We start from the raw sequence: 57,671 nt of genomic DNA, 5'->3' as shown, positions 1-57,671 counted from the left end.
ATCTTCGAGTTGCGGTCTTCTCCGCGAACCGGTTCCTGCGGTTCACGGTAGGTGCTCGACCCGCCGCCAAAACCGGAACCGTAGGGCGAGCCTGAGCCCGCACCCGCGTAGCCGCCAGCGCCCTGGCCAGCCGCGTTGCCGAACATCGAGAAGATGTCGTTCAAGTTGGTCGGACCGCCGCCGGAGGTCGAGAAGCGAACCCCACCGGGGCCGCCTGCGCCGCCGCCGAACATCGAACCGAAGATGTCGGAGAAGTCGGAGGCTCCCCCGCCAAATCCGCCTTGTCCGGAGCCGCCGGCGAACCTTGCGCCGCCGCCCGCGAACTGGCGGATCGCGTCGTACTTGCGCCGCTGGTCCTCGTTGTTGAGCACATCGTAGGCTTCGGAGATGTCCTTGAACTTCTCCTCAGCCTCTTTGGTCTTGTTGAGATCCGGATGATACTTACGCGCAAGTTTGCGGTAAGCCTTGGTGATCTCCGCGCTCGTCGCGTCCTTGGAGACGCCGAGCACCTTGTAAAAATCTTTATCTAGCCATTCATTCTCAGCCATATCACTGCCCTCCTTTTCGGGCCCTAAGCCGATACATTTCCTGCAACGACTCTACAAACGATAAGTGCGACCCTCCGGCCACGCGGGGAATCGCACTCTACGTATTACGTCATTGCGGAAACCCGCTAGGCCTTCGGGGAAGCCACCACCACACGGGCGGCCCGGATCACCCGGTCGCCGATGCGATAGCCCGCCTCTACGACGGTGTCCACAGTCTCTTCGGTCGCGTTGGCATCCGGTTTGTGAAGTATCGCCTCGTGTTTGGTCGGGTCGAAGGCTTCACCCTTCTTGCCGAACTTCTCCACGCCGAACTTCTCGAACGCCTTGTCGATCTTGTTGGCCACAGCGGCGAACGAATCGTCCAGGTCGCTGTGCTCACGGATACGGTCGATGTCGTCGAGAGCGGGGAGCAACGCGGTCAGCACATCGATGATGCCGTGCTGACGGAAGATGTCTTGCTCTTTTTTCGCGCGGTTGCGGAAGTTGACGAACTCGGCACGCTCACGCTGGAGCGCATCAAGATAGTCCGCGGCTTCCTTCTTCGCCTGCCCAAGCGGTGTCAGCGTGTTCTCGCCGTCCTTGCTATCGGCAGCATCGGCTGTATCAGCCTTGCCTGCGTCGCCGGTTGCCTTGTTGTCGGCTGCGTTAGCAGCAGCTGCGGCACCAGCAGCATTGGCTTGGCTATTGTCGGCATCAGCCTGACCAGCACCCGCTTGCCCGGAACCGTTGCCTGCGTTCACATTCGTATTGTCGTTGTTGTTGGCAGCTGAAGCGGCAGCACCCTGTGGGTTCTGCTTCGCCTCGTCGTCAGCCTTGTTATTCGACTGTTCGGAGCTCATTGTTTCACCCGCCTTTTCGCCGGTTGCGCCGGCGTTAGCCTGCTCGGGTTCGGCAGAATCAGCCCCATCGGGGGACCCGCCGAATCCCGCACCCGGCGCATTGAACCCAGCCATGGAGTTGAGCCATGCGTCGTCGGGATCCGGCAGATTCTTCAGATAGTCGTTCTTATCGAACCCGGACATGATTACTTGTTGTCCTTCTTGTCGTCATCGTCGTCAACGACCTCGGCGTCAACCACGTCGTCGTCATCGGACGAGGACGAGCTGGAGCCTGCGCCCGCCGCGCCAGCAGCACCGGCACCCGCAGCGCCAGCGGCACCTTCGGCACCTTGCTGCGCATAGAGCGCCTGACCGATCTTCTGCGAGGAAGTGGTCAGCTTCTCCTGGGCGGACTTGATCTTGTCGATGTCGTCGCCCTTCAAGGCTTCCTTCAGGTCGTTGACATCAGCCGTGACTTCCTTGACGACATCATCGGAGAGCTTGTCCTTGTTGTCGTTGACCATCTTCTCCATCTGATAGGCGAAGGATTCGGCGGTGTTGCGGGTCTCGGCGTCTTCCTTGCGCTTCTTGTCGTCGGCCTCGTGGGCTTCGGCTTCCTTAACCATGCGGTCAATCTCGTCCTTGGGCAGAGCGGATCCGCCGGTGATGGTCATGGACTGCTCCTTGCCGGTGCCCTTGTCCTTGGCGGAGACGTGCACGATGCCATTCGCGTCGATGTCGAAGGTGACTTCGATCTGCGGGACGCCACGCGGAGCCGGAGCGATGCCGGTCAGCTCGAAGGTGCCCAGCGGCTTGTTGTCGCGGGCGAACTCGCGCTCACCCTGATAGACCTGAATCAGCACAGAAGGCTGGTTGTCCTCAGCGGTCGAGAAAACCTCGCTGCGCTTGGTCGGGATGGCGGTGTTGCGGTCGATGAGCTTGGTCATGATGCCGCCCTTGGTCTCGATGCCGAGGGAAAGCGGAGTGACGTCGATCAGCAGGACATCCTTGCGGTCGCCCTTGATGACGCCGGACTGCACCGCGGCGCCAATCGCCACGACCTCATCCGGGTTGACGGACTGGTTCGCGGCCTTGCCACCGGTGAGTTCCTTGACGAGCTCCTTGACGGCGGGCATACGAGTCGAGCCGCCGACGAGGACCACGTGGTCGATCTGCGAAACCGAGATGTTCGCGTCGTGCAGCACGTTGTTGAACGGCGTGCGGCAACGGCCAAGCAGGTCGGAAGTCATTTCCTCGAAGTGTGCGCGGGTCAGCGTCTCGTCGAGGTGGACAGGCGTTCCGTCGGGGGTCATGGCCAGATACTGCATCGAGATGTTGGTCTCGGTGGAGCTGGAGAGCTCCTTCTTGGCCTGTTCCGCGGCTTCCTTCAAGCGCTGCAGCGCAATCTTGTCCTTGGACAGATCGACGCCGTACTTGTTCTTGACCTCGCTGACGAGCCAATCGATGATCTTCTGATCCCAATCGTCGCCGCCGAGCTTGTTGTCACCGTTCGTGGCCTGCACCTGAATGGTGGAGAAGCCGTCCTCATCCTTGCCGATCTCCAGCAGGGACACATCGAAGGTGCCGCCGCCGAGGTCGAAGACCAGAATGCGTTCGTCTTCCTTGCCCTTTTCAAGGCCATAAGCCAGTGCCGCAGCCGTCGGCTCGTTGATGATACGCAGCACGTTGAGGCCTGCGATCTTGCCGGCGTCCTTGGTCGCCTGACGCTGTGCGTCGTTGAAGTATGCAGGGCAGGTGATGACCGCGTCGGTCACCGGTTCGCCCAGGTACGCCTCGGCGTCCCTCTTAAGCTTCATCAAAATCTGTGCGGAAATCTCCTGCGGAGTCCACTTCTTGCCGTCGATGTCCACCGACCAGTCGGTGCCCATGTGGCGCTTGACCGAGCTGATGGTGCGGTCGACGTTGGTCACGGCCTGACGCTTGGCGACCTCGCCGACGAGAATCTCGCCGGACTTGCTGAACGCGACCACCGATGGGGTGGTGCGAGCGCCCTCGGCGTTCACGATGACCGTGGGTTCGCCGCCTTCGAGCGTTGCGATGCAAGAGTTTGTGGTACCCAAATCAATACCTACTGCACGTCCCATATTCGTTTCTCCTTATTCGTTACGTTTCACATCTGTTCGCTCGGGTCCGGAAGCCACGCCGAGACTTTCATTTCTCGTTCGCGGCCCGCATCCAGGTTCGCACCTGATTGATGTTCCAAAACCTGAGCCTACTTCACTCAACTTTGTATTGTCAAATTATATTCCCGAATTTCCGAAAAAACTTGAGTCTTTTTGGCTCAAGTTTTTGAAATGAGAGATTAACTAACTCAGAAACGTTGGAATTTCAAGGATTTAATGATTTATAAGACATAATTAAGTTCCAAATTAAATTTCTCGGTCAACGCTGACCGTACTTAATTTTGAACCATCTTTCTTGATTTCGCGTCAGTTTACGACGATTCGACGAAACCGATTTGTGCTAACCCATGGTTACCAAAAGATACTGTACGTATTCTCATCTTTCTTTTGGTAACCACGGGTTAGCGCGAGCGCACAATCACAGAAACATGTACGTCAACAGGCCCATCGCGGCACCGGCGAAAGCGCAGATAATCGCAATGACGACAATTTGCTTGGTACTCAGCGGCTTGCCCTTGCGCGACGAACGGTCGACTTCATCGCCCGCCAGATATTGGCGCAGCTCCTTATAAGTCAGCACATCGATGTCACGTTGCAATTTGTAGCACCAGCCGGCCGCGATAACGCCACACAAAAAGAGCACCATGGCGATGGGCGCGAACCACCTCCACGCTTGGGCAGGCCCTTGTCCCTTAACGACCATAAGCACCGTCATCACGAGTCCCGCCGCGATAAACACGCACGCCGCAATGGTCAACGTCAGCATGCGCGTGCCGTTGTGCTTGATTTCCTCGTTCATGGTTTCCACATCTCCTTTGACCAGTTCGTCCAGTGTGATGCCGAAAAGATTGCCCAGCAACAGGAGGTTCTGCACGTCCGGATAAGTGCGGCCGGTCTCCCAATTCGAAACCGTCTGGCGGGAGACAAAGATCTTGCCCGCAAGGTCGTCCTGCGAAAGACCCATCGCCTCGCGATGGTCACGAATCTGACCACCCAACTGCATCTCGACCGCCATCGTCGCACCTTCCTCATTTAAAACAGAACCACCAGCATTGCCAAACCGCTCTGAGTCGCTCGCACACATAATCAATCACGCAAATCACGCGAGTCCCTCAAGATTCTGCAATCATCTTCAGCATACAGAACCCGAACGGAACGGGCACGACCAACTAAGGAATCCGTTACGAGTATTCAGTCGGTCAGCCAATCCACCGGCAATCATTCCGGCAATTCCAACGTAACCCGACGCGCCCAAACACTCCAAGCCAGAACATGAAAATCGCCTGCCAAAAGTCTTTGACAGGGCGAAATTCCAACGATTCTGAGACATTACATCCCCTATGTTTTAAGGTACGAGTCATCCCATCAAACCCCAACAACCACGCTAATTGCTTATTTTCCCAATACATTTTCCCAATACAGAAACCCTTACGTCCACAAAACACCATATTGTTTTACATATAAGTCAAAAAGGAATATGAGATATACGCTAATATCTCGGTTCCTACTTGTGGGGCAGCGCCATTCATGGCGGATGCCCCACAAGTTTATTGCAAAGACTACGAATTAAGCCCCTATATAGCCACACCTTTATGCAACATTCGAATGGCACTAATTGCAGCAACGGGCATCGCTAGACGGCAAAATTGATATAAACGGCTCATATAAAACCGGGTTGGGCATGGAACTTTTGCGCACCCAATCTCAAAAGCGAACAACAGCAATGTTGTATTTTATAAATCAGAAACCACGATTTATTCGAATGCAACGCTAGTGCTCAAAATGTTGCAATATATACTATCTACGCCTTGAACTATACAATTTTCATAAAAGCTATTTATCAATTTGCATAAGTCCTATTAGTCAATCTGCATAAATTTTCTTGTTAACTGCAACAAACCAGCTGAGCTACATCCAAGAGAAATCGTTAAAAATCAGGATGCCCGCATAAAGAACAAGGACGATGACCGAAGCAATTTTAGGAAGGATGTCATTGCGGTGAGTGCGATCGATTTTTTGACCGGTCGAATACTGCACAAGTTCGCGGAACGTCTTCACATCGACGTTCTTCTCCAATTTTCCGAGATGCTCCGAAGCGGCGAACCCCAACAACCCAGTCCAACATCCTAAAGAACCAAGCCATCCTATCGGGCTCTGGCCATTGCCATGAGTCACAATCGCAAAAGCAGAATACGTAACCACCGAAATAGCAATCAAGACCCAAGACACCGCAAACCAAAGGAGCATTTGCTCCCGATTGTGTTTGATTTCCTTGTTCATCTCTTCGACGTCTCCTTTGACCAGTTCGTCCAGTGTGATGCCGAAAAGTTTGGCCAGCAACAGAAGGTTCTGCACATCGGGATAGGTGCGGCCGGTCTCCCAATTCGAAACCGTCTGACGGGACACGAAAATCTTGCCGGCGAGATCATCCTGAGACAGGCCCATCGCCTCGCGATGGTCACGGATCTGACCACCCAACTGCATCTCGACCGCCATCGTCGCACCTTTCCTTCTTACCACTCTGCAACCGTTCCGCTGCCATGCGCTCAATCAAGAGTACTTCAAATCATTCTTGCTTCCGCAATTGCGAATGAATACTCTTGCTCAAACCGCGGGAACCATTTCGGCAATCTCAACGTAACCCAGCACGCTCGAACACTCCAAGCCAGAGTATAAAAAAGCCCTGTCAAAAGTCTTTGACAGGGCGGAATTCCAACGATTTCGAGACATGATTCTTACAGGCGACCGTCATCAACCGACAGATTACATAATCTCAAACCGTCAATTTACATAAAACGAAACTGACAACTTGCATAAGCCCTAGTTGACAATTTACATAATTTGAATTTTACAATCTACATAATCTGAATTGACAGATCATCATAACTTGAATTGACAGATTTGCATAATCTGAATTTTACAATCTGCATAACTTGAACTGACAGATTAACATAATCCCTACTGACAGATCTGCATAATCTGAATTGACAGATCATCATAACTTGAATTGACAGATTTGCATAATTCGAACTGACAGATTATCATAATTTGAACTGACAGATTTGCATAATTCGAACTGACAGATCATCATAAGAAAGCGCGGCCATGATCCCTCGATTGCTCACTGAAGAAGCCAAGAAAATGGCAACCTGGTTTCCCATCGTCTCCGTTATGGGACCGCGCCAATCAGGAAAATCAACCTTGCTCCGCAACGCATTTCCCGACTATACCTACCTCAATCTCGAACTCGGTCGTTTACGGGATTCGGCCAATACGGACCCTGAGGGGTTCATGGCTACCCAGCCAGTTCACTCGTTCATCGACGAGATGCAGTACGCACCCGATTTGTTCCCGGAAATGCAAGCAGCCTCGGACGAGCGCCACGAAACCGGACAATACCTGATTTCCGGATCGCAGAACTTTCTGATGAATAAAAACATCACGGAATCACTAGCCGGTAGAGTAGGGATTCTGGAATTATTGCCGCTCAGCTACAAAGAAGCCCAAGGGATTCCGAACGTTCCGAGCGTCGATGAATTCACCTTCCGAGGCGGGTACCCGCACCTTTACGAAACAGACGTGCCGGAAGGAACATTCTATTCAAGTTATCTGTCAACATACGTCCGCCGCGACGTGAGCACGCTTTCCAATATCCGCGATTTTTCATCATTCGAGACGTTCCTGAGGCTTTGCGCACAAAGTTCCGGCGAATTACTGAACACGACGCATCTCTCCAGGGAATCACAAATATCGTTGAACACCGCAAAAGACTGGCTGAATATCCTCGCAGCCAGTTATATCGTGTTTCTGCTACCACCGTATTTCTCGAACGCGCGCAAACGACTGACGAAAACGCCGAAGCTCTATTTCTACGACACTGGCCTGCTGTGCTATTTGCTCGACATCCATAGCGTCGACGAATTAGTCAGGAGTCCCAAGCGTGGAGCCGTGTTCGAGAACCTCATCATCGAGGAAACGCTTAAACGAGGGTACAACTCGAACAGCGAATCCCGGCTCTATTTCTACCGTGATTCCAACGGCGTGGAAGTCGACCTGATGGACATGACCGACTCCCTTTCGCCACAACTCATTGAAATCAAGTCCGGCATCACGCCACGCGACGATTTCTTCCGTCACCTGAAAACCGTCGGCCGCGACCTTGATATCCCCATCGAGCAACGTCAGGTCATCTATCGCGGCAAGTCAAGTTTCCGTACCCCCAACGGCCGGTTCGTCTCGGCTAAGGATTATCTGCTGAAATAGCAACTGCGTGGTACGAAAAAGCCCTGTCAAAAGTCTTTGACAGGGCGGAATTTCAACGGTTTCGAGGTACGGTCAATAGCACAACAAACAACAGACCGGCCACGAATCGCTGAGCATACTCACTACTCGATGGTGGTGGAGAGCTCCTTCTGACGAACGAAGAAGAAGACGAGCACGGCGAGGATCATGAACGGGACCATCCACATAAAGATGGGCAGCAGAGCGCTGTTGTAGGCGTCGATGATCGGGGTGCGCAGCATGCCAGGCAGCGCGTTGACGCCGCTCGGGGTCAGGCTGCTGGCGCTCAGATGCATGGCGCCGTTCATCGCGGCCGTGCCCCTATGGCCCATCACCGCACCGCTGGAAGCCATCTGCGATATGACGGCGGCCAGGTTGTCGTGCACGAAACCGGTCAGGCGCGAGGTGAAGATGCTGCCGACCACGGCCGAGCCGATGGTGGCGCCGACCTGCTTGAAGTAGTTGAACGAGGCAGTGGCGGTGCCGACGATCGAGGCGGGGAACGCGTCCTGGACGATAAGCGTCAGGATCTGCTGGCCCAGGCCGAGGCCGATGCCGAAGACCATCGTGTAGAGGCAAAGCAGCCAGACCGGCGAATCGGCCTTCAGAGTGGAGGTCAGAGCGAGGCCGACGGCCATGATGGTGGTGCCGACAATCGGATAGATCTTGTATTTGCCGGTTTTGGAGACGAGGTTGCCAGAGATGATCGAGGTGACGAGCACGGAGGCCATCATCGGCACCATCAGCAGGCCCGCCTGAGTGGCGTTGACGCCGGTGGTCATCTGGATGTAGGTCGGCAGGTAGCTCAGCACACCGAACATCGCGACACCGATCAGCAGGGCGCCGATGGTGGCGACGTCGAAGTTGGAGTTGCGGAAGAGGGTCATCGGCATGACCGGTTCCTTGACCTTGAGTTCAACGAAGACGAACAGGGCGATCAGCACGGCGAGAGTCACGATGACCTCGGCCCAGTTCCAGGTGTGAGGCTTGCTTGCGTTGGTGCAGACCAGCACGATGACAACGGTGATGGCGGCGATCAGAGCCATGCCGAAGTAATCGATGTGGGAACGGTTCTCCTTGCTCGGCTTGGGCAAGTGCAGGAAGACGGTCACGGCCGCAAGCGCCAAAATGCTCAGCGGGATGTTCATCCAGAAGGCCCAACGCCAGCCCGGGCCGCTCGTCAGCCAGCCGCCGATCAGCGGGCCGGCCACGGATGAGACGGCGAAGACGGCGCCCATGACGCCCATGTACTTGCCGCGTTCGCGGGCGGGCACGACGTCGGCGATGGCCGACTGTGAGAGAATCATCAGGCCGCCGCCACCGAGGCCCTGGATGACGCGGGCAGTGACCAGCAGGTTCATATTGCCGGCCAGCGCGCCGACGATGGAACCGGACATGAACAGCACAATAGCGATCAGTAGCAAAGGCTTACGGCCAAAGATATCGCTGATACGGCCGTAGACCGGCATCATGACGGTCATCGCCAGCGCGTAGCCGGTGACGACCCAGGTCATGCGGTCGACGCCGCCGAGGTCGCCGACGATGGTCGGCATGGCGGTGGAAAGCACGGTTTGGCTCAGCGAAGACATGAGCATGGTAACCATCAGGCCGATGAAGACGAACATGACGTCACGCTTCGACGGACCTTGGTGCCGCGCGTGCATGCTTTCAGACGCAACGTCTGTTGCTTGTATAGCAGTCGTTGACATAGCACTCCTTCACGAATTGGTTGGGTTGGCCGTCTCCGGGATTTCATTCATTACACGAGACATAAAAAGGCCGGTGCCGCGCAACGCGAACGAATCGCCATTGACACGACACCGGCCAGAGATTTCACGACGGCCTGAATTTCTTTTCCGTAGCAGACTATCGGCTGCGAATTCGGGGAGCAAGCTCGTTTAATGTGATGATTGCCATACGACATTTATTAGTGATTTCAATTACAATTGTTGCATTTTATTAGTTCATGCCTTATAAACGCCCAATATCAACGAAACTGAACGGTGTTAGGTAATGCAATTATCGCTATCGGTTGTTCTGGCAGCGAATTGTTCACGCTCACCGTCACCTCAAAGCGAAACGTCTGAAATCAGCTTGCAGCATAGAACCGAACATTCCGTTTGATGCCCGTACGATGTTTTATTTGATTTTTTGAGACTAATATTAAGTAAAACGTCCCAAAAATTTGTGGCATCGCATTGTTCCATTCAAACCGAAAACTGCCGTTTACGCAACAATGCCCTTGCCGAATAAAGGAGTCATTCAATAAAAAGGCAATAAAAAGAACTTGCGGCACCTTCCCGCAATCGAATCATTCGATTCGACTTGCAAGAAGATGCCGCAAGCTACTTTGTCTGGATTATTCGCGCAATGAATTCACGAGCATCACCGAGCGAATCTGCGCCGCAACGTGACCGCAGCAGCGAGCGCGAGAGACAGCACGCCGGCAATCGCGGCAACGGCAATCACAGCGCAGATATCCGCTCCCGTTGCGCTCAGGCCCGCACCGTCAGCACCTGCGACGTTCCTGCCGGGCCGAGAACCCATAGTCGACGGGCCGCCAGGCAGAGGCGAGATCGAGCCGGGCAGTTGCGAACCGGAGCCGGAACCGCCGGAGTGCGACTGTTCATAGTCACGCAGCGATTGCACGCCGATGCGAAGCAAACCGGACAACCCCGGAACCTGCTGGCTCGTGGCCGTTACCTCATATTCGGCGGTTCCGGCGTTGGCGGGAATGGTCAGCATCCCGGATTGATCGATGGTCGGCTCGCCCGGCGACGGCGTCTCGTCCTGCGCCGAAACCGATTCCGAAGCCGGGGCCGCGTCAACACGCGTCAGCGACCAGTGCACGGCCTTGGTCCAATCATCGGCCTGGGTATACGGCGCTTTTCCGGTCACATTCAGCGCGAGCCGCACCGAAGCCTGCTTACCGGCGACAATCGGCCCGGAAGAACCAGCCGGCAGCGCCAGCTTGATACTTGCCGGAATCGGATGCGTGCGCACCTCCTGCCGAGGCTTAAGGCTCTCGGGGTTCGAGACGCCAAGCGGCAACGCCAGCGAACCCGGGAAATGATAGGTTCCGGGTGCACTCTGATCGGTGTAATTGCTCGGGTCGTCGTCCCAACCGGGGATGGTGAGCGTGACCTGCCCGCCGCTGGCAAGATGCGCGACGATGGCGCTCGGCATACCCAGCTGTTCGCGGCTCAGCCCGACAGGCTTGTCGAGTGTGGGCAGCGGGTCGAGCGAGGTGATGGCATCGGACTTAACATGAATCGTCGCGGCTACCGGCCTGCCAATCTGCGGCACATCCGCGCTGACCGTGAAATCGCCGTCGGCGGTGAAACTACTGGCATCAAACGTCGGCCATGTCACCGGTACGTCCATATTCCTGCCGTCGGAGTAGGTGACGTGCACCTTGTTCGGCAACGTCGGCACCTGGCCGGGCTTGATGGTGGCCTCAACCGGCGTGACCGACGAAATATAGGAGTCGGAGACGAGCAGTTTCGGCGCCAGCGCGTCAGAAGTCATCGTGAAACCGCTCATCGAAGCTGGCAGCTTGAACGTTCCGACCGCATGGTCGATGAACGCCTGCCGCGCTCCTTCGGTGGAGAAAGCCTCGAATCCGGCGTTGTCGCGGTTGAAGTTCGTGGTGTTACTCATGGGTATATCCACCAGGAAACTCACCGGCTTCATCGTGTTAAGGCTTCGCAGGTACTGCGTCACGTCGATATCCAGCGCGTATTGGTTGTCGATGATCTCGCCGTTGGTCACCACCCGGCTACCCGCCGGTTTAAGCGTGCCGTAAGTGGGGATGTTTTCGCCGGAACCCAACGGCTGATGGTTGACCGCAGTGACGTCGGCATTACCGGGGCCATTGTTCCATGTGACGGTGTTCGCGTCCCAGCTCGTGTCGGTGGCATAGGCATCCACACGAAATGCGGTGTTGCGCAGCTGCTCGTCTGGCGTGGAGCCGGCGCTGTTGTTGATATTGAACTGATCGACATACACCCGGAGCTTCGCGTTCTTGATCTCGTCCGGCCTGCCCGCGTAGGCGGACGGATCGAACTTGACATAGAACCGCCGATTGTAGTTGGGCGAAGCGGAATTCTTCAATCGCAGAATCAGGTTGTTCGAATAATTCATACCGAACGGCGACTTGGGATCGCTCGATACCGTCCCGCTGCCGGCTTGCGCTCCCATAGCAGTGTCTGCGCTGCCTCGCTGCACGGTGGCATCGGCCGTGTCGGTGAACGAACGTTGTACATTCGCGCCCGTGCCAAGCTCACCAGTTACCGTCACCGTGGCCTTCGCCTTGACGGCGGCGATGCCATCAATCACGCCGGAAACCGTAATAGTTCCAGCGTTCTTATAGTCATCCTGCTTGATGTAATCCCACTTGACCGCGTGGCTTTCCGTGCGCTGCGTGGTGCTATCACCGAGCGTTTCCTTGACGGTGACATCAATGGACTGCGGCAACGTCGGATAAACGCCGGCCGCCGTGGTCACATTGACGGCCTGCGGCGTGTAATCCGTGCTGATCTCATGGTCCGAGACCTGATGGGCCCCGATATCGATGGCACGGTTGAGCGTGCTATCGCCGAAGAGATCCTCGCTCGGCATCCCGTCCTGTTTCTGGCCTTTGGCCACGGCGGGGCTGTCGGCTGCGATCTTGAAGAGGGACGCGCGCTGACGCAGGCGTTCCTTCGGGTTGCCCCACGGCAGGCTGGTTGCCGGGTTGTCGAGCACGGTGTTGATCTGGCCGTCGAGCTCGCCCGCGCCATTGGCCGCACTTTCGATGGCGAGCTTCGGGTCGGCGAAGACATTGCCCGTGGCCTGCAGCCCAGCCTTGGTGGTGCCGCTGGCGGCGCTGGCGATGTCGGCGGTCGAGAAGAGGTTATGGTTCAGATAGGACGCGGCGTTGGCCGGCAATCTGTTTTCCGGAGGGTTGCTGCCGTTGGGAGGATAGTTCGAAAGGAATTTCACCTTGCCCGCACCGGCCTTGGCGACAACGTTGTTGCTGAAGTGGGCGACGACACCACTGTTGTCGGTGGCGTTGCCTTCGCCAAACAGCGACGTGGTCACGCCGTCACCGACGTAGAACGTGTTGTTGTAGATATTGGGCATGGCCGGGCCGTCGTTCGTGATCCAATAGTGGAACAGGCTCTGCTCCTTGTAGGTGTAGGGATAACCACCCGCACCGGGCCCGTCGGCGTTGGTGCCGGCGTTGCCGCCGCCGTCGTTGGCCGAGATGTTGTAGCGCACCGTCGAATTGGCCTGGTCGCTCATCAGGAGCATGAACCCGCCGCCGTTGCCGTGGCTGTAGTTGTATTGGTAGGTCACGTTGCTTGACTGCATGTCGATGTCGAACGCCTCGCCGTCGTTGTAGCCGTATTTGTTACCGTAGACCTCGTTATATTGAGCGAGCACATTATGGCTGGCCATTACCCACAGCGCCGCGTAATTCTGCGTGCCGTAATCGGCGGCGCAGGCGTGAACGACGATATTGCCTTCGATCAGACCGTTGTCGCCGACCTCGGACATCACAATCGCGTCGCCGGCGATATCTTCAAGATAGTTGTTCTTGATCGTCACGTCAGTGAAGAGCTTGGGGTACGAGCCAGTATCGCTTTCGGCCTTGGTACGCAGGCCTTCGAGACCGACGCGTTGGACGATGTTGTTCTGCATGGTCAGACGGCTGAAACCAGTGTCGGCCACGGGACTGGCGCTGTTGACGGCATTGCCGTCGGGGTTGACCCAGTAGCCGAGTGCGATGATGCCGCCGGCGTGCTTGAGCTTCATCGGCAACTTTTCCTGCTGCGCCTTGAGGTAGTACTCGGATTGCACGTCGTGCACATAATCGTTCTCGACGGTCACACCGTTAAGGTTGCGGTTGAGGCCGTAACCCAGCAGCAAAATGCCCGCGCGCTGCTTGTCTCCGGGCTTCTTGTAGCCATCCGGATTGGTCAGCTCGGGCGTATTGGTCACCTCGAGATTGCGGATGGACCAGTATTCCTGATTGGTCAGCTGCACGGCACCAGAAATGTAGCGCTTAAAGCTGCCCAGCACGTTCTCGGTTCCATTGCCGTTGATTACCGGTCGCTTCGAAGCGGTGTAGGTAGCGGCGCCATCCTGGCCGCGGGTATAGAGATCAATGACGATGGGCTTACCGTCCGCACCGTTGCCTTTGGGCATGAGCGTCTGGCCGTTCCACGTGCTGCCGGACTCCAGAAGGATGTGGTCGCCCGGCGCATAGGTTTGCGCCGATACCTTGCTGAGGTTCTTCCAAGCAGCCTGCGGACTCTTGCCATCGTTGGCATCATTGCCGTTGGCGCTGTCGACATAGTAGGTCGCGCCGTCGGTGGAAGGCCCAGCCGAGACAAACGTGGCGCCACTTCCGCGCGTGCTGACACCTTTCGATGACACGGTTTTCGCGGAATCACTTTTGCCCTTGCTCTCGCTCGCAGGTGCCGCCATCGCCATCGACGGACTCACCAGCACCATCGAAAGCAACGTGGCCGCCGCGGCAACAACCGCCACCAGCTTCCCTTTTTTAAAACGAGACCTTCCGGATTCACGATTATCATCTTTTCGTATTACTCTCATAAACCACCTCATTCGTCGGTTCACGACCTCGGCCACTTCGCCGAAATCATAACGAGCGTAATTTACGCTTTCAATAACTTTAATCGAATTACGATAATCCCCGGTAGACTTTGCCGTTATTTGCCGTCACCTGTCAATCCTCCAACAAGGAGGCCGCAATGGCTTAAAACCAACGGAATTCCCGTAACGGCTTGAGCAAAAGTCGGATTAACGCGAATACCTAATCATCAATACGAAAAGCCCTGCCGAAAATTTCCGGCAGGGCATAATTACGAAAAAGAAACTTAACGGACCCGCAAGCTACTCAACCTGGTCACGCTTGGCAGCGCGAGCTACCCAAATCGAGGCGATCAGGCCGATGGCGAGCAACACAATAGCGGCAACCAAAGTCCACTGGCTGGCGCGGGTGAAGGCCGAAGTCATCGCATCGACAACCTGCGGGCCGAGAGCGCCGAGCTTGCCGTGCGCGCCTTGGGCACGGATACCGACGATGGCAGAACCAGCGGAAGCGTCAAGCGACGTGGTGAGGCTCGAGACCAGTTGCGACGGCAGGCCGCGCACGCCTTGGAGCGAAGTCGGTGCGATATGCGTGACCATCACGGAAAGCACCAAGCCGGCGAGCGCCGCGCCCACGCCGGTACCGAGCTGGCGAACGGTGGACTGCGTTGCGGAACCTTCTCCGGACTGGACGATGGGCACTTCGGAAAGCACGAGGCTGGTGAGCTGGGCGGCGGCGAAACCGAGGCCGAAACCGTAAAGCACGAACGGCACAAGAAGCCAGACGACGGAAACGCCGGGGCGCATCATCGCCATCAGAATGACCACACTCAGCATCTCAACGACCAGGCCGAATTGCACGGTATGCGGAGCGCCGATTTTTTGGGTGACCGGATGCGCCAGACCGCCGGAGACGATGGAGCCCAAGCCCATGGTGGCCAGCAGCGCACCGGTCGGAATCATTGCGAGGCCGCGCACATTAATAAGGTAGAGCGGCAGGACGAACATGATGACAAACTGGCCGGCCTGAATGGTGCCGGCGGCGATATTGCCCATCGCGAAGGTCGGGATGCGGAAAAGCGTCAGATCGAGCATCACCGGCAGCGAGCGCTTGGCGCGGCTGTTTTCGGTGTGGACGAAAAGCGCGAAAAAGACGATACCGAGCACGATGCAGATCGGGATGACGGAAATCGGCCAGCTCGCGCCCCATTTGAACCCGAAGATGCTGAAATCACCTTTGGGTTTGGCCCAACCGTAGGTCTGACCTTCGATCAGACCGAAGAGCAGGAACGCGGAACCCAGCGCGGAAAGCACGATACCCAAGGGGTCGAAGCCATCGGGTTTGGCGGCGGACCTGGAAGCATCGGCGGCGGCGAGTTTCTGCGCGGCTGCCCCCATGGCGGAAGCCCCGGCCCTGCCGCCGGTTTTCGGCACGAAGAATATGGCCGAGATGAACACGACGAGCCCGAGTGGGACATTGACAAGGAAAATCCAACGCCAGCCGACGGTCCCGGTCAACAGGCCACCAAGGAACGGCCCGACGGCGGCCGCCGCGCTCATTACCGATCCCCACACGCCGAACGCGATGGCACGGTTCTTGCCGCGGAACGAAGCCGAAACGATGGAAAGCGTTGAAGGCATCACCAGCGCCCCACCGATGGCCTGCACCGCGCGGGCGCACAGCAACAGCGTCGCCCCGTTGGAGGAGGCGGCGAGCACGGAACCCGCAACGAAAACAACCACGCCGACCTGCAGGGTCATCTTGCGGCCTTTGAGGTCGCCAAGCTTGCCGAACGGCAGCAGCAGGGCGGCCAAAATGATGTTGTAAAGCGACGTGACCCACTGCGCGTCGGTCAGGTTGAGGCCGATCTCACGGATCATCGTCGGCATGGAAACGTTCACAATGGAACTGTCAAGAACAATCATGGCAAGCGCAAGCGCCAAGACCCACAGCGCATTCCACGGCGGCTTGACCGCGGAACCCGTTTCTTTGTGCCCTTGAGCGACTTGGTCATTTTGTTGTTGAGTCATCGATAATCTTTCGTAGTGGCGGCAACACGCATCAAGCCTTTATAAGGCAAACCGTCAATAAATGCATATTTTCGCGACGGTTGGTCGCAAACTTCAGAGACTATACGCCATAACCGTAAGACGCGCAAATCCGCACGAACGTCAAATCAAAAATTCCGCAAACGGCGAAGGACCGGAAAGTCAGAAACAATAAAACTTATCGTAATTGCTGACAAACCACGAAATGAACTATATTATGATCGAGAACGCTCGTGGCGCGATTTCGGACGTCTGCACGATGGGCAGGAACGGAATATGGACAGGCAGTGCAGATAATATGATATGTACGAGTAACCGATAGCCGTGCCGCGAAACACGAGAGGGACGATATGCCACGCATCAATGAGGCCAATCTTGAGGAACACCGCCGTCACACGATGAACGCGCTGCTCGATTCGGCGGAAAAGATCATGCGCGAACAAGGAGGCGAGGCCCTCACCCCCGCCAACGTCAGCAAGGGAGCCGGCATCGCGCGCAACTCAATCTATCGTTACGTCAAAGATATGAAGGACCTGCGCCGCCAACTGATGGCACGGCACATGCCGCAGTGGGTCGAGGCGCTCGAAAAGGGCCTGAGCGGAGTCATCGATCCGGCGGAAATCATCGTGCAATGGGTCAAGATCAATCTCGAACAGTCCATTCTGCAGGGTCACGATTGGATGACGCAGATACCGCTGAGCGACGCGCAGAGCTATCGCGACGACAAAGGCCTTTGGCCAAAGCCGGGCAATGGTGTCGACGGCAACAATAAGGACGGCAATAGCAGTAATAACAAGGGCGGCAATGATACCGCCACATCGCAAGAGCGTAACGGAAAAGCGGAATCGCAAGCCAAACCAGACCGCACACAATCAGCGGAAAAATACAAGGCCGATTCAGGCAACGCTTCGCGATGCCCGATAGACGAACCCGAAAACGTTTCGAGGTGTCCGATAGACGCGCCAAGCAACGTTTCAAAGTGCCCAATCGACGTACCTACGAGCCTTCAGGGCGAGGGCAATGCACAGACACCCAGCGACCAGCCGCTTGAACCGACACAACCGAGTCTGCACGAACGCATCAATGCCCCCATCGTCAGGGCTTGGGGCCAACTGAGCCCGCAAAATCCGCAAGTCGGCATCGCGGTGACCGAAGGACTCGTCTCCAGCGGGATGAAGCTGCTCAGCGGCAAAGAGCAGACCGAGGAACTACGAGCCTCCGAGATCAGCGACATCGAACGCGCCATCCGCGCCATCGTCAAGGAGCTGCGCGAGGACCAATAACACCTCGCAAGCTTCAGCGATTACCTAGATATTGCGAAGATTTTTACGCGTTAATAATTACATAACTATTGCGGAGGCCTCTATTACGTAGGCCTTCAGGCTCCGGCATACCCGTTTACGGAAACTGGAACAGCGCATCAGACCGTTCTCGCTATCGCGCCGATTTCTTATGAGCATAATTAGGCATCCACATTTTGGCCATGTTGAATTCAATATTAATCATAAAAGATAATTACCATTATTCTATAGTAGTATTGAGCTGCTTCAACATGGAGATGAACCAATGCCGTATTCCGATACGATTCGCAGCAGAATCGCTGGCCTCGACCGCCGGGATTTCACGGATCACACCAAACAGCAGTTTCTCCAATGGGCCAAGGAAGCAGAACCGACAAACGACTGGGAACGGTTCTGGGACCCGATCAAAAACGGATACATCGCCAGCGAACTCTCTCAACAAGAATCAACCAACTCCCAGGTCGGCACTGAACTCGCATCAGGCTACGAACGTGACGTCATCGACATGAACAATATGTCCATCCAGCAGGTCAACCAAATCTGGGATAAGGTCAACGATGACGCCAGCAAGGCACTGTCGCAATTCGTCGCCACTCGAAGCGACCTTGAGGGATTCCTGCAGCAACTCAACGTGCTGGCGGACACCATGTCCAACGGTGCAGGAAGCGGAGAGCTCGACATCGACTACATCAATGGCGGGCTCAGCGCGAGCATCGCTTCCTACAACAAACTCGATAAAATTTACAAAGATATTGAGGGCAAGGGGCTGACCGAGGCTGAAGCAGCGAAAAGCCCTGACGTGATGGCCGAAGTAATGAAGACCATGGGCAACAACATCCTCCAACTGGAGCCTGAGCTCGCGGCAAACGGAAAATTCGAAGTCGCGCTCGGACCGGGACTCGTGATGACCCTGTCGCTATCGACCGAAAGCCAGCACCGAGATGGGCTTAAAATCACCGTTCCGGATTCCGTCATCAAGGGCGAAAGAAGCGAACTGAAGGACCTCATCTCCTTCGACCCAGAGGGGCTTGTTGTGAGCGCCGAAGGGCAGCCAGTCGACAACCCGCACCTGAAAGACCAAGGGTATGGGGATTGGGAACCAAGCCCAACTGCTCTAGGCAATAATGGGGACATTACACAATCATGGAGCCGTAAACACGGTGACAAAACAGAAACATACTCAGAAACTTTCAACCCCAGACATAGTTCCTTGGAACTATCCACAGGTGTCACCCAACACGTGGAAGGAGGCTTCGTTTCCACCGATTTAGGACTTAAGGTCACAAAAGATTCTCATTGGCCCCATTTTCGTCAGCCCGAACCGGTCAAAGACCCGATCAGAGTACCCGAGCTGCATTGGCCTGATTGGGAACGGGAACCTACACGTGAGCCGGTACCCGGTCGTGCGCCGGCACCGTCTCCAGTCCCAATTCCAATCCCTCCTCTAATCCCCGCATTCTGAAAGAACCCACGAATGGAAAAATCTCAGTTACGACAGAAAACCGGCCTGCGGACAGCAACCGCACTGTTGCTCGCCGCCCTCACCATGTTCTTTGTCACCGCATGCGGTTCAGCCCCCACGGCCAATACACAGCAAACCAACAAACCAGAGCAACCCAAGACCGAGAAAATCGTATTCGACAAAACATATGTCGTAAACTTCTTTTACGATTCCTCCGACGAAAAACACCCCGTACGTACGCCCCAAGCGGTGGCCAAAGACCTCATGGACAGCAACGGTACTAAATACTTCACAAAAGTCTACGCCGCCAAAAACGGCGACGTCGTCGCCCTCGTCACCGAGCAACAACGCCAGAATGGTATCAGGCGGAACAACAACTGGATAAAACAAGGCGAGAAGAACTTCCAAAAAGGCGGCCCTGATTACCATTACGAAGTCAATCAGGACGGCACCGCCATGACCGTATGGGCCGACAAACATCTCACTCCCGATCCCAGCTTCGGTATCTTCACCCTCGCACCAATAAATTATGGCTACAACTACTATCTGGAACGCCACACCGGCCCGTGGGACATGACCATCACCGTACGCAACTGCCACACCAACCAGCAAGTCGGCCAATTCAACGCCTCACAGGGCTTCACCCTCAACCCCGCCACCTTCGGCGACTGACAAAGGGAAAACTATTGCTAAACGAATGAACATTTTGAGTAAGGAGCAAAGATGAAGGACGAGAGCATTTTCAACGGGGCCGTCACGCTGACGATTCCGGATAGCTACGAACGCTGGAACGGGGACACGCAGCAATCTGACAACACCACAGAAAACGCGGCGCAGCAGACCAGTGCCGCCAATGATCCGTACAAGGCCCAGCTCATCCAAAATCTCGCACAGAATGGCTTGTTCAAAGCGCGCACCGACACATACGTCACCGGCTCGAAAAGCGAAAATCCTTGGCAACCAGACAAACTCAGCGAGCGCCTTAACGACTATTACCAAACCGCAGTACGCAGCCTGCCGATGGTGCGCAATGCCGAAATCGGGACCCACCCCGCTCCATACGGCGAGGAAACGCAGGAAATCGGCATGCTTCACTACACGTTCGCAACCCCGACATGTGATTGGTTCGCCTGCACAGTCCTGCTGCCGGTCGACTCCAAGGAAGCCACGCTCACTATGTTGTGCACGCTCGACCACGCAATCCTGGGAACCATGGAATTTATGTCCATCGCCGATTCCATTACACTCAATCAGCTTTCGTCGGTGCAAGAATAACGGTTATTTCGATACTTATTAATCAACTAATCCGGAATCCGGGAAACGGCAATTTATCCACCGAAATATCCAGATTTTTCCGCATCAATCCACTTGTCTATTTTCTCTTGCCAGCTTGTATTGTGAAATAAAACACACTAAATGTAATACGCAATTTGCGCTCTTGTTCCGACACCCCTTGTGCCATCTGCCTTTAGAGGCCATAAGCACTATATTTAGTGGTCGATAAACCGACACGCTACTAGAAGTTGGGGTTCAGTTTGGAACTACAACCATGTAACCTGAGTTCTTGAAAGCTTACAAGACATCGATTCGGAGGTTACGATGACCGTTACCGTTTTCACCAAACCACGCTGCCCGCAGTGCGAAGCAACCAAGCGCCAGCTCACTCGTGCGAACATCTCGTTCGAGACCGTGGATCTTACTGAAAACCCCTCCACTCTCGAGCAGCTCACGCAGGCCGGCTTCCGCCAGGCGCCCGTCGTCATCACGCCGGATGCCTCCTGGAGCGGCTATCGTCCGGATCTCATCAAGCAGCTCGCGGCCAGCGCCGTCACGACTTCTGCTGACGCCAAGACGCAGCAGACCGTTCTTGCCTGAAGCTATTGCAAACATGGATTCAACCAAGCCATACGACGACGAGTGCGTGACGCCAAGCGAGCCGGAAGCCAAAGCCAAAGGCGAGCACATCGGTGCCGTAGTCTATTTCTCATCGGTTTCGAACAACACCGCACGCTTCATCGAAAGCTGCGGTTTCCCCGACGAGGGCATCAACGTCTACCGCATCCCACTGCGTCCGAAAGAGGCGCCGCTGCAGGTGCGTGAACCTTACGTCCTGATCGTACCGACCTACGGCGGCGGCAATATCGCCAAAGCGCTGCTCCCGCAAATCCGTAAATTCCTGAACGGTCACAAGAACCGCAGCTTTATCCGCGGTGTCATTTCCTCGGGCAACAGGAACTTCGCCACCGCGTTTTGTGCGGCAGGCGACATTATTTCCAAGAAGTGCCACGTCCCGTTCATGTATAATTTCGAGCTGCTCGGCACCCCGGACGACCAACGTCAGGTGCGCGAAGGCATCCGCGACTTCTTCCTCAACGCGAAGAACACGCAAGCCACGCAGAACGAACAGAACACACAGAACCAACAGCAGTAAACTCTGCCGCTAAAAAGTTATATAGGTTTTGCGCCGTCACCCTGCCTTGCGCAGAAAGGCGGCCATAAAAAATTAAATTTTATATCGCTATATTGCCGCCGGACTCACGACGGCGACCCAAGAAGATAGGAACACAATGGCTCTCAACGACACAGCGCTGAGCATGGATAACACCGTCGAAGACACCGGTTTCGACCCGGAGCACGACTACCATTCGCTCAACGCGATGCTCAACCTCTACGACGAGGACGGCAAGATCCAGTTCGACAAGGACAAGGAGGCCGAGCGCGCCTACGTCAACACGCACGTCGCCGAGAACACGATGAAGTTCGGCTCCACCGCCGAGCGCATCAAGTACTTGGAAGACAACCTCTACTACGAGAAGGCCGTTTTCGACCAGTACACCCCTGAGTTCCTGGATTCCTTCTACAAGCACGTCGAGGACTTTGGCTTTGAGTTCGAGACCTTCCTTGGCGCCTTCAAGTTCTACCGTTCCTACGCGCTGAAGACTTTTGACGGCAAGCAGTACCTCGAGGACTTCCCACAGCGCAGCGCCGCCGTGGCGCTCGAGCTGGCCGCCGGCGACGAAAAGCTCGCCGTCAAGTACGTCGACGAGATCCTTTCCGGCCGCTTCCAGCCCGCCACCCCGACCTTCCTCAACCTGGGCAAGGCCCAGCGCGGTGAGCCCGTCTCCTGCTTCCTCGTGCGCATCGAGGACAACATGGAGTCCATCTCCCGCGGCATCAACTCCGCTCTGCAGCTTTCCAAGCGCGGCGGCGGCGTGGCCCTGCTGCTCACCAACCTGCGTGAGCAGGGCGCCCCGATCAAGCACATCGAGCACCAGTCCAGCGGCGTCGTGCCGGTAATGAAGCTCCTAGAGGACTCCTTCTCCTACGCCAACCAGCTCGGCGCACGCCAGGGTGCAGGTGCGGTGTACCTGAACGCCCACCACCCCGATATCCTGCGCTTCCTCGACACCAAGCGCGAGAACGCCGACGAAAAGACGCGAATCAAGTCGCTGTCGCTCGGCGTCGTCATCCCCGATATCACCTTCGAGCTCGCCAAGCGCAAGGAGAAGATGGCCCTCTTCTCCCCCTACGACGTCGAGCGCGTCTATGGCAAGCCGTTCGCGGATATTTCCGTTACCGAAAAGTACGACGAAATGCTTCACGACGACCGCATCCACAAGACCTACATCGACGCCCGCGAGTTCTTCATGACCCTCGGCGAGGTGCAGTTCGAGTCCGGTTACCCCTACATCCTCTTCGAGGACACCGTCAACCGCGCCAACCCGATTGACGGCCGCGTGACCATGTCGAACCTCTGCTCCGAGATTCTGCAGGTGCAGGAAGCCTCCACCTACAACGACGACCTGAGCTACAAGCACGTCGGCAAGGACATCTCCTGCAACTTGGGCTCCCTCAACATCGCCAAGGCGATGGACGGCGGCCTGGCCGACCCGGTGGAGACCGCGATTCGCGCGCTCACTTCCGTTTCCGAGCAGACCCACATCGACTCCGTGCCGTCCATCAAGCGCGGCAACGAAGAAGGCCACTCCATCGGCCTCGGCCAGATGAACCTGCACGGCTTCCTCGCACGCGAGCGCATGCACTATGGCTCCGAAGAGGCGCTGGACTTCACCGACATGTACTTCATGACCGTGGCCTACCACGCCTACAAGGCCTCGCACAAGCTGGCCGTCGAGCGCGGCCAGGCCTTCGCGACCTTCGATAAGTCGGACTACGCCAAGGCCGCCGGCCAGGGCAACTACTTCGACAAGTACACCGACGGCCGCCGCTCGCTTGAACCCAAGACCCAGACGGTCAAGGACCTCTTCGAGCGGTTCGGCATCCACATCCCCACCGTCTCCGATTGGGAGACGCTGCGCGACGAGATCCTGAAGGACGGCATCTACAACGAGTACCTGCAGGCCGTGCCGCCGACCGGTTCGATCTCCTACATCAACCACTCCACCTCCTCCATCCACCCGATCGCCTCGAAGATCGAGATCCGCAAGGAAGGCAAGGTCGGCCGCGTCTACTACCCGGCGCCGTACATGACCAACGACAACCTCGAGTACTTCGAGGACGCCTACGAAATCGGCTGGAAGAAGATCGTGGACACCTACGCCGAGGCCACCCAGCACGTCGATCAAGGCCTGTCGCTCACGCTCTTCTTCCCCGCGGGCGTCACCACGCGCGAGCTCAACAAGGCGCAGATCTACGCCTGGCGCAAGGGCATCAAGACCCTCTACTACATCCGCATCCGCCAGCAGGCGCTTGAGGGCACCGAGGTCGAAGGCTGCGTCAGCTGCATGCTGTAAATAGCCGCAAGGACTAATACACAAGTCGGCAGATAAGTTTTCAGAATCGGCGGTATTCCGCCATTCCCAATTCCCTATCTGCCGACTTGTGCGTTACCTATCTACAACTCTAAAACCCGGACATCCGAAATCTTTCTTGCGAAAGGTTCGAAAGATATGCTTCTGCGTCCCTGCCGCTATTTTTCGCTATCAGTACCCAGCTTTCTTGCCATCTACCGATAATTTGTCAAATAGGCTCTTGACTCTATCCTCATCCGGATTTTTAGCAATAAAATCCTGAATGGTTTTCATCCCTGCATCCCACTGATCACGCTCAACTCCAGAAAGTTGTGTGAAATCGCGTCCTTGAGCAATCGCCAAACCTACTTGGTAGGCATCTTGCACGCAATTCTTATCAGAAACAACGACATGACATAACTCTTGCCCATCTCGCTTAAGAACCGTCACTTCGTCTATCTGCTTATTTCGTATCTGTTGATCCAAGGTATTCGGCATCTTGTCGAAATCCTTATCATGAGCTTGGCGTTTGACCCACCGTCCGCCCATCTTGGATTCGGCTTGATGTGCATATCTACTCAACGTACCCATCAAACTCAACTCAGCGGGCACGGCCAACGCCACCACTTGAATTCGGTAGCCTGCCTGTCGAAAAGGAGCAATGATGTTTTTGGCGGTCTCCGGATTGCTGAAAGTCGCCTCGACAATCAGGCTTCGCCGCCGCGCGCATAGCCAATCTCGTGCCATTCCCGCCCAAACGCCTGCTGCATGACCAGTTTCATCCGCCATTTTCTTAGGATTGCTCATCATAAGCTTACGAAAGCGGGGATGATAACGACGGTATGCATCACTATCGACGCGAACGGCATCCGGATATTTTTGGCAAAGACCAGCAATTGCCATGGTTTTCCCGGCTCCTGGCTGAGCAACGACAACAATCAAAAGCGGAGAATCCTCCGCTGGGCCATCGCCCAACTCCTGAACTACTTCATCATCAAAAATTTCTTCCAGCTCTTGCTCGGTGGGTTTCCGGCTCATTTCACCGCCGCCGTTACACTGACTCCCTCTGTCTTTGCAGACCCCACCATCTCTTCAAGACGACGATTGAAATCCTCGGTCTTCGCACGCACCGCCCGCTCGTCACGAAAATTGACCGAGTCTATCTCACCGCTCACCGAAAGATTCTTCTGCAGCCATTCTTCCTTCGCTTCGGGGCTTTCGGCATGACGAGACCGATATATATATTCCCCAGCAAGGCGATACCCGCATTCACGCATTACGTCATACAACATGGGGTCATAGCCGGGCTGACGCTCAACTGTTGGCTGCGAATCATTACGCGACTTAATCTTCCCGGAACGCCAATCCTCAAAAGAGGGAACAGAACTAGAAGCATAATGACACAAAAAAGCCGCTGACGGCTTGTGTTTTCGTCCCGCTTCCAGAATAATCTTCGTCATATCGGGATCGATGACAAGATTCCCCCGAGAGTTGACATAAGCTTTCCAAGTCTTTGATTTCCCGCCTTTAGTCTTTGATTTCCTGCCTTTAGTCTCAGGTAGCGATTGTTCAAAATAAATAAATTGTATTCCGTTATCTGCAACCGAGGAATCAACAATCCGGAATTCTGCCGGCGATGCCGAACCATGATACCTAACTTGCTGCTTCTTTTGCATCTGAGTTAGCCTCCCCACCGGTACTGTTACGCGTTATTCAGTTCAGATATTATAAGCATAAAGGTAATTCCGTAACCCACTTTCGCCCAAGACTCAGAACCCACAGGACTTCCTCGGCAACCGCATTCTTATCGTCTCCTACCGGAATATGCTGGAGGACACGATAAACCAACATAATCCACAGCAAGAAGCTGGACGCTAACTGCTACGTTCCGATACCCCATCTTTCTGTCAGCGAATAAGGGAGCGGGCCTCGGTATTGTAGGAAGCATCACCCGAATATTAACTTACGTAAGGAATATCCATGCCTTTTGTCTCCTGGAACTGGAATCTTGCCGGGACGGACGCGGACCGCGACGCATTCAACACAATGACCGCGCAACTTTGGACGCCCGAGCAGGTCTCGCTGACCGATGACACAGAGGATATTCAAGGGCTGAGCGATATCGAACGGGTTACGCTGAGCCATGTTTTTTTCGGACTTTCCACCGTCGAATCATTACAGGCAAGTAGCGCAACCAACGCATTGAGCAATGACGCCGAACGAGATCGCCCAGGGACGAGTCAAGCCGTTTTGACCGCCATCGCCTTTGGCGAGTCAATACACACAAAGGCTTACTTTGAGCTGATTGTGGCGCTGAATGACAATACAGGCGAGACAAACAATGCCGATATTGCCAAAAACAATGATTCTTCGCAATCCTCATTCGCTTGGACGCAACAGAATGAAGCGATGCAGGAAAAACTACAGCTACTCAATGATGTATACACCACTGGGAATCAAATATCAGCGAACAACGATTCCGGCGCAGCCAACCTTCCCGACCTCGGCGCACTCAAGCGGCTTGCGGCCGCAGTGCTTGCCCAAGCGTTGCTGGTGGAGTCCGGGTTCTACCTGCCGACGTGGCTTTCCAGCCGTGGGACGATGACGAAATTTGCCGACATCATCCGCCTGATCAACCGCGATATCGTCACTTCCAGCTCATACCTCGGCTCTGTTTACCAGCGCGGCCTTGAGCAACTTGACGACGAAACCCGTGAAACCATGCGCCAGTATGTCTACGACCTTGCCAACAACCTCTATTTCGCCGAAGAGGATTACAGCTTTACGCTGCCTTACGCCGACCTCGGCCTCGACGACGACATCGAAAAGTTCCTGAGCTACAACGCCAACAAGGCTCTCTCCTACTTGGGATACCCGGCTTTGTTCCCCGCCGAGATCAGCCAGCCGAACCCGGCCGTCACCGACGAGCTCAACGACATGGAATCCTTGGCGTCCACTCTCAAACCCGCCAGCCTGTTCGGCGGCAGCGGCCTCAATTTCGGCTCAACCGCTTCCGCGAGCGCCATCGGAACTTCAGCATCCTCGCTCTTGTCCCCAACCTCAACTGGCGCAACCGCCGCCAACAAGGCCGAGGAAACCAGCGACGATGATTGGGATTTCTAAACCTGCAAAGCAATACTTGCAACTCATCACCGCAATAACTTTTCATAATAAAAATAGAAAAGTTATCAATTCAGCAGACAATTCGTCGTATAGTTGGGAACCTTAAAAACACCATGCTACGGAACTCATAAACCAGGAAGTCAAGGATTATTTTGGCAGTTATTGAAACATTCTGAAGTCATCCCCAAACAGTCGAAAGCGTTGCCAATCTGGGTTATCATCGAATAAAGAGAATTTATAGGTAAGGGACCGCTTTCGGAAAGGTTGAATCATGGCCGATCGACTTGACGTTTCGAATCTTCGCGAAACCAACCGAATCGAGGCCAAACTCGCTAAACACGGACTTCCGCACAGCATTTGGGAGACCTATTCCTCCTTCGCCAACACCGATGGCGGGAAGATTCTGCTGGGTGTCGCCGAAGACAAAGCGACCCGCAAACTTTCCATCTCCGGCGTGTCCGACACCGAAAAACTCATCAGGGACTTCTGGAACACCCTCAACGACCGAACGAAAGTCAACATCAATATTCTGACCGACGAGGACATAAGCGTCCAGTCCGAAGACGGCAAGGATATCATCATCGTCAACGTTCCTGCAGCCCGGCGTGAGAACAAGCCCGTTTATCTCGGCCCCAATCCGCTCACCGGCGCCTATCGCCGTAACGCCGACGGCGATTATCATTGCACAGCTGATGAAAGTCGGGCCATGCTGCGCGACAGCAGTCTTACCCCTCTTGACCGTAAAATCGTCGACGAAGTGGATCTCAACGCCATCAGCAAGGACACGCTCAATACCTACCGCAAGAACCTCGCGTTCCGTCGACCCGACCACCCGTGGAACGACCTGCCGGACAAAGATTTTCTCTTGAAACTCAACGCCGTGGATTTTGCGAAAGACTTCACGCTGCACCCGACCCGTGCTGGCCTGCTGATGTTCTGTGACAATCAAGCGATTACGCGCGAATTCCCCGATTATTTCCTCGATTATCACGAAAAACTCGGGCAGAACCGCTGGGACGACCGCATCATTTCAACAGAAGGCACTTGGAGCGGCAACCTCTACGACTTCTGGCTGAAGGTCACCACAAAACTCATCGCCGCGATCCCACATCCCTTCCGGCTCGCCCCGAACATGCAACGAATCGACGAGGGTCCGATGGACAAGGCTGTGCGCGAGGCCCTGACCAATACTCTCGTCCACGCGGATTATTACGGCAGGCGCGGAACCGTCGTTATTCGCAAACTCGACTGCCTCGAATTCACCAACCCTGGAGGACTCAGACTCACCAAAGACGAAGTCCTGCAAGGCGGCATATCCGACTCGCGCAACCCCACACTTCTCGCGATGTTCAATCTCGTCGGCGGCGGAGAACGCATGGGCAGCGGATTCGACGTCATGCGCCAGGGCGCTGCCGACATCGGCGCTGAGGAGCCAACTCTCACCACCACCCCGTCATTCCCGAACCGCACGACGCTGACCGTTCCGATAAAAAACGTCAAGAAGGAGGAAACAACTCCTCCCATAATTGCCGTTCAAAAGAAAATCAAAAACGACGAACCTCGCATCCGCCCAACCAAATCTCCAGAAAAAAGTATCCTGTCCATCCTCTCTTCGACCTCGAAGAAAACTGCAAACGAAATCTCTCAACAACTCGGTATGAGTAAGTCTTGGACGCAAAAACATCTGAGGCGGCTGATTGCGGATGGCCAAGTGATTCGCGAAGGTGGTTCAAAAAACATAGAATATCGTCGGGCCAAATAAAAGCGTACGCGAATCCGTCAGTCCTTACGACGGATTCGCGTACATTCGCGTACATTCGCGTACATTCGCGTACATTCGCGTACATTCGCGTACATTCGCGTACATTCGCGTACATTCGCGTACATTCGCGTACATTCGCGTACATTCGCGTACACTTTTTACATTATCTCGTACTATCTCGTACAATTCTGCCGAGCTAAACACCTCTTGACGAAACCCAGCGCTATCATGCGCGACCGGACCACTTTGGATTGATGCTCATGGTCTGGAAACGCTGCTGCATCACGGCGTTGTTGAAATGCTCGCCGAAGAAACGGGCGACCGGTGAGGTCTGAGGCAAGCCGGCGATGCGGCCGTACCAGCAATCGAACGCCATCAGAGTGACTGCAATGTCGACGAGCATGAAGACCAGCATGACCGCAGTCAGCGCGTAACGCCACTTCCACGGGATGAGATTGATGAATTTCAGCAGACGCGGCAACAGCTCGCGCAGCCAAATCAGGCCGGCCAAACCCCAGAACACCATGTATTTGCCGCTCGTTTTTCCACCGAAAAGCGGCAGCCAGTCGTTCGAATAGTTCCATGCGATGATGCCGAACGCGATTTGCATGAACCATGCCACAAACGCTTCAAAACAACCGCCGATAATCGCGCTGGCAAAGAAAATCAGGATGGCGTTGGCATGCCAAAGCCGGTTCAGACACATCGTCAGCACCACGACGCCGAAGCCGTAAATCGGCGAGAACGGGCCCCAAATCAGCCCCGCGCGGTCCTGCCATTCGTTGAAGAATATAAGGTGATAGATTTCCTCGACGATGAGCCCGCCGACGCAGCCGACCACGAAAAGCCAAAACACGTTGAAAACATTGAGCTCGACGTAGCCTTTGCCGCTCGGGTCGCGGCCGAGCATCCCCGCGCCTTTGGCTTCGATGTATTCGTCGTGCTCGTCCATCCGCTTGAGCTTGCGTTGCACCGCACGTTCGCCGATCAGCGCCGGGTCGAGGGCGATGGCGAGCGCCACGAGAATCGCGATCTGAATCAAGGAAAGCCCGACGCCGAGCCCGAGCCCTTGCAATGCCAGTGAAAGCATGCCCTGAGCCACGGTCACGGCCATCAGCACATACGCCCATCGCGCCGCGTGCTTGCGCATGTCACGCAACAACGTAACGCCGAAAACAATCAACGTCGCGGCGTTGGCGAACGAAACAACCGTCTGCGCGCAAGTAAGCAGGAATGTCAGGTCAAGAGGATCGGGGCGAAGTCTGCCGGTCAAAAAATTATGAATGCCGTCGAGAATCGCGTAACCGACATACGGCACTCCAACGAGCCCAACCAGCAGAACCAGAACGCCATAAATGCGGCCGATAATAGTGAGGTGCTGAGAGGCGTGGTTCGCAAGATTACGGGAAGCGTCGCCAACGTCTTGCGCGGCCCGGGCAGCTGAATGCGCCACCGCGTCCGCGGCCGAGCTCGCAGCCTTACCAAGCGCGTTCGCCGACGATTTTGCAGAGCCGAGTGAAGCCTTGCCAAGCTTTTCACCCAGCGATTTCCTCGAATTTTCGTCATTAAGATCATGAGGAGCAGTCTCCATAACCCACTCCCCTTCATTCAGCGTCTTCAGCAATCTTTTTAAGGGTACCAAGCGCGATGGCCGCGTTCAAATCCGGAGTCAAAGAAATTGTAGAAATTCATCAATCTATTATCGTTTGTCTTATAAAACCGATACGTTGGCATTGAGGATATTTCATATATCACACCGAAGATGACGTGACGTCATCGCGCATAACCAAACATGTGATCATTTGGCTTGCAAACTACGCGAATAAACAAAATCAAAATTACAAAATTAGACACCTACATATGATCAAGCGACTGTCCGAATAGCAAATTATCAGGAACAATTGATGAAGACACAAAACGTAATAGCCTCTGCGACCGCTTCCCTGGCCGCTCTCGCCCTTGCCATAGTGCCGCAAACCGCGATGGCCGACGAACATCAGCCGCCATCCGGGAGCACCGAGCAGACACCAACCGCTCAAGCCTACTGCGATGCCAGCAAACGCTCGTTCGGCACCGACGCTTACTGGCAGTTGAGTTCGGACTGTTCACAACTACATCTTGGCAGCAGATACGAGGGGCGCATGGGTACTTTGCCCAACACCCGCCCATGGTATTCCGTGAGATATTCAATCAAGACGGTGACGGTGGATACGCCGCTCAAGGCCCACGTCGACTCCTCCCAGATGTTCTATGACATGCCGTATCTGACCAGCATCGATTTAACGGGCTTGGACACCAGCGACGCTACCAGCATGAGACAGATGTTCTATAAGAACCCGTCGCTCGGCAGCATAACCTTTGGCGATAAATTCGACACCAGCAATGTGACCGATATGAGCTATATGTTTGCTTCGAATTCCACGCTGCAAAGTCTCGATTTGGGAGATAAATTCGACACCTCAAACGTCACTAACATGAATCACATGTTCGGAGGGATGAAAAGCGCGACATCAATCAACCTTGGCTCTTCGTTCTCGACGGGCAACACGTTCACCATGGCTTCGATGTTCCAAGGCGACTCCTCGCTGACTCGACTCGACCTTTCCAGCTTCGATACCGGCAAAATCAGCGGCGATGACAGAATAGACAATATGCTTGAAGGGTGCACGGCCCTGCGCTTCGTCCACGTCGGCGCGAACGCGGCCTTCAGAAGCGCTGCCAACGCGCCGTCCACCAGTTGGAAGAGCCAGGACGGTAATTGGACAGGCGACCCGGCGCTTGGTTTTGGGCAGGATTCGCCAAGCGCCACTTGGTACGGGAGGTCTGAGATTTCCGTAAGTTTCAACGCCAACGGGGCGCAAGGCGCGGCCCCGGCAACGATGACCCGCGACGCTTGGCCAAACGCGCCAGCCGAATTTGAAATGCCCGGTCAAGGTGAGATGACTAAGAAGGACCATACGTTGGCCGGTTGGGCGCACACCGATGACGCTGCAGAACCCCATTATCAGGCCGGTTCCGTGCTCACTTTGGATGATGACGACGACACCGACAACGACATCACGATGCACGCGATCTGGCAGCGCAGCAATCCCGGAGATGGAACGGAACCCGACGAGGGCGGCGAAGGCGAGATAGAACCTGGCGAAGGTGAAGAAATCGAAATTGAGCCAGAAGACGAGGGAACGGAACCAATCGTCGCCGGACCGGCGTTGCCCGGAACGCCCGGCTATCCGTCCCTGACCAAGCCGGAACACGTTCCATCACTCGCAGCTTTCAAGCAAAATCCAGAAAATACCTCTTCCGAAGAGCGGCAAGCCGGAAACGGACAGTACGACGAACTCGCGCGCACCGGCTCATCCGCTCTAAACCTCACCCTCGCTGCCATCACCATGGCACTCGCCGCTCTGGCCATAACCCTGCGTCGATTCTCAGCTGGCCGCAAAGCAATATAAATTAAAAGTCATCGCAATCGAATAATCATCCACCACACGGCGGGAACAGAGACCATTAGCTCCATTCCCGCCGTTTTATACCCTTACAAAAGCATCTGCACCGCCTGCAGAACAATCCTCTCCCACGCAATGATTTTGTCTCGAGAAACCACCAAATTTATTCGCTTTGAACAGAAGATTTAGGGTTTCAAATATGGTGATACATCGGGGATTATAGTGAATACATACAGGGAGCCGACATACCGAGTCTGACGTTCCCATTCCATTCCACCCGACAATCCAGTCACTTGAAGGAGCTCCATGGGCAATGTGATGGCCATCGTACGACGCGATATCGTGCGCCTGCTGAGCGTACCGGCGGCGTGGGTCGTCCTCTTCGGTCTCGTCTTCATTCCGCCGCTTTACGCATGGTTCAATATCGCAGGTTTCTGGAATCCTTACGGCAACACGCAGGGCATCGAAGTCATCGTGGTCAACAACGATCGCGGCACTGATTTTAAGCCCATCGGCAAGATGAACATGGGCGACCAGATTGTGACCCAGCTCAAGGGCAACAGCCAGTTGGGCTGGAAATTCGCCGACCAGCACGAAGCCATGCAACGCGTGGAATCCGGGGAAAGCTACGCCGCCATTATTATCCCAAAGAATTTCAGCGACCGCGTGGCCGGGGTCATCGAGGGACACAGCACGCGCCCGACGCTGGAATATTACGTCAACGAAAAAGCGAACGCGCTGGCCAGCCGTATCACCGACACCGGCGCCTCAACGGTCGACAGCCAGGTCAACGAGACCTTCGTTTCCACGGTAAGCAAGGTCGTTTCCGGCGTTGTCAACAAAACCGATACCGACATCAACGCCAAAGCCGACACCGCGACGGCCGACACCCTCGCCGACCTTAACAAGGCGCAGCAGTCCGTCGCCGATATCCGCAGCAATATCAGCGATTTGACGGCGACCCTCAACGGCATTCCCGACAAAACCAAGGCTGCACGAGGCACGCTGGATAAAACGCAAAAGGCCGGAGCACAGACCTCCAAACAGCTCAAGGACGCCTCATCCGCGATTACGAACACGCAAAATACCCTCAACGATTTCACCAACAACTCCGGCGGCACCCTTGACCAAAGCTCAAATCTGCTCTCGCAAGCCAGTTCGCAATCGAACATCGCCATCAATTCCATCGCGGCAGGACTCACGAAAGCCAACGGTGACGTAGGCTCGGCACTTTCCACGGCCCAACAAATCAATACCGACACCGGCAGCCTTATCAGCCGATTGGAAGCAGCGGGCGTGCCCGGAAGTTCCAGCGCCATCGCGGATCTCAAAGCTCAGAACCAGCGTCTCGGGGATTCCATTACGGCTCTGAACGACCTCAATTCCAGCAAGAACCTCGGCTCGACGGTTTCGAGCACCGTTTCCGCAGCCAACGGCATCAACACTTCCACGCAATCGGCTTTGAGCAACGCCGCGAACGTGCGAAAAACCATTACAACAGGGGCCCTACCGCAGCTCAACAACGGTCTCAATGGCCTTTCAACGGTCGCCGCCACTTCGTCGGCGAACCTCGCCTCGCAAGGTTCGCTGATTACTCAATCCACAATCGTGCTGAACCAACTCGACCAAGCCTCAGCCGCTGCGGCCAAAGCGCTTGCGGGCACCGACAAAGGTCTGGCGAATCTGCAAGGCCACCTGTCGACCCTCACCGCCGACATTTCTGCGCTTTCCAGCTCTTCGGCGCTCGGCAGCTCAGGCATCTTGGCAAAATCCGTGGGCGGCGACGGCAAGCTCGACGCTGCCAAAATCGCCGATTTCATGCTCTCGCCCACCGTTCTCGACACGAAAGTGGTTTACCCGGTGAGCACGTATGGTTCCGGCATGGCACCGCTGTTCACGAACCTGACGCTGTGGGTCGGTGCGTTCATGCTGGTCGTGCTGATGAAGCTGGAAGTAGATGACGAAGGACTGGAAAACGAACCGACGCCCGGGCAGCGCTACTGGGGCCGCTGGATTCTCTTCGCTTTGATCGCCTCGATACAAGCCGTCGTCACCGTACTCGGCGAGCTCATCATCGGCGTGCAATGCCACAACGTGCCAATTTTCATCATTACCGCAATGCTCGCCTCAATGGTCTACGTCAGCATCACCTACGCGCTTTCGGCCTCGTTCCTGCACGTCGGCAAGGCGCTGTGCGTGGCTTTGGTCATCGTTCAGATTCCGGGCTCATCAGGCATGTACCCCATCGAAATGATGCCGAAATTCTTCCGTGACATGTACCCTTACTTCCCGTTCACCTACTCGATCAACGCATTGCGCGAAACCATCGCGGGCTTCTACCATGCCGACTGGTTCGCTAACATGGGCCGCTTGATGATTTTCGTGGTATTGTTCTTCATTCTGGGGTTGGTCGTCAAGCCGCATATGGGCAACCTGCAGCGTCTGGTCGACCGCCAGCTCAAGGCCGGCGACATTATCACCAGTGAACCTGCGTTGCACAAGACCCACGAATACCCGATTTCGCAGGCCCTGAGCATGCTCGCGAATAAAGAGGAATACCGCGCGGGCATTGAGGAACGCGCGCGAAAGTTCGCCTTGCTTTACCCGAAGCTCATGCGTGGAGCACTGGCTTTCGGCATCGCCATCCCGGCCGCCATGGCCATCACGTTCTCGCTGACCACCGGCACCAAGGTGATCGCGCTGGCGGCATGGGTCATCTGGTTCCTTGTCACCATCATTTTCCTGGTCGGCGTCGAGTTGATCCGCGACAGCCTGGCCCGGCAGGTGCGCCTCGGCAATCTCGAGGATGATGCCGTACGCACGCTGCTATACGAACGTCAGCGGCCACGCAAGAAAGCAAAAATCAAAACACCATTGTCTGGAAATAACGCGGAAGGAGGCGACCAGCGATGAGAACGATATGGAAACTGTTCACCGGCGACGTGCGACGCATCACCAGCAATATCATCTCGATCATCATCCTCATGGGCTTGGTCATCATTCCCGCGCTGTTCACCTGGTTCAACGTCACCGCGAGCTGGGACCCGTTCGGCAACACGAAAAACCTGAAATTCGCCGTCGCAAGTGTCGATGAAGGCTACTCCAGCGACCTCATGCCGGTGAAAATGAAGCTCGGCGACCAGGTCATCGGCCAGCTGCGCGCCAATAGCCAGCTCGACTGGACCTTCACCACCAAAGACAAGGCCATCGAGGGCACCAAATCCGGCACCTATTATGCGGCAGTCATCATTCCCAAGGATTTCAGCCGCAACATGATGACCTTCTTCTCCTCCGATGCCAAGCACGCCACGCTTGAGTACTACACCAACGAAAAGAAGAACGCCGTCGCGCCAAAGGTCACCGGGCAGGGTGCCGACCAGATTTCCAAAGAAGTCAACGAGATGTTCGCGCGCACGATTACCAGCACCGCACTGAGCGTGGCGAACGGCCTTTCCAAGCAGCTCGATTCCTCCGATGCCCGCGGCCGCCTGACCACGTTCAATGGCAATATCAACGATTTGGCCAGTCAGCTCAACGATTCCGCAACGAACGTTGAAGCCTACGCAAGTCTCATCGACATCTCCCAAACCTTGCTTTCCAGCTCTGCCGCGCTGCTCAACAACGCTTCAAACGATACCGGCAACTCGCTCAAACAGCTTAACAAAGCCGGTGGTAGCGTCAAGGATGTTTCTGGCGCGCTCAATACCGCGACTTCCACGCTTTCGCAGGCGTTAAGCGCCAGCTCTGCCAGCAACGGGGCCATCGGCACGGATATCGGCAACGCCTTTGACAGCGCCGGCAAATCCTCCGCCGACGTTTCGGCGACAATCCGCAAACAGGAGGGGCTTATCGGCGATCAAGCGGCACAGTACCAGAAAATCCGGGACACGTTGGCGGGATTGCCGGCAACCCCAACCGACACGCTTGCCACTCTCGACAACATTATCGCGCGCCAAAAGTCGTTGCAAACCGCTTTGAACACTTCGGCCAGCGACCTCGATGCGAAAACCGGCAACGCTACACAGCAACGCGAGCAAATCGTCAGCCTCGCCAATCAATCAAAAACGGCCATCGACGGGCTCAGCACCAATCTTTCGGCGACGTTGAAACCGCAGATCGCAAGCATCACTTCATCGCTTTCGTCCGTTTCCGGGTCTCTCGGTTCCGGTGCCGCGGACCTCAACAATAGCGTGAATTCGCTCAACGCGACTGCCAACCAGGTCAACAACAAACTCAAGCAGGCGCGCACGACGCTCAGCGACACCTCGGCCACACTTTCCGACGCCAGCAGCAAGCTGACCACCTTCAGCCAGCAATTGACCGAGGCGCTGAACAGCGGCGACATGGCCAAGGTCAAAAAGCTGCTTTCCGGTGACCCAGACAAACTCGCTGCCACCCTAGCCGCTCCCGTTGCGCTCAAACGTAACGCTGTTTTCCCCGTCGAGAATTTCGGCACGTCACTGACCCCGTTCTACACGTTCATTCCGCTCTGGGTTGGCTCGCTGCTGATTGCGTTGACCCTCAAAACCGACGTTTCGCGTGAAACGCGACGCAAGCTCGGCGAGGCTGATTTTGGATCCGGATGGGGATGGCTACGCAAGCGTCGCCGTCAAAAGAGCAACAGATTCGCAGGCAACGGCAAACTCACTGGTACTGTTACCGCCTCAATGAATCACGTAGGCACAGAACCGTACCGTACAGCCGACACCGCAGCACTTGCCACCACCGGCAATAACGATTTGCCCGACCACGCCTCGACGGCAAACACAGATGGCTTAAGAGAAGCGGACACGGTGGTTCTCGACGATCCGATAAATACCGATAACGAGGCCACGCAACGTATCGATACCACCAGTGCGAGCGCTAAAGGCATTAAAGGCAAGACTTCGACAGCCCCCGCCTCACCAGACGATGAATCCGTTCCCATCAACGACGCAGGTCGCCTCTTCAGCGAGCCGAAACCCTATCAGCTCTTCCTCGGCCGTTTCGGCATTTTCGCCTTCATCTCGCTGCTGCAAAGCACATTCTCCTGCGCCGGCACGCTGCTTTTCCTGCGCGTCCACGCCGTCCATCCGATGCTGTTCATGCTCGCGGGCTGGGTTTCCGGCTTGGTCTACGCGTTCGTGATCTACACGCTCGTGGCCTGCTTCGGCACCATCGGCAAAGCGCTGACGGTTATCGTTCTGGTGATGCAGATTTCCGGATCCTCTGGCACTTATCCGCTACAAGTACTGCCGAAATTCGTCCAAGTCATCAACCCGTTCCTGCCGGCCACCCACTCCATCCAGGCCGCCCGCGCAGCCATCGCCGGCATCTACCAAAACGATTTCTGGATTCAGATGGGCATTGTCCTCATCTACGCTGCGGTCATGCTCGTCATCGGTCTCATCATGCCGAAGCCCTCGAAATTCAACACCTGGTTCTCCGGCCAAATGGAACGCACCAAGCTGATTTAAGGCTAAATTCACCGATAAAGGTCCGCGTAATCATGCCCGATCAACGAATTGACTATATGAAAAAGCACACGAATTGCGATTATCAAAATCAATAGTTGCGATTCGCGTGCTTTCAGAATGAAGCTGTTTCTCCCGATTATCCTTGGACTTTCGCGGCTTTCGTCGGGTTGGCGAAGGAAATCGGAGTATCACCCTGCTGGGCGCCCTCGACCTGAGCACCGGTAGAAGCCGGCTTGCCGCCTGCCGCCTCATAAGCTTCACGAGCCTTGTCGTCGTTCCACTGCTCACCGACCAGCACGCCGTGGTTGAGCATAATCTCGCGCTGCGCGCACGAAGCGACCAGCGCATCGTGCGTCACCACGATGATGGTCGTGCCCTGTTCATGCAGCTCGCGGAAGAGATCGAGCACAATCTTCTCATTCTTTTCGTCCAAGTTGCCGGTTGGCTCATCTGCCAAAATCAGCTTGGGGTGGTTAATCAACGCACGGGCGATGCACACACGCTGCTGCTCGCCGCCGGAAAGCTCGCTGGGCAGATGCTTCGCGCGGTCCTTCAGCCCCACGTGGTCGAGCGCTTCGAGCGCCTCCTTCTCATCGACCACGGAATGGTAGTACTGCGCCACCATCACGTTTTCGACAGCGGTCAGGTGCGGCACGAGGTAGAACTTCTGGAACACCAGCCCGATGACGTTCTTGCGCACATCAGCCAACTGGGTGGCGTTCAGATCGTTGAGTTCGCGACCCTCAAGCGTCACGGAACCCTTCGAGGGCGAATCCATGCAGCCAATGATGTTCATCAGCGTGGTTTTGCCGGAGCCGGACGAGCCGACGACCGCAAGCCACTGCCCCGCCGGCACGGTGAGACTGAGATCGTCCACCGCGTGAAGGTCGCCGTAGATCTTCGAAATATGATCAAGTTCGAGCAGCATAGCCACTCCTTTCACTCATTACCAAAATTTGTTTCGCGATGCAGGTAAACGGACTCTACCGCTCCCCAACAGTCCGTTTACCAGCACTAATATCAGTTTCCGTATCCGGCTTGTCTGTTCCGGCGCTCATATTCATCTCTTATTCCTCCTGCAGCACGACGGCCGGGTCGATCCGCACCGCGTTGCGCACCGGCGGCAGCGATGCAAGCACTGCGACCAACATGCTGACCAGCACAGAGGCGAGCGCCAGCGGCCAGTTGAGGGAAAGCTTCTGCCCGAAAACGGAAGCGCTGAGCGCATAAGCGAGCACATAGCCGATGGCCGTGCCGAGCAGCCCACCAATCAGCCCATAAAGCGCAGCTTCAACAGTGAACTCCACCGCGATGTTACGAGACGAAGCACCAAGCGCCTTGCGCAGGCCAATTTCATTGCGCCGCTGAGAGACGATGGACGAAATCGTGGTCCCCACGCCGACAAGTGTCAGCACGAGCACAACAACCGTCACGATCCAGAAGAGCGTTTGCAGCATCGTGATGATGCGCACATTGGACGAGGTAATCTTCGTGACCTTTTGCGCCTTAGCATTGAGCGAAGCCTTCTTGTTGACGCTACTGACGAGATTGCTCAGACCCGAGTCCGACGTATCAACCGAGAATTCAACGACATCCGCCCCGCGTTCAAAGCCGGTAAGCTTGTCAACATCGAGGTTATTGGCATAGACCATATCGTCCTCGCTGCCGCCGGTATCGACGATACCGTCCACCCGGAATTCCATGCCGCCCGCGTTGGGAGCGGTAGGCTTCCACTCGGCCAGCCGGACGGAGCCGGAATTAGTACCCGCATTCTCAGCGCTCATTCCAGTCAAATTCCATCCCAACGAGTCAACGGAACCAGAATAATCGCCCGTCGTATCCGCCGATTTCCATTCCGCAAGATTGACGGAACCAAGGTCAGAAGCAGACATCTTCATGCCTGGCATATTCCCCATATCGTGAGTGCCCATATGCGACATATCCATACCCGGCATATCCGGCGCTTTGGCCTCCGCCGACAGACTGTTCAGCGCCTTGCCCAGTTTGTCCTTGACCGTTGCGTCGGCCATACCTTGCTGAACATCATCGGCATGCGACGAATCGGACATCTTCATGCCCTTCATATTCGACATGTCATGACCCGAAGAATTGCCCTCAGTTGAGCTCGAAGAGCTAGAACCCGAACCACTAGTGTTGCCACTGCCAGCTGTAGAGCCGCTCGAACCTGAGCTTTCACTTCCCGAGCTTGAGCTGCCGGAACCACCAGTCCCGCCAGTCGCGGCGGCCACGCTTTTGCCGGGGCTGTATTTGATGGTGATAACCGAACCGATTTTGGCATCAAGCTTCGTCGCCGCGTCACGTCCGAGCATCACCCCGCCGTTCGACGGCCACTTGCCCTCAACACTCCAGTGATGGTTCAGCGCCTTCACCTCACGCGGATTGATGCCCGCCACCACGAACGGCAGCGAGTTGATACGCGTATTCTCATACCTATATGCAGCCGAGCGCTCGGAGCCAGCATTTTTCACCGTCGAGTTCAGCGCTGCGACGGTTTTCTGGTCAAACCCGGAATCCGCAACATTCGTGGTTTTGGAACCGTCAACGGCTTTCCCGCCGACAGTCCGCTGCGTCGGAGTGACGATAAGATTGGCGCCATAAGTCCGCATCTCCTCGTTCATCTGCTGCGGCACCGCCACGCAGATGGCAGCAAGGCAGAACAGCGTTGCCGCACCCACCAAGGAGGCGACTACAGCCATCATCGCTCGCGAGCGCCGGCGGAACACTGCGCTGAACAGCATACGGAAGAACATGCGACGGTTGGTCATCGGCCGTCCGACAGCCGCACTATCCGCAGCACTGTTGGCGGCAATGGAACCAGCGCTCGACCCTTTGACGCCATTCCCGGATTTTCCACGGGAATCGTCACGCTTCACTGCACTCATACCGTCCTCCTTTCAACGTTCATCGCTTTGATAATGGCGAAATTCCAAACACCAAAAACGCTCAGCCCAACGCAGGCATTCCTGCGCGATATTTCATATCGATCACCGGCCATGGAGCACCTCCGCCGGACGAAGATGCAGAATCGAACGAATCGAGGAGAACGAGGCGATCAGAATGGTCACAGCCAGCAGCACGAACACCAGCACGAACACCATCGGCCGCATCACCACTCCCGAGCCAAACACAACGTGTCCAATGACCTGCGCAAGCAACGAACCGAGCCCCGCACCGACCAGTCCGCCAATGAGCGAAATCACCGCCGTCTCGGTAAGCATCAGTCTTGAGACCGCACCGTCGGTCGCGCCGATGGCCTTGAGCAGCGCCAGTTCCGAACCACGCTCCCCAATCGAAGACGCCATCAGATTGGCCACAGCGATTGCCGCTGCGATCAAACTCAGTGCGGTCATCAGTATCATCACGGCCTGCGTCTTATGCAACACGTCGCCCTGCAGTGCCGCCACCTGCCGGACCTGCTTGGCGACGGCCCCCGGCATCACTTCCTCGATCTGATAGGCAATCGAAGACGGATAAGCCGTGCAATACCAGGTCTCCCATTCCTCCTGGCTCAATGCTGCGGGATCCTTCTCCGCTTTGCGAGCCAGATCGTTTTCTGGGGTCGTCAGTGCCTTGACCTCGATTTTGTCGATGGAATCCGGTAAATCGGCAAGTCTCTGCGCCGACCAAGAAGGAATATAGAGACCGTTGGAATCGTTGTCGCCCGAATCGAAAATCCCGACAATCCGCACGCGCTGGCTGCGATGTTGTCCGTCAGCCGTCGCCTTGGAAACCGTAACGGTCTGCCCGACTTTGGTATGGGTGGCGTTGGCCAAGTCCTTGCCCATCATGCCTTGGACCACACCATCGGAACTCTGGGAATTTGCTTTATTCGCGCCATTTTGAGCATTTTTGGAATCGGCGTTGGCGGTTTGCTTCCCGCTGTTATCGCCCATGTCCATATTCATGCTCATGTCCATGGCACTTCCCGATTGCCCATTCATTTGGCCACTATCGGTTTTGCTACTATCAGCCGTCGCCACGACCTTGCCCGTTCCCGCAGCTCCCGAACCGTCCTTGGCCCAGGCCCCGTCGACCTTCCACCACGAACGCATGCCCTTGACTCCGGCCACCACGCTCTCGCCGGTCGCCAGCGGCACTTTCTTGTTAAACCACGTCCCCGTCACCGGCACATTGCGTCCGTCAATCGTGGCGTTCACATTGAGTTCCGGCGCAAAATCGGTGATGTTGAACGCCCAGAACGTCGTTTTGATGCTAGGCACATCCGATTCCTTGAGGAACGAGGTCGGGTCCGCGGCTTCGTCAGCATTGCCGGCGTCCGCAGTATTGTACAGGTCCGATACCACCGCGTCGGCCTTGGGCTTGACGACGATATTCGAGCCATAAGTAGACAGTTCGGCGTTGAGCTTGTCGCCCACATCGAAGACGACACCAAGCATCGCTGCGCAAATCGTCGCCGACAGGCACACAGTCACCGCAATCAGCAATCGCCGCTTGAGCTGCCGCGAAAACGAGCGGAATACCATTCTCAGTAAAAACATCGTTACCTCCTACGCCAACTCGTACGTTCTCGGAGCGCATTGACACTGTGCACGCAACCGCCGTATCCCGAACATTGATATCTCTCGGCACTGAAATGACCAATATCTTGCACGTTCAAAGGCGGAAGCAAGAAAAGGGCCATTGAGCGACGCCTAGTGACCACTTTCTGGCATACGCGCGCGCTAATGCAAGAAAGTGGTCGCTGAGAGCCGCTCAGTGGCCCTTTTCTTGCATATCCATACGTCGAAGCAAGAAAATGGCCATTCGGATTCCCCCAACTGAGCATCTTGCACCCATTCATTCCGGCTCGCATGAACATTTCCATCTCGTTTGTCATTCGTCCACCTCACTCCTTGAAATGCGACGACAGTGCGTCGAGGTCGGAGGTGTGGATGGTGATCTTGCCATGCGAGGCCTCGTACGGGAACGGTATCGGGTTGCAGCCGCCCTTGAAACCGATGGTGGCCACGTTCATCTCCACCTCGCAGCGCTTGCAGATGATCTTGCCATCCTTCTCGTAGTAGCCCGCGTCGCCACAGGTCATGCACGCGTCGAGGCCCACACCGAAGGATCCGCCGTTCTTCTTGATGATGATGAAGCGCATCACCGTGCCGTCCTTGGCCTTGTACTGGAAGCGGTGCAGATGGCCGTCATCCACCTTGTTGAAGGCGATGGTCGCGATGCCGTTGTGCTGCGAATATCCTTCCGGCGGCGAAAGTGTGGGTTGCTCGTGGACTTTGGCAACTCCTGCAGTCAACGCAAACGTCACCACAATCATGGCGATCAAACTCCACGCACCAGCCGCTTTCGCACGCCTCCGGAACGCTTTGTGTTCGCGGACCACGGCATCATTGGCACCAGCCAGCGGCGTACGGAATCCGGCTACAATCGAGGCGATAACGGGAATGATGAAGACCAGCACCGAGGCGATGACCAGTTTCATATCATTGTTCGCCGCGAGAATCAACACATTAAATGCAGTGCCATCAAACTCGACAAACATCATCGACATCAGCAGCGAGCACAGCTGCGTCACATGCCGGACCAGCAAAACCAGCAGCATCAACATCGAAGCCGCAAGGAAACTGCCACGCACCGCAGTCGTGCGCATGGTACGGAAAATCGCCGCTGTCACGACGGCCGCGGCGATGCCCAGCGCAAAGCCGAGCGCCCGCAGCAGCATTTTGGAAGTGAACGGGGATTCGCCGGTCTCCACAAAACTGGTCAGCTGCATGAAAACATCCTGCGAAGCGAAGAACGTAGTCAAGGCAATACCAATCGCCGAAATCGCGTTGGCCACATGCAACCGAATCGGATGCTCGTGCCAGTCGCCCACGAGCCGCTTCGAGCAGGCCATAATCGCAAGTATCAACACATCACAGACCACGCATCCAATGAGCACCGGCAGATTGACCCCGGAACGCCGATCGACAATGACCAGCACGCGCAATACGGTAAAAATCAGTGCCGCGCCAATACCGACGAGCAGCCCATACAGCCGCCACTGCCGACTGACAGGTCTATCGCGCCCCTCGCCGACCCCGAGCAGCACGCTCAGCGTCATCACAAGCAGCGCCGGCGCCACCATCCCCGGCAGCACCCCCACAAATTCCTCGAGCATCCGCACTCCCTACTTAACTGACAATCCCTCATGACGCTGTGGTCTGTGGGGCATACTTGCTTCGACACCCTCCAGGCCGGTAGGCCAAGCTTTATGTCTCAGCAAGCATGCCCCACAGACCACAGCTCAACCAAAGACTCAGCCACTGAAAGTGCTGAAGCAGTCAAAACAACAAAATAAAAAGAAAAATATCAAACCATGTTTAACCAGGCATCACGTGAGTTCACAAATTTCTTAACTAAGCAAAAACTATTTTTATCCGCTCTAGTCGCTTTGCATCATGGTGAACATTCATATCAAAACGAGTTACACCCGTTGAGTGGTGGAGGAGGGGGACATGCTTGCTGAGGAGTAAAGCTTGGCCTACCGGCCTTGAGGGTTCCGAAGCAAGTATGTCCCCCTCCTCCACCACGTCATTGATTTCTCAAATTGATTTAGAAAATCACCACTGATGCACGACGTAATTCCAGTCGAACGTAGCCACAATCGGCTTCGTCCAGAAGCGGCCCTTGACGCCGGTGTCCGGGTCGACGTGCAGCGTCCAGCCGTTGGTCTCGGGGCTGTAGATGGTGTAGGTGAGCTTGTACTGACCGGCCTTGTCGAGCTTGATGTTGGCGCCGTAGTGCGGGCCGTCATCGGCGTTCATCTCCATGAACGTGCCGTCCTGCTTGTTGTTCGGGTCGTTCTTGTCCTGGATTTCGTACTTGACGGTAAGCTTCGGGATGAAGTCGCCGGTGCCGTAGCCGAGGTTGTTGTCCTTGAGCGCATGGATATCGGCCTCGAGATGGAGATTCGATTCAGCCGCGGAAAGTCCCATGCCCTGCGGGTACATATCAACCGGCTGGAAGTAGACGGTCGCAATGTTGAGCGGGAAAATCTGCTGGTCGTGTCCGATCGGAATCTCCTCGAACTTCGCGCCATTGCTGTTCGCCTTCTTATCCGATTTCTGCGAGGACGACGAGCTGGACTTGCCCTTGTCACTGGAAGCAGAACCCGAACCGTTCGACCCGCAAGCGGCGAGCGAGAACGCGAGCGCACCTGCGACCACAGCGGCCAGCAGGCCGGTCAGTTTGCTTTTCTTCATTGTTTTCTCCTGTTTATTTTTGGAATATCTATCATTAAATTTTTCTAAGACGGTATATGTCGAACGGCTCGTCGACAGCGATTTACCGTTCCCTTTCCCGACCACGTTATGCTGCGAGTTCAGCGGAATCGGCCGATTCCCTGGCTTTCACCGCCTTCCTACAACCCCGCACATCAGCAACCATGAACAAGGCCATGGGTGCCTCAGCGGCAATCGTCTTGGTATTCATTTCGCGATGGCCTCCTTGGAATCAGAAGGTTGAGCAGCGTTCATCACTTTTTCGTGATGCTTGCGGATACCGAAAACGACGAACAATCCGATAATCACCACAGCCGCGATAATCTGCGCGACGATGGTTTCGGTGTATGGATACAGCCCAAGCCATTCGTTGGTCGGCATAGTCGCCAAGTACGTTCCGTTGATGGCATCGCCTTCGATCAGCGAGTGCACGCCACCGCCGGCGAACGTAACGGCCAACACGGCCAGCAACGCCGAGGTGATAAGGAAGAACGGATGCAACGGAATGTGCACGGAAGTGAAGCGGATCAACACGAATACGAGAACCAGCACGACCGCAGCCGCCAAACCGCCGATCCACATGCCCTTCGAATCCTTGGTCATCGAGTAGACGCTCTGGTAGAACATCACGGTCTCGGCACCTTCACGGAAGACGGCCAGGAAGCTCAGCATCGCAAGCGAAACGACGCCAGCGAATGTCAGCGAATCGGCTGCGGCCACGCCCGAAACGGCCTTTTTCGTCTTATCGCCGATATAGTTTTGCCACGCTTCAACATCGGATTTCGAGAGCATCCAGTTGCTTGTGTAGATGAGCATGCACATCGCGATGAGTGCGACCACACCCTCCATAATCTCCTGTTGCGGCCCGTTGCCGTTGAAGAACACTGCGAACAGCACTGCCATCAGCCCCGAGCCAATGAGACCGACGATGACGCCAAGATAAATCCACTTGACAAGTTTTTTGTTATCGCTTTTGAGCATGTAGGCGATGATGGCCGCGACCACCAGAAGCGCTTCAAGTCCTTCACGCACCAGAATCAAGAACGACTGCCCGATTGAGCTGGTAGCGAATTTCGTGGCTCCATTGACCTGATCTTCGGCCCCGCCATCAAGTTTTTTCGCATCGACATTGAGGTTGGCCTTGAGCTCATCGGCCTGCTTCTTGATGCCGGCAGGCGCGTCCCCACGCACCATGGCCTTGCGCAGTTCCTTGAAGCAGCTTTCCATATAGGAGACGCGAGAGCCCGAAATCGCGTTCATCACGTTCTTTTCGAAGCCGAGCTTTTCGTAGTACTGGTAATAGGCTTCGTTGACCTTATCGGCGCCCTTTTCGCCGTCCCCGGCTTTCGAAGCGGCAACGCCCTGATCGATGACCTTGCCCATCTGCCCCGCGACCTGAAGCCAGGTGCGGTTTCCCTTGCCATAGAACTTGGTCTTCTTGTTCTTCTGCAGCACCTTGCGCTGTTCCTTGACCGCCTGCTCGATCTGAGCCGCATAAGCCTTGGGCTTGGCAAGGTTTGGACTGGCATCGAGCTGTGCCGAAGCGTCGTCAAGCTCGCCGGAAAGCGCAGAAATCTGCGCAGCCAAATCGGCCCCGTGCCCGTCGCTATACGTCAGTTGCTGCACGGACTGGAACTGATTCATCTCGCCTTGCTGACGATCGGCGCCCAGCGTTTCCTGCACCGCGCGGCTGAAATTGGAAGCCGTATATCTGGTCGAAACCGCACTCATCTGCGAGGCGGCCGTAGTCCTGTCACCCGAAGCATAAGTGCTGTTGACTTGCGCGAGGCCCTTACCAAGGTCTTTGGCCACCCCACCCCAAGTGTCGTCTTCCGCCGTAACAGTATCGGCCACAGCCTGCACTGAATAGCCTTGATTCCCAGCGGCTGCAGTTGACTCCAAAGCATCCGCCTTGATTACCAAACCGCTAGGTCGTATCTGGCTCTCAGCTGCCACTCCTTCATTGGAGTATGCACGTTCTGCAGTTGTTTGATTACTTTGTACTAGCTGGTTTGCTTCGACTCGGCTATCTGAATCATAAGAAACATTTGAGCTTACGGTGCTTGAAGATTTACCATCTCCTGCAACTGCAGTGTTCTGCGGCACCAGCAACGACGCAATCATTGCCGCTACCGCCAGCAGTGGCAACAATGCCACAAACTTGGCCAGCCTTGTCTTCGCACGCATTGGCGCTCCGCTTCACTCTATTACGCGACACTATTGTGCCGTTGTGTCTCCAAATAGAATAAAGGAAAATAAATCAGAAAAAAAGACTTGTTTTTTAAATTTTTTTATGGTATTAAACGCCAGAATTTCAACATTTTGCGACATTTCATACAATTTATACATCCATAAGTATCGTTCGGAGTATCCCGAAGAGAAGTATTAGATTTGACAAATCAAGTTTATACTATAAACTACTTTGTAATTGCAGCAATTAGTCAATCAACTAACTAACCAGCTTCCTGGAGGGCAGCAGCGATGCTAGAGAACAAATCTTCAGACAATGAGCAGATTCCGAATCCAGTTGATGCACTGAATATCGTGAAAACGCAACGAAAACGAACAAATCTGGCCAGAAATCAAGGATCTTATATTCATTTTGGCATCTGGGGAGCCGCTTGGCTCATTGGCTACTCGATTCTCGCCCTCGGAACCACACCTCTCACAGGCGGTGACACCACCACCAGTGCATGGTCATTCATCATCTTCGCCATCGCATTGATTTTGGCTTTCATCGCTTCCTGCCTTCTGAACGTGCGGGACGCATCCGGTATCCGATCCGAAAACCCGATGTTCCATTATTTCAAACGCATGGGGAAAGTAGCCGGTTGGTCGTACCCTCTTGCGTTTATCTTCAGCATGTGCGGTCTTGCGATATTCGCAGACAAATACGGTCCCGGAAACACTGAGATGTCAGTGCTCTACAACTTCGTGGTGCCGCTGATACTCGGACTCATCTACTGGCTCCAAGGCGCCATGTACAACGACCTCACACTATCAATCACCGGCGTATGGATGATGGCGCTAAGCTGGAGCACAATTCTCGCTGGCATACCTGTAGGATATTGGATTATGGCCTTGCTTGGCGGCGGCGGACTGCTGATAGCTTTCCTTGCGGCGCTGATATTCGCACACCATCGAGCAGCCGAAACCGTTGCCAATCTGGATCAGGAGCAGCATGCATGAGTGAGCAGCTCAATCCCGTCATTCACGCGCCTTCGCGACTACGAATCATGACCACACTGACCAGTCTGAACGACGACGAATCCATATCATTCTCAAAACTCAAGCAGCTTCTCAATATGACCAATGGCAACCTCTCGGTTCACCTGACCAAACTGGAGGAAGCCGGGTATATCTCCACCGAAAAGACCTTCGAAGGTAGAAAACCTGCCACCTACGTTTCAGTGACTTCGGCGGGCCGAGACGCGTTCGCAACGTATCTGCACGATTTGCAGGCTTTGTTGAAGCCGGCAACGGACAAATCGCCCTCTCCAAAGAAATAAAATCACAATCGATATGCCAAGTTATATTCGTTTTATAGCCAAATGAATATAACTTGGCATTTCTTCAATAAGGAGCAGGCGATGGCACATATCAGCGACGATATGATCGACCCAGAACTACGAGACACCGGTCAAATGATTCGGCGCGTTTTACCGTACTTTACCCCGACATCGATCCGCTGGGCGAACCGAGCGACTCGTCTGCTGAATGGGGCTAACTATACGCATTTGCATTATGAACAGCAGCATCTGCGCAGGCCTGACGGAAGTAGCCTCCGTATCTGTATCTACAGCCCGAAAGCCAATCGTGCCAGCAAAGACGCCAATGCGGATACTTCCCTTAAATCGACTCCCGGCATTCTATGGATTCACGGCGGTGGATTCGCTCTTGAATCCCCGGAACTCGAAGCCTTTTATTTTGAAAAAATAGTGGACGCGACCAATGCAGTTCTCGTGGCTCCCGACTACCGCAAATCCACCGAAGCTCCGTATCCTGCGGCTCTTGAGGATTGTTATTGGACACTGCTGTGGCTAAGAGACCACGCCAGGCAACTTGGCGTACGCCCTGACCAATTGATTGTTGCAGGAGCCAGCGCAGGCGGCAATCTTACAGCTGCAGTCAGTCTTTGGCCCGGGACCGAAAAGACGTAAATATCGCCTTCCAAGTGCCAATCTGCCCGATGTTGGACGACCGCGAGACCCCAAGTTCATGCGACAACGATGCTCCCGTCTGGAACACTGCTTCAAATCGTTTGTGTTGGAATATGTATCTGGGAAATCGAAGAGTTACTGGTGACGTACCGGCATATGCCGCCCCAGCCAGGGCTGAAGATTTAAGCGGGCTTCCTCCGACGTTGAGCTATGTGGGTGATATCGAACCGTTCCACGATGAAACGGTCACCTATATGGATCGCCTTGCCGCTGCCGGCGTGGAGACGAAGTTCCGTGTCTTCCCCGGAGCGTTCCACGTCTTCGACGCATTGGTGCCCCATGCCAAAATCTCTGAAAACGCAACAGACTTCCTGCTAGACGGCTTCGAATACGGAATCGAAAATTTCCTCACAGCTCAGAGTTGAGGCCATTCGGGACACAGTGTCGGGTGTCGGTTTCCGTCTTGAAAGCCGGCGTCCCGATGGGCCCCGATCGCGGCGTCGTCGCCGTCGGCCGCGGCCAGGGTCGCTTCCCCGTGGCCCGTCCGTCGCGGGGCGTCGAGCGCCTTCCTCGACAGGGACCGGGCATGGCCTCGGTTCCGGAATTCCGGCAAAGTCGCCACGTAGGCGGCCAGGGGCATGCCTTTGGATTCCGTCAACCGTTGAATAGGCCGCGCCGCGGGGTGCCGGCGCCTTGCACGGGGCGGTGGGGCACGACATCATTGTCCGTGTCATTTACGGCTCCTGTTTTTCCGGAATCCCATGCCCGGCCGTTTTACATGTTCATCTCAAGCTGCCGTGTAGGTCCCACGCTGTTCCGCGGGGCCTGGCCGCGGCGGTGGTTTTGTTGGTTGCGTCCCGGGCCTTGCGGGGTTCCGCGGGTGTGTGGGAGGCCGTGCGGGGTGCCGGGTATGCGAAAGGCCCCGCGGGGGCCGTGAGGCTCGACCGCGGGGTCTTCGTGAAGTGTGGTGCGGCGGCGGGCTACTCTCCCACACCCTGTCGGGTGCAGTACCATCGCCGTGCCAGGCCTTAGCTTCCGGGTTCGGAATGGGACCGGGCGTCTCCCCTGGGCTATGGCCGCCGCAAATCTTATATTATGCATGTGGGTCCGTGGACCCGCCATGGGATGTGGCGGCCCGGGAACCGGAAAGCGGACGCGGTGTCGGATGCGTTGAATCGAGTTGTGTCGTCCAAGCGCTAGTGCTGCCTGGAGTCAATCGCAGAGGATGCCTCACGCCCCATCCCGAGGGATGGGAGTGTGATTGCCTTTCGGCCGTTAGTACCGGTCGGCTCCGCCCCTCGCGGGGCTTCCACGTCCGGCCTATCAACCAGGTGTTCTCGCCTGGGGCCTACAGGGACTCGAAGTCCCAAAGGAATACTGATCTCGGAGCAGGCTTCCCGCTTAGATGCTTTCAGCGGTTATCCCTTCCGAACGTAGCCAACCGGCCGTGCCGCTGGCGCGACAACCGGCATACCAGAGGTTCGTCCACCCAGGTCCTCTCGTACTATGGGCAGGTCTCCTCAATATTCCAACGAGCGCAGAGGATAGAGACCAAACTGTCTCACGACGTTCTGAACCCAGCTCGCGTGCCGCTTTAATCGGCGAACGGCCGAACCCTTGGGACCTGCTACAGCCCCAGGATGCGACGAGCCGACATCGAGGTGCCAAACCATCCCGTCGATATGGACTCTTGGGAATGATCAGCCTGTTATCCCCGGGGTACCTTTTATCCGTTGAGCGATGCCGCGCCCGTGCGCCGGCACCGGATCACTATCTCCGACTTTCGTCCCTGCTCGACCCGTCAGTCTCACAGTCAAGCCCGCTTGTGCGATTGCACTCAACACCCGATTGCCAACCGGGCTGAGCGGACCTTTGAGCGCCTCCGTTATCCTTTGGGAGGCAACCGCCCCAGTTAAACTACCCGCCAGGCACTGTCCCTGACACGGATGACGTGTCGAGGTTAGACATCAAATGGAGACAGAGCGGTATTTCACCTTGCGGCTCCACACGGGCTGGCGCCCGCGCTTCGAAGCCTCCCGCCTATGCTACACAGTTTCCACCTAATGACAATACCAAGGTATAGTAAAGGTCCCGGGGTCTTTTCGTCCTTCTGCGCTTAACGAGCATCTTTACTCGTACTGCAATTTCGCCGAGCTCCTGGTCGAGACAGTGGGGAAGTCGTTACGCCATTCGTGCAGGTCGGAACTTACCCGACAAGGAATTTCGCTACCTTAGGATGGTTATAGTTACCACCGCCGTTTACCGGGGCTTGAATTCACCGCTGCCCCCGAACGAGTCGGGATGACGGATCCTCTTAACCTTCCGGCACCGGGCAGGCGTCAGTGCATATACAGCGGCTTGCGCCTTCGCATGCACCTGTGTTTTTGGTAAACAGTCGCTACCCCCTGGTCTGTGCCACCCCCCGAAGCTCCCCGCGCAAGGCGGTTCACCCCAGGGGGTCTCCCTTATACCGAAGGCACGGGAGTGATTTGCCGAGTTCCTTGACCAGGATTCGCTCGATCGCTTTGGTATTCTCTACCTGACCACCTGTGTCGGTTTGCGGTACGGGCGCCGCAGCACCTCGCGCCGAAGCTTTTCTCGGCAACGGAAACCACCGGATTCGGCCCCAACGGGCCCCACCATCGCGCCTCGCCCTCGCGCGCCCCGGATTTGCCTGGGGTGCGGGCTGCACGCTTGGCCACGGACTACCACCGCCGCGGCCGGCTCTTCCATTGCGTCACTCCTGCGCTGGCCTACCGGAAGGTCTGTCCCAACCACCACACGTCCGGCACCCCGAAGGGAGCCATCGATGCGGCGGGAGGTTAGTACCCGACTTTCGGCCCGGACGGTCCTGCGCCGGTACGGGAATATCGACCCGTTCGTCCATTCGACTACGCCTGTCGGCCTCGCCTTAGGACCCGACTCACCCGGGGACGATGAACGTGGCCCCGGAACCCTTGGTCATCCAGCGGACGGGATCCTCACCCGTCTCTCGCTACTCATGTCTGCATTCTCGCTCCCGCACGGTCCACGGCTCGCTTACGCGGCCGCTTCACCCCGTACGGGACGCTCTCCTACCCAGCGTCCAAAAGGACGCTGCCGCGTCTTCGGTGGCGTGCTTGAGCCCCGCTACATTGTCGGCGCGGAACCACTAGACCAGTGAGCTGTTACGCACTCTTTCAAGGGTGGCTGCTTCTGAGCCAACCTCCTGGCTGTCTATGCGACTCCACATCCTTTCCCACTTAGCACGCGCTTCGGGACCTTAGACGACGATCTGGGCTGTTTCCCTTTCGACGACGGAGCTTATCCCCCGCCGACTCACTGCCGCGCTATAGCGCCACGGGTATTCGGAGTTTGGTTGCCCTCGGTACGCGATACGCGCCCTCAGGCATCCAGTAGCTCTACCCCCCGGGCGAACCACACGACGCTGCACCTAAATGCATTTCGGAGAGAACCAGCTATCACGGAATTTGATTGGCCTTTCACCCCTAGCCCCAAGTCATCCCCCCCAGTTTTCAACCTAGGTGGGTCCGGTCCTCCACGCGGTCTTACCCGCGCTTCAACCTGCTCAGGGCTAGATCATCCCGCTTCGGGTCCAGGACAAGCGACTCAAACGCCTTTTGAGACTCGCCTTCGCTACGGCTCCCCACGACGGGTTAGCCTCGCCACTTGCCACTGACTCGCAGACTCATTTTTCGATAGGCACGCCGTCACCCCTCAAGGAGGCTCCGACGGTTCGTAGGCGCACGGTTTCAGAAACTATTTCATTCCCCTCCCGGGGTGCTTTTCACCTTTCCCTCACGGTACTCGTTCGCTATCGGTCAGACAGTCATATCTAGGCTTACCCCACGGTCGGGGCGGATTCACACGGGATTCCACGAGTCCCGTGCTACTTGGGAACCTGGATCGGAAGGCAGCGCGCGACCGGCTACGGGGCCATCACCCTCTACGGCCGGGAATTCAATCCCGTTCGCCTAGCACGCCGCTTTATGACTTCCGCCGGACGCTCCAGCATCCGGGCACCAGGCCCCACAACACCCGCCGCGCAACGCCTGGAGGCTATCACACGCGGCCGGTTTGGCCTGATCCGCTTTCGCTCGCCACTACTCACGGAATATCCTTTCCTGCAGGTACTGAGATGTTTCACTTCCCTGCGTACCCCCCGCACGAATGCGGTGCCGGCCCATACGGCCGGCGGGTCCCCCCCATTCGGAAATCCTCGGATCAAAGCCCTGTCGGCGGCTCCCCGAGGCCTATCGCGGCCCCACACGTCCTTCATCGGTACTGTCTGCCAAGGCATCCACCATACGCCCTTACCAGCAACACACACCCATACAGGCTGCATGCCGCAAGGACCTTCTGCGAAAAACTCTGGACAACACATCATCACACTATGAATGATCACAAAACGATCGACCAAATCCCCAGATTCAAAAGAATCGGAGACCGGTCTTAAAAATTGCATCTAACAAAGCAAGAACATATTCTTGCTCGCGTCCACTATCCAGTTCTCAAGCCACCACGCACCGACGCGTCCGGCCGCCCCATCCGGGAAGGCCCTCAGCGAAGGGCATCGAATCGCACCGTCACAAGGACGGGGTGGCGATCCGGGAGCCCAAAAGCATGCCCACACGACCTCGTATGTAAAGTTGTAATCTTCTGATCTTTTCCACACCAGCAGGACCACACCAGGGAACATCCCCGGCAGGCCCGACACCGGATGCCGAACAGCATCCTGAATTCTCCGTAGAAAGGAGGTGATCCAGCCGCACCTTCCGGTACGGCTACCTTGTTACGACTTAGTCCCAATCACGAGCCTCACCTTAGACGGCTCCGCCCACAAAGGTTCGGACACCGGCTTCGGGTGCTGCCCACTTTCATGACTTGACGGGCGGTGTGTACAAGGCCCGGGAACGCATTCACCGCGGCGTTGCTGATCCGCGATTACTAGCGACTCCGCCTTCATGGAGTCGGGTTGCAGACTCAATCCGAACTGAGACCGGTTTTAAGGGATCCGCTCCATGTCGCCATGTCGCATCCCGTTGTACCGGCCATTGTAGCATGCGTGAAGCCCTGGACGTAAGGGGCATGATGATCTGACGTCATCCCCACCTTCCTCCGAGTTGACCCCGGCGGTCCCTTGTGAGTTCCCACCATAACGTGCTGGCAACACAAGGCGAGGGTTGCGCTCGTTGCGGGACTTAACCCAACATCTCACGACACGAGCTGACGACGACCATGCACCACCTGTGAACCGGCCCCGAAGGGAAGCCCCATCTCTGAGGCGATCCGGAACATGTCAAGCCCAGGTAAGGTTCTTCGCGTTGCATCGAATTAATCCGCATGCTCCGCCGCTTGTGCGGGCCCCCGTCAATTTCTTTGAGTTTTAGCCTTGCGGCCGTACTCCCCAGGCGGGATGCTTAACGCGTTAGCTCCGACGCGGAACCCGTGGAATGGGCCCCACATCCAGCATCCACCGTTTACGGCGTGGACTACCAGGGTATCTAATCCTGTTCGCTCCCCACGCTTTCGCTCCTCAGCGTCAGTAACAGCCCAGAGACCTGCCTTCGCCATTGGTGTTCTTCCCGATATCTACACATTCCACCGTTACACCGGGAATTCCAGTCTCCCCTACTGCACTCAAGCCCGCCCGTATCCGGCGCAGACCCATCGTTAAGCGATGGGCTTTCACACCAGACGCGACGAACCGCCTACGAGCTCTTTACGCCCAATAAATCCGGATAACGCTTGCGCCCTACGTATTACCGCGGCTGCTGGCACGTAGTTAGCCGGCGCTTATTCGAAGGGTACACTCACTCTCGCTTGCTCCCCAACAAAAGCGGTTTACAACCCGAAGGCCTTCATCCCGCACGCGGCGTCGCTGCATCAGGGTTCCCCCCATTGTGCAATATTCCCCACTGCTGCCTCCCGTAGGAGTCTGGGCCGTATCTCAGTCCCAATGAGGCCGGTCGCCCTCTCAGGCCGGCTACCCGTCAAAGCCTTGGTGGGCCGTTGCCCCGCCAACAAGCTGATAGGACGCGACCCCATCCCATGTCGGTAACCCTTTCCCGCGATCACATGCGATCACGCGGAACACCCGGCATTACCACCCGTTTCCAGGAGCTATTCCGGAACATGGGGCAGGTTGGTCACGCATTACTCTCCCGTTCGCCACTCTCACCACGGTGCAAGCACCATGGATCCCGTTCGACTTGCATGTGTTAAGCACGCCGCCAGCGTTCATCCTGAGCCAGAATCGAACCCTCCACAAAAAACATGAAAGGCCGAACAAATCGGCTCCATACAAAATAATTGACGGAACCATTCCATAAGGGGGAATGGTCCACACTAAAAACCCCGACACGAATTAAGCCCCCTAGGACACCCCGAAACGGGGCACGCGCCGGACTGGCAATCAAAAAAGCTTTACAATAAAAAGTAGTACAGACACACTCTTGAGTTCTCAAACCACCACCACACCAACAACTTCAATCAATCTCGAAGATTTGTTGTCGCCGTCAGGCAGCAAGTAGATAACTTACACGAGGTTGCCCCCGAGCGCAAGTCCTATTCGAACAAAAGGTCAAAATTCGGTGAAATTTCAACGTTTCTTCGGCGTGTTGAAATTACGGGTATTAAGCATTTTAAGGCTGTTTGCGGCGTAGAAAATCCTAAAAAATAATCAGAAAATATTCTGGTTCGTTCATTATCGGCGTGTCTTCGTTGGTGAAGACAAGAAACTGTCACCCCTCTTTATGGGGGAGCAGCAACCACGATCAACATCAGCCAAGTCTTGATACCAATGTCCTGAGTATTCAAGCTATAACCGTCAAATGCCGATAATGGACATTATGTTCGTTTAAGTAGCCACCAGTCATGAGTCACCGTTGATCCGAACATCAAGAGTCGCTCACATACATTTTCGTAAACATCAAAGCACCAAAGAGAGCTTAGGCATTTAGCAGTAGGTAAAAACCCGACATTGAAGATTCAAGCTTTACTTATTATCCGAACTTCAACTTGAATGTTACGTAAGCAGAAATTCCTGGTTATAGAGGCAGGTACACATAGAAAGAGAATGCGGCTGAGTTTCTCGCAGCCTCTCCGTTCATCTCAATTGTGTACGCGGGCAAGATAGAGCTTCTTTTATTCGTAATGGCTCCATGCCGCATATATCGTTACGGTCTGCGTATCGTCATCGATATCGTAGACAACACGATGCTGGCTGTTAATCCGTCGAGAATACAATCCTCTGCTAACCGGCTGCAACTTTTCAAATGATTGAGTCGGCTGGTAGGGGTCGGACTTCAGATCTGAGACTACCTGCATGAATGATTGCTGAAGATGTGAACGCTTGAGTTTTTTAAGATCGGATTTGGCCGAGTTCTTGATTACGACGCGGTACGTCACAGCGTATCCCAATCGATGTCATCGATATCCGTGGTTCCGCTGTCATCAGCGCGACGTTTTTCAGCCGTTGCAAGAGTGCCTGTATTCTCCAGGTAGAGGGTTTCCATAATTGAGTTCCAATCGGTACGATTGACTACCACTGCTTCCTCGTCCTTGTTGCCTCTTGCAGGAGAAATAACTACCGGCTTACGCTGAACATTGACATCCTTGAGAATCTGGTACAGATTCTTCCTTGCTGCCGTCGGAGTATACGTATCCATTTTTGCCGCCCTACTAAAGTCTCGTTATTATTAACGTACGTTATGCGGTACGTTTAATGATGAGTGTAGCATATGCTGTTCCGCTCATGGAGTTTAAAACTTGCTTCTGAATCCGAATGCTGAAAACGCTAAGACCTGAAGCCCGTGTCACGGTGCCATGAGTTTCGGTGTGCGGTGTTTGGTGCGTGGCCCTGCGTGTGGGGCCTGGCCGCGGGTTCACGCGGGTTGCGTCCCGTGTTCTGGTGTGTGTGGCCTTGGGTTCGGTATGGCTGGCCCGGCCGTGCGGGGTGCCGGGTATGCGAAAGGCCCCGCGGGGGCCGTGAGGCTCGACCGCGGGGTCTTCGTGAAGTGTGGTGCGGCGGCGGGCTACTCTCCCACACCCTGTCGGGTGCAGTACCATCGCCGTGCCAGGCCTTAGCTTCCGGGTTCGGAATGGGACCGGGCGTCTCCCCTGGGCTATGGCCGCCGCAAATCTTATATTATGCATGTGGGTCCGTGGACCCGCCATGGGATGTGGCGGCCCGGGAACCGGAAAGCGGACGCGGTGTCGGATGCGTTGAATCGAGTTGTGTCGTCCAAGCGCTAGTGCTGCCTGGAGTCAATCGCAGAGGATGCCTCACGCCCCATCCCGAGGGATGGGAGTGTGATTGCCTTTCGGCCGTTAGTACCGGTCGGCTCCGCCCCTCGCGGGGCTTCCACGTCCGGCCTATCAACCAGGTGTTCTCGCCTGGGGCCTACAGGGACTCGAAGTCCCAAGGAATACTGATCTCGGAGCAGGCTTCCCGCTTAGATGCTTTCAGCGGTTATCCCTTCCGAACGTAGCCAACCGGCCGTGCCGCTGGCGCGACAACCGGCA

The 57,671-nt window shown here is 55.8% G+C and carries 35 protein-coding genes, 5 rRNA genes and 2 pseudogenes (2 of these 42 only partly in view); 17 read left to right on the top strand and 25 right to left on the bottom strand.

Going from position 1 to position 57,671, the window contains the following annotated elements; translation table 11 throughout:
- The 5 genes from OZX62_RS00810 to OZX62_RS00790 all read right to left on the bottom strand — a co-directional run.
- Window positions 1-548: the 5' portion of a DnaJ C-terminal domain-containing protein gene (locus tag OZX62_RS00810; protein WP_277176163.1), read on the bottom strand. The gene continues 505 nt to the left of window position 1, outside the view; the window shows 548 of its 1,053 coding nt (coding positions 1-548); its start codon is at window positions 546-548; its stop codon lies off the left edge, out of view.
- 125 nt (window positions 549-673) lie between these two features.
- Entirely contained in the window at window positions 674-1,570 is an 897-nt protein-coding gene (gene grpE / locus OZX62_RS00805) for a nucleotide exchange factor GrpE (protein ID WP_348519297.1), read from the bottom strand.
- Between the two features lie 2 nt (window positions 1,571-1,572).
- Window positions 1,573-3,471, bottom strand: coding sequence for a molecular chaperone DnaK (gene dnaK, locus OZX62_RS00800; protein ID WP_277176161.1), 1,899 nt, complete (start codon window positions 3,469-3,471; stop codon window positions 1,573-1,575).
- Between the two features lie 457 nt (window positions 3,472-3,928).
- Entirely contained in the window at window positions 3,929-4,525 is a 597-nt protein-coding gene (locus OZX62_RS00795) for a helix-turn-helix transcriptional regulator (RefSeq protein WP_277176160.1), read from the bottom strand.
- Window positions 4,526-5,418: 893 nt separating this feature from the next.
- On the bottom strand, window positions 5,419-6,006 hold the full coding sequence (locus tag OZX62_RS00790; RefSeq protein WP_277176159.1) for a helix-turn-helix transcriptional regulator: 588 nt from the start codon (window positions 6,004-6,006) through the stop codon (window positions 5,419-5,421).
- 645 nt (window positions 6,007-6,651) lie between these two features.
- Between OZX62_RS00790 and OZX62_RS00785 the strand changes: the two genes are divergently transcribed.
- On the top strand, window positions 6,652-7,773 hold the full coding sequence (locus tag OZX62_RS00785; RefSeq protein ID WP_277176158.1) for an ATP-binding protein: 1,122 nt from the start codon (window positions 6,652-6,654) through the stop codon (window positions 7,771-7,773).
- A gap of 122 nt (window positions 7,774-7,895) precedes the next feature.
- On the opposite strand, the gene OZX62_RS00780 is transcribed toward OZX62_RS00785, so the two are convergent.
- The 3 genes from OZX62_RS00780 to OZX62_RS00770 all read right to left on the bottom strand — a co-directional run bounded on the left by OZX62_RS00780 (window position 7,896) and on the right by OZX62_RS00770 (window position 16,422).
- Window positions 7,896-9,500, bottom strand: coding sequence for an MDR family MFS transporter (locus OZX62_RS00780; protein WP_277176157.1), 1,605 nt, complete (start codon window positions 9,498-9,500; stop codon window positions 7,896-7,898).
- A gap of 676 nt (window positions 9,501-10,176) precedes the next feature.
- A complete protein-coding gene (locus tag OZX62_RS00775) occupies window positions 10,177-14,328 on the bottom strand; it encodes an Ig-like domain-containing protein (protein WP_277176156.1) in 4,152 nt (1,383 codons plus the stop codon).
- Between the two features lie 366 nt (window positions 14,329-14,694).
- Complete coding sequence (locus OZX62_RS00770; RefSeq protein ID WP_277176155.1) at window positions 14,695-16,422, bottom strand: MFS transporter; 1,728 nt, start codon at window positions 16,420-16,422, stop codon at window positions 14,695-14,697.
- Window positions 16,423-16,790: 368 nt separating this feature from the next.
- Here OZX62_RS00770 and OZX62_RS00765 point away from each other — a divergent pair, with 368 nt between their 5' ends.
- From OZX62_RS00765 to nrdE, 7 genes are all read left to right on the top strand, one after another.
- Window positions 16,791-17,723: a TetR/AcrR family transcriptional regulator gene (locus OZX62_RS00765; RefSeq protein WP_277176154.1), complete on the top strand. Its 933-nt coding sequence runs from the start codon at window positions 16,791-16,793 to the stop codon at window positions 17,721-17,723.
- Between the two features lie 283 nt (window positions 17,724-18,006).
- Window positions 18,007-19,203 (top strand): hypothetical protein, encoded by a 1,197-nt coding sequence (locus tag OZX62_RS00760; protein WP_277176153.1) that lies wholly within the window; start codon window positions 18,007-18,009, stop codon window positions 19,201-19,203.
- 12 nt (window positions 19,204-19,215) lie between these two features.
- Window positions 19,216-19,875, top strand: coding sequence for a hypothetical protein (locus OZX62_RS00755; protein ID WP_277176152.1), 660 nt, complete (start codon window positions 19,216-19,218; stop codon window positions 19,873-19,875).
- Window positions 19,876-19,926: 51 nt separating this feature from the next.
- Window positions 19,927-20,478: a hypothetical protein gene (locus OZX62_RS00750; protein WP_277176151.1), complete on the top strand. Its 552-nt coding sequence runs from the start codon at window positions 19,927-19,929 to the stop codon at window positions 20,476-20,478.
- 324 nt (window positions 20,479-20,802) lie between these two features.
- A complete protein-coding gene (gene nrdH, locus OZX62_RS00745; RefSeq protein ID WP_277176150.1) occupies window positions 20,803-21,078 on the top strand; it encodes a glutaredoxin-like protein NrdH in 276 nt (91 codons plus the stop codon).
- Between the two features lie 13 nt (window positions 21,079-21,091).
- On the top strand, window positions 21,092-21,634 hold the full coding sequence (gene nrdI / locus OZX62_RS00740; RefSeq protein ID WP_277176149.1) for a class Ib ribonucleoside-diphosphate reductase assembly flavoprotein NrdI: 543 nt from the start codon (window positions 21,092-21,094) through the stop codon (window positions 21,632-21,634).
- Window positions 21,635-21,797: 163 nt separating this feature from the next.
- Entirely contained in the window at window positions 21,798-23,957 is a 2,160-nt protein-coding gene (nrdE, locus tag OZX62_RS00735) for a class 1b ribonucleoside-diphosphate reductase subunit alpha (protein WP_277176977.1), read from the top strand.
- Between the two features lie 189 nt (window positions 23,958-24,146).
- Here nrdE and OZX62_RS00730 read toward each other — a convergent pair whose 3' ends face one another.
- Both OZX62_RS00730 and OZX62_RS00725 read right to left on the bottom strand, forming a co-directional pair.
- Window positions 24,147-24,992: a zeta toxin family protein gene (locus OZX62_RS00730; RefSeq protein WP_277176148.1), complete on the bottom strand. Its 846-nt coding sequence runs from the start codon at window positions 24,990-24,992 to the stop codon at window positions 24,147-24,149.
- Complete coding sequence (locus tag OZX62_RS00725; RefSeq protein ID WP_277176147.1) at window positions 24,989-25,630, bottom strand: hypothetical protein; 642 nt, start codon at window positions 25,628-25,630, stop codon at window positions 24,989-24,991. The genes OZX62_RS00730 and OZX62_RS00725 overlap by 4 nt, the downstream gene beginning before the upstream one ends.
- Window positions 25,631-25,934: 304 nt before the next feature.
- On the opposite strand from OZX62_RS00725, the gene OZX62_RS00720 reads away from it, so the two are divergent.
- Together OZX62_RS00720 and OZX62_RS00715 are read left to right on the top strand one after the other, a co-directional pair.
- Window positions 25,935-27,077, top strand: a complete 1,143-nt coding sequence (locus OZX62_RS00720) for a ribonucleotide-diphosphate reductase subunit beta (RefSeq protein ID WP_277176146.1) — start codon at window positions 25,935-25,937, stop codon at window positions 27,075-27,077.
- Between the two features lie 271 nt (window positions 27,078-27,348).
- Window positions 27,349-28,839, top strand: coding sequence for an RNA-binding domain-containing protein (locus OZX62_RS00715; RefSeq protein ID WP_277176145.1), 1,491 nt, complete (start codon window positions 27,349-27,351; stop codon window positions 28,837-28,839).
- A gap of 226 nt (window positions 28,840-29,065) precedes the next feature.
- Here the strand turns inward: OZX62_RS00715 and OZX62_RS00710 are convergent, their stop codons facing one another.
- Entirely contained in the window at window positions 29,066-30,430 is a 1,365-nt protein-coding gene (locus OZX62_RS00710) for a putative ABC transporter permease (RefSeq protein WP_277176144.1), read from the bottom strand.
- Between the two features lie 313 nt (window positions 30,431-30,743).
- Here OZX62_RS00710 and OZX62_RS00705 point away from each other — a divergent pair, with 313 nt between their 5' ends.
- The 3 genes from OZX62_RS00705 (at window position 30,744) to OZX62_RS00695 (ending at window position 37,741) form a co-directional block, all read left to right on the top strand.
- Window positions 30,744-32,291 (top strand): BspA family leucine-rich repeat surface protein, encoded by a 1,548-nt coding sequence (locus OZX62_RS00705; protein WP_277176143.1) that lies wholly within the window; start codon window positions 30,744-30,746, stop codon window positions 32,289-32,291.
- Between the two features lie 300 nt (window positions 32,292-32,591).
- Window positions 32,592-35,198, top strand: a complete 2,607-nt coding sequence (locus OZX62_RS00700; RefSeq protein WP_277176142.1) for a YhgE/Pip domain-containing protein — start codon at window positions 32,592-32,594, stop codon at window positions 35,196-35,198.
- On the top strand, window positions 35,195-37,741 hold the full coding sequence (locus OZX62_RS00695) for a YhgE/Pip domain-containing protein (protein ID WP_277176141.1): 2,547 nt from the start codon (window positions 35,195-35,197) through the stop codon (window positions 37,739-37,741). Before OZX62_RS00700 ends, OZX62_RS00695 begins: the two co-directional genes overlap by 4 nt.
- Window positions 37,742-37,877: 136 nt before the next feature.
- On the opposite strand, the gene OZX62_RS00690 is transcribed toward OZX62_RS00695, so the two are convergent.
- From OZX62_RS00690 to OZX62_RS00655, 8 genes and pseudogenes are all read right to left on the bottom strand, one after another.
- Complete coding sequence (locus tag OZX62_RS00690; protein ID WP_277176140.1) at window positions 37,878-38,669, bottom strand: ABC transporter ATP-binding protein; 792 nt, start codon at window positions 38,667-38,669, stop codon at window positions 37,878-37,880.
- A gap of 139 nt (window positions 38,670-38,808) precedes the next feature.
- A pseudogene (locus OZX62_RS00685) lies at window positions 38,809-39,447 on the bottom strand (FtsX-like permease family protein); the annotation flags it as partial.
- A gap of 558 nt (window positions 39,448-40,005) precedes the next feature.
- Window positions 40,006-40,527, bottom strand: a pseudogene (locus OZX62_RS00680) (ABC transporter permease); the annotation flags it as partial.
- A 219-nt stretch (window positions 40,528-40,746) separates the two neighbouring features.
- Window positions 40,747-42,261, bottom strand: a complete 1,515-nt coding sequence (locus OZX62_RS00675; RefSeq protein ID WP_277176139.1) for an FtsX-like permease family protein — start codon at window positions 42,259-42,261, stop codon at window positions 40,747-40,749.
- A 347-nt stretch (window positions 42,262-42,608) separates the two neighbouring features.
- On the bottom strand, window positions 42,609-43,883 hold the full coding sequence (locus OZX62_RS00670) for a Fe-S-containing protein (RefSeq protein ID WP_277176138.1): 1,275 nt from the start codon (window positions 43,881-43,883) through the stop codon (window positions 42,609-42,611).
- A 442-nt stretch (window positions 43,884-44,325) separates the two neighbouring features.
- Window positions 44,326-44,967: an iron transporter gene (locus OZX62_RS00665; RefSeq protein ID WP_277176137.1), complete on the bottom strand. Its 642-nt coding sequence runs from the start codon at window positions 44,965-44,967 to the stop codon at window positions 44,326-44,328.
- Between the two features lie 106 nt (window positions 44,968-45,073).
- The gene (locus tag OZX62_RS00660; RefSeq protein WP_277176136.1) at window positions 45,074-45,196 is read right to left on the bottom strand and encodes a hypothetical protein; all 123 of its coding nucleotides are present in this window, start codon (window positions 45,194-45,196) and stop codon (window positions 45,074-45,076) included.
- A complete protein-coding gene (locus OZX62_RS00655) occupies window positions 45,193-46,887 on the bottom strand; it encodes an FTR1 family protein (protein WP_277176135.1) in 1,695 nt (564 codons plus the stop codon). The genes OZX62_RS00660 and OZX62_RS00655 overlap by 4 nt, the downstream gene beginning before the upstream one ends.
- Before the next feature lie 579 nt (window positions 46,888-47,466).
- Between OZX62_RS00655 and OZX62_RS00650 the strand changes: the two genes are divergently transcribed.
- The 4 genes from OZX62_RS00650 to OZX62_RS00635 all read left to right on the top strand — a co-directional run bounded on the left by OZX62_RS00650 (window position 47,467) and on the right by OZX62_RS00635 (window position 49,570).
- On the top strand, window positions 47,467-48,174 hold the full coding sequence (locus OZX62_RS00650; protein ID WP_277176134.1) for a hypothetical protein: 708 nt from the start codon (window positions 47,467-47,469) through the stop codon (window positions 48,172-48,174).
- Window positions 48,171-48,494, top strand: coding sequence for a transcriptional regulator (locus OZX62_RS00645; RefSeq protein WP_277176133.1), 324 nt, complete (start codon window positions 48,171-48,173; stop codon window positions 48,492-48,494). Before OZX62_RS00650 ends, OZX62_RS00645 begins: the two co-directional genes overlap by 4 nt.
- 81 nt (window positions 48,495-48,575) lie before the next feature.
- Window positions 48,576-49,145, top strand: a complete 570-nt coding sequence (locus OZX62_RS00640) for an alpha/beta hydrolase fold domain-containing protein (RefSeq protein WP_277176132.1) — start codon at window positions 48,576-48,578, stop codon at window positions 49,143-49,145.
- 29 nt (window positions 49,146-49,174) lie between these two features.
- Window positions 49,175-49,570 (top strand): alpha/beta hydrolase fold domain-containing protein, encoded by a 396-nt coding sequence (locus tag OZX62_RS00635; protein ID WP_277176131.1) that lies wholly within the window; start codon window positions 49,175-49,177, stop codon window positions 49,568-49,570.
- A gap of 542 nt (window positions 49,571-50,112) precedes the next feature.
- On the opposite strand, the gene rrf (OZX62_RS00630) is transcribed toward OZX62_RS00635, so the two are convergent.
- From rrf (OZX62_RS00630) to OZX62_RS00600, 6 genes are all read right to left on the bottom strand, one after another.
- Window positions 50,113-50,229, bottom strand: a 5S ribosomal RNA gene (rrf, locus tag OZX62_RS00630).
- 170 nt (window positions 50,230-50,399) lie between these two features.
- Window positions 50,400-53,472: ribosomal RNA gene (locus tag OZX62_RS00625) — 23S ribosomal RNA — on the bottom strand.
- A gap of 423 nt (window positions 53,473-53,895) precedes the next feature.
- Window positions 53,896-55,417, bottom strand: a 16S ribosomal RNA gene (locus OZX62_RS00620).
- Between the two features lie 1,134 nt (window positions 55,418-56,551).
- On the bottom strand, window positions 56,552-56,815 hold the full coding sequence (locus tag OZX62_RS00610; RefSeq protein ID WP_277176129.1) for a type II toxin-antitoxin system Phd/YefM family antitoxin: 264 nt from the start codon (window positions 56,813-56,815) through the stop codon (window positions 56,552-56,554).
- Window positions 56,816-57,168: 353 nt separating this feature from the next.
- A 5S ribosomal RNA gene (rrf, locus tag OZX62_RS00605) occupies window positions 57,169-57,285 on the bottom strand.
- A 170-nt stretch (window positions 57,286-57,455) separates the two neighbouring features.
- Window positions 57,456-57,671 (bottom strand): 23S ribosomal RNA (locus OZX62_RS00600); it runs 2,853 nt beyond the window's last position.
- Together the 16S, 23S and 5S rRNA genes form the textbook arrangement of a ribosomal RNA operon.

It is taken from the genome of Bifidobacterium sp. ESL0690 (genome assembly GCF_029392315.1).
Classification (GTDB): Bacteria; Actinomycetota; Actinomycetes; order Actinomycetales; family Bifidobacteriaceae; genus Bifidobacterium.
This window is presented reverse-complemented; position numbering and strand designations above follow the sequence as displayed.

What these genes read in the sequence shown, in the direction of transcription:
- OZX62_RS00720 (WP_277176146.1), top strand. Translation starts at nt 25,935, where the DNA reads ATGCCTTTTGTCTCCTGGAACTGGAATCTTGCCGGGACGGACGCGGAC.
- OZX62_RS00750 (WP_277176151.1), top strand. Translation starts at nt 19,927, where the DNA reads ATGAAGGACGAGAGCATTTTCAACGGGGCCGTCACGCTGACGATTCCG.
- OZX62_RS00610 (WP_277176129.1), bottom strand. Translation starts at nt 56,815, where the DNA reads ATGGATACGTATACTCCGACGGCAGCAAGGAAGAATCTGTACCAGATT.
- OZX62_RS00675 (WP_277176139.1), bottom strand. Translation starts at nt 42,261, where the DNA reads ATGTTTTTACTGAGAATGGTATTCCGCTCGTTTTCGCGGCAGCTCAAG.
- nrdE (WP_277176977.1), top strand. Translation starts at nt 21,798, where the DNA reads ATGGATAACACCGTCGAAGACACCGGTTTCGACCCGGAGCACGACTAC.
- OZX62_RS00705 (WP_277176143.1), top strand. Translation starts at nt 30,744, where the DNA reads ATGAAGACACAAAACGTAATAGCCTCTGCGACCGCTTCCCTGGCCGCT.
- OZX62_RS00790 (WP_277176159.1), bottom strand. Translation starts at nt 6,006, where the DNA reads ATGGCGGTCGAGATGCAGTTGGGTGGTCAGATCCGTGACCATCGCGAG.
- OZX62_RS00760 (WP_277176153.1), top strand. Translation starts at nt 18,007, where the DNA reads ATGCCGTATTCCGATACGATTCGCAGCAGAATCGCTGGCCTCGACCGC.
- OZX62_RS00645 (WP_277176133.1), top strand. Translation starts at nt 48,171, where the DNA reads ATGAGTGAGCAGCTCAATCCCGTCATTCACGCGCCTTCGCGACTACGA.
- OZX62_RS00795 (WP_277176160.1), bottom strand. Translation starts at nt 4,525, where the DNA reads ATGGCGGTCGAGATGCAGTTGGGTGGTCAGATTCGTGACCATCGCGAG.
- OZX62_RS00765 (WP_277176154.1), top strand. Translation starts at nt 16,791, where the DNA reads ATGCCACGCATCAATGAGGCCAATCTTGAGGAACACCGCCGTCACACG.
- OZX62_RS00770 (WP_277176155.1), bottom strand. Translation starts at nt 16,422, where the DNA reads ATGACTCAACAACAAAATGACCAAGTCGCTCAAGGGCACAAAGAAACG.
- OZX62_RS00755 (WP_277176152.1), top strand. Translation starts at nt 19,216, where the DNA reads ATGGAAAAATCTCAGTTACGACAGAAAACCGGCCTGCGGACAGCAACC.
- OZX62_RS00725 (WP_277176147.1), bottom strand. Translation starts at nt 25,630, where the DNA reads ATGCAAAAGAAGCAGCAAGTTAGGTATCATGGTTCGGCATCGCCGGCA.
- OZX62_RS00640 (WP_277176132.1), top strand. Translation starts at nt 48,576, where the DNA reads ATGGCACATATCAGCGACGATATGATCGACCCAGAACTACGAGACACC.
- OZX62_RS00690 (WP_277176140.1), bottom strand. Translation starts at nt 38,669, where the DNA reads ATGCTGCTCGAACTTGATCATATTTCGAAGATCTACGGCGACCTTCAC.
- OZX62_RS00665 (WP_277176137.1), bottom strand. Translation starts at nt 44,967, where the DNA reads ATGAAGAAAAGCAAACTGACCGGCCTGCTGGCCGCTGTGGTCGCAGGT.
- dnaK (WP_277176161.1), bottom strand. Translation starts at nt 3,471, where the DNA reads ATGGGACGTGCAGTAGGTATTGATTTGGGTACCACAAACTCTTGCATC.
- OZX62_RS00730 (WP_277176148.1), bottom strand. Translation starts at nt 24,992, where the DNA reads ATGAGCCGGAAACCCACCGAGCAAGAGCTGGAAGAAATTTTTGATGAT.
- nrdI (WP_277176149.1), top strand. Translation starts at nt 21,092, where the DNA reads ATGGATTCAACCAAGCCATACGACGACGAGTGCGTGACGCCAAGCGAG.
- nrdH (WP_277176150.1), top strand. Translation starts at nt 20,803, where the DNA reads ATGACCGTTACCGTTTTCACCAAACCACGCTGCCCGCAGTGCGAAGCA.
- OZX62_RS00695 (WP_277176141.1), top strand. Translation starts at nt 35,195, where the DNA reads ATGAGAACGATATGGAAACTGTTCACCGGCGACGTGCGACGCATCACC.
- OZX62_RS00715 (WP_277176145.1), top strand. Translation starts at nt 27,349, where the DNA reads ATGGCCGATCGACTTGACGTTTCGAATCTTCGCGAAACCAACCGAATC.
- OZX62_RS00670 (WP_277176138.1), bottom strand. Translation starts at nt 43,883, where the DNA reads ATGCTCGAGGAATTTGTGGGGGTGCTGCCGGGGATGGTGGCGCCGGCG.
- OZX62_RS00660 (WP_277176136.1), bottom strand. Translation starts at nt 45,196, where the DNA reads ATGAATACCAAGACGATTGCCGCTGAGGCACCCATGGCCTTGTTCATG.
- OZX62_RS00710 (WP_277176144.1), bottom strand. Translation starts at nt 30,430, where the DNA reads ATGGAGACTGCTCCTCATGATCTTAATGACGAAAATTCGAGGAAATCG.
- OZX62_RS00785 (WP_277176158.1), top strand. Translation starts at nt 6,652, where the DNA reads ATGGCAACCTGGTTTCCCATCGTCTCCGTTATGGGACCGCGCCAATCA.
- OZX62_RS00700 (WP_277176142.1), top strand. Translation starts at nt 32,592, where the DNA reads ATGGGCAATGTGATGGCCATCGTACGACGCGATATCGTGCGCCTGCTG.
- OZX62_RS00635 (WP_277176131.1), top strand. Translation starts at nt 49,175, where the DNA reads ATGTTGGACGACCGCGAGACCCCAAGTTCATGCGACAACGATGCTCCC.
- grpE (WP_348519297.1), bottom strand. Translation starts at nt 1,570, where the DNA reads ATGTCCGGGTTCGATAAGAACGACTATCTGAAGAATCTGCCGGATCCC.
- OZX62_RS00650 (WP_277176134.1), top strand. Translation starts at nt 47,467, where the DNA reads ATGCTAGAGAACAAATCTTCAGACAATGAGCAGATTCCGAATCCAGTT.
- OZX62_RS00780 (WP_277176157.1), bottom strand. Translation starts at nt 9,500, where the DNA reads ATGTCAACGACTGCTATACAAGCAACAGACGTTGCGTCTGAAAGCATG.